Annotated in this window: 44 protein-coding genes, 1 tRNA gene and 3 pseudogenes (1 of these 48 running past the window's edge); 36 read left to right on the top strand and 12 right to left on the bottom strand. The window is 37.0% G+C overall.

All coding sequences use genetic code 11. From position 1 onward, the window contains the following. The coding region (locus ACK1JC_RS09735) for an MFS transporter (protein WP_409511756.1) at window positions 1–916 on the bottom strand (916 nt) is incomplete at its 3' end. Window positions 917–1,064: 148 nt separating this feature from the next. Between ACK1JC_RS09735 and ACK1JC_RS09740 the strand changes: the two genes are divergently transcribed. The 4 genes from ACK1JC_RS09740 (at window position 1,065) to ACK1JC_RS09755 (ending at window position 3,614) form a co-directional block, all read left to right on the top strand. Continuing rightward, the gene (locus ACK1JC_RS09740) at window positions 1,065–1,643 is read left to right on the top strand and encodes a TetR family transcriptional regulator (RefSeq protein WP_409511675.1); all 579 of its coding nucleotides are present in this window, start codon (window positions 1,065–1,067) and stop codon (window positions 1,641–1,643) included. Between the two features lie 73 nt (window positions 1,644–1,716). After that, complete coding sequence (locus tag ACK1JC_RS09745; RefSeq protein WP_409511676.1) at window positions 1,717–3,036, top strand: NAD(P)/FAD-dependent oxidoreductase; 1,320 nt, start codon at window positions 1,717–1,719, stop codon at window positions 3,034–3,036. 115 nt (window positions 3,037–3,151) lie between these two features. After that, window positions 3,152–3,295 carry a hypothetical protein gene (locus ACK1JC_RS09750; RefSeq protein WP_409511677.1) on the top strand — a complete coding sequence of 48 codons (144 nt, stop codon included), beginning with the start codon at window positions 3,152–3,154 and terminating at the stop codon, window positions 3,293–3,295. Between the two features lie 52 nt (window positions 3,296–3,347). After that, on the top strand, window positions 3,348–3,614 hold the full coding sequence (locus ACK1JC_RS09755) for a hypothetical protein (protein WP_409511678.1): 267 nt from the start codon (window positions 3,348–3,350) through the stop codon (window positions 3,612–3,614). Between the two features lie 168 nt (window positions 3,615–3,782). Here the strand turns inward: ACK1JC_RS09755 and ACK1JC_RS09760 are convergent, their stop codons facing one another. The 3 genes from ACK1JC_RS09760 to ACK1JC_RS09770 form a co-directional block, all read right to left on the bottom strand. After that, a complete protein-coding gene (locus tag ACK1JC_RS09760) occupies window positions 3,783–4,529 on the bottom strand; it encodes an ATP-binding protein (RefSeq protein ID WP_000208885.1) in 747 nt (248 codons plus the stop codon). After that, entirely contained in the window at window positions 4,526–6,070 is a 1,545-nt protein-coding gene (gene istA, locus ACK1JC_RS09765) for an IS21 family transposase (protein ID WP_409511679.1), read from the bottom strand. Before istA ends, ACK1JC_RS09760 begins: the two co-directional genes overlap by 4 nt. A 177-nt stretch (window positions 6,071–6,247) precedes the next feature. Continuing rightward, on the bottom strand, window positions 6,248–6,400 hold the full coding sequence (locus ACK1JC_RS09770) for an Arc family DNA-binding protein (protein WP_409511680.1): 153 nt from the start codon (window positions 6,398–6,400) through the stop codon (window positions 6,248–6,250). A gap of 115 nt (window positions 6,401–6,515) precedes the next feature. On the opposite strand from ACK1JC_RS09770, the gene ACK1JC_RS09775 reads away from it, so the two are divergent. From ACK1JC_RS09775 to ACK1JC_RS09830, 12 genes are all read left to right on the top strand, one after another. Continuing rightward, window positions 6,516–7,529 carry an Arc family DNA-binding protein gene (locus ACK1JC_RS09775; protein ID WP_409511681.1) on the top strand — a complete coding sequence of 338 codons (1,014 nt, stop codon included), beginning with the start codon at window positions 6,516–6,518 and terminating at the stop codon, window positions 7,527–7,529. 99 nt (window positions 7,530–7,628) lie between these two features. Next, window positions 7,629–10,316 (top strand): class I SAM-dependent DNA methyltransferase, encoded by a 2,688-nt coding sequence (locus tag ACK1JC_RS09780; RefSeq protein ID WP_409511682.1) that lies wholly within the window; start codon window positions 7,629–7,631, stop codon window positions 10,314–10,316. Continuing rightward, window positions 10,313–12,244 carry a DEAD/DEAH box helicase gene (locus ACK1JC_RS09785; RefSeq protein WP_409511683.1) on the top strand — a complete coding sequence of 644 codons (1,932 nt, stop codon included), beginning with the start codon at window positions 10,313–10,315 and terminating at the stop codon, window positions 12,242–12,244. Before ACK1JC_RS09780 ends, ACK1JC_RS09785 begins: the two co-directional genes overlap by 4 nt. Window positions 12,245–12,247: 3 nt before the next feature. Further along, window positions 12,248–12,535, top strand: coding sequence for a hypothetical protein (locus ACK1JC_RS09790; protein ID WP_409511684.1), 288 nt, complete (start codon window positions 12,248–12,250; stop codon window positions 12,533–12,535). 4 nt (window positions 12,536–12,539) lie between these two features. Continuing rightward, window positions 12,540–13,454, top strand: coding sequence for a GIY-YIG nuclease family protein (locus ACK1JC_RS09795; RefSeq protein WP_409511685.1), 915 nt, complete (start codon window positions 12,540–12,542; stop codon window positions 13,452–13,454). Between the two features lie 27 nt (window positions 13,455–13,481). Beyond that, window positions 13,482–15,899: an AAA family ATPase gene (locus ACK1JC_RS09800; protein ID WP_409511686.1), complete on the top strand. Its 2,418-nt coding sequence runs from the start codon at window positions 13,482–13,484 to the stop codon at window positions 15,897–15,899. 682 nt (window positions 15,900–16,581) lie between these two features. Continuing rightward, window positions 16,582–18,252, top strand: coding sequence for an L-lactate permease (lldP, locus tag ACK1JC_RS09805; RefSeq protein WP_409511687.1), 1,671 nt, complete (start codon window positions 16,582–16,584; stop codon window positions 18,250–18,252). Window positions 18,253–18,311: 59 nt separating this feature from the next. Further along, window positions 18,312–19,055 (top strand): transcriptional regulator LldR, encoded by a 744-nt coding sequence (gene lldR, locus ACK1JC_RS09810; RefSeq protein WP_409511688.1) that lies wholly within the window; start codon window positions 18,312–18,314, stop codon window positions 19,053–19,055. Window positions 19,056–19,058: 3 nt separating this feature from the next. Next, complete coding sequence (lldD, locus tag ACK1JC_RS09815; RefSeq protein ID WP_409511689.1) at window positions 19,059–20,213, top strand: FMN-dependent L-lactate dehydrogenase LldD; 1,155 nt, start codon at window positions 19,059–19,061, stop codon at window positions 20,211–20,213. 209 nt (window positions 20,214–20,422) lie between these two features. Continuing rightward, window positions 20,423–22,114, top strand: a complete 1,692-nt coding sequence (dld, locus tag ACK1JC_RS09820; RefSeq protein ID WP_409511690.1) for a D-lactate dehydrogenase — start codon at window positions 20,423–20,425, stop codon at window positions 22,112–22,114. A gap of 529 nt (window positions 22,115–22,643) precedes the next feature. Continuing rightward, a complete protein-coding gene (locus tag ACK1JC_RS09825) occupies window positions 22,644–24,680 on the top strand; it encodes an FAD-dependent oxidoreductase (protein WP_409511691.1) in 2,037 nt (678 codons plus the stop codon). A 96-nt stretch (window positions 24,681–24,776) separates the two neighbouring features. Then, window positions 24,777–24,866: transfer RNA gene (locus ACK1JC_RS09830), tRNA-Ser, on the top strand. Window positions 24,867–25,630: 764 nt separating this feature from the next. Here the strand turns inward: ACK1JC_RS09830 and ACK1JC_RS09835 are convergent. Next, window positions 25,631–25,874: pseudogene (locus ACK1JC_RS09835) on the bottom strand (IS1 family transposase); the annotation flags it as partial. A gap of 16 nt (window positions 25,875–25,890) precedes the next feature. Between ACK1JC_RS09835 and ACK1JC_RS09840 the strand changes: the two are divergent. Further along, window positions 25,891–26,033, top strand: a pseudogene (locus tag ACK1JC_RS09840) (IS5/IS1182 family transposase); the annotation flags it as partial. Between the two features lie 117 nt (window positions 26,034–26,150). On the opposite strand, the gene ACK1JC_RS09845 reads toward ACK1JC_RS09840, so the two are convergent. Together ACK1JC_RS09845 and ACK1JC_RS09850 are read right to left on the bottom strand one after the other, a co-directional pair. Then, a complete protein-coding gene (locus ACK1JC_RS09845) occupies window positions 26,151–27,149 on the bottom strand; it encodes an ABC transporter substrate-binding protein (RefSeq protein WP_409511692.1) in 999 nt (332 codons plus the stop codon). 3 nt (window positions 27,150–27,152) lie between these two features. Continuing rightward, on the bottom strand, window positions 27,153–27,740 hold the full coding sequence (locus ACK1JC_RS09850; protein WP_409511693.1) for an ANTAR domain-containing response regulator: 588 nt from the start codon (window positions 27,738–27,740) through the stop codon (window positions 27,153–27,155). Between the two features lie 522 nt (window positions 27,741–28,262). On the opposite strand from ACK1JC_RS09850, the gene ACK1JC_RS09855 reads away from it, so the two are divergent. The 13 genes from ACK1JC_RS09855 (at window position 28,263) to ACK1JC_RS09915 (ending at window position 44,263) form a co-directional block, all read left to right on the top strand. Further along, on the top strand, window positions 28,263–29,642 hold the full coding sequence (locus tag ACK1JC_RS09855; RefSeq protein ID WP_409511694.1) for an MFS transporter: 1,380 nt from the start codon (window positions 28,263–28,265) through the stop codon (window positions 29,640–29,642). 35 nt (window positions 29,643–29,677) lie between these two features. Continuing rightward, on the top strand, window positions 29,678–32,224 hold the full coding sequence (gene nirB, locus ACK1JC_RS09860) for a nitrite reductase large subunit NirB (protein WP_409511695.1): 2,547 nt from the start codon (window positions 29,678–29,680) through the stop codon (window positions 32,222–32,224). 50 nt (window positions 32,225–32,274) lie between these two features. After that, window positions 32,275–33,909, top strand: a complete 1,635-nt coding sequence (gene nirD, locus ACK1JC_RS09865; RefSeq protein ID WP_409511696.1) for a nitrite reductase small subunit NirD — start codon at window positions 32,275–32,277, stop codon at window positions 33,907–33,909. A 272-nt stretch (window positions 33,910–34,181) separates the two neighbouring features. After that, entirely contained in the window at window positions 34,182–36,974 is a 2,793-nt protein-coding gene (locus ACK1JC_RS09870; protein ID WP_409511697.1) for a molybdopterin-dependent oxidoreductase, read from the top strand. A gap of 47 nt (window positions 36,975–37,021) precedes the next feature. After that, entirely contained in the window at window positions 37,022–37,702 is a 681-nt protein-coding gene (locus tag ACK1JC_RS09875) for an NTP transferase domain-containing protein (protein WP_409511698.1), read from the top strand. Between the two features lie 146 nt (window positions 37,703–37,848). Beyond that, on the top strand, window positions 37,849–38,961 hold the full coding sequence (moaA, locus tag ACK1JC_RS09880; protein ID WP_409511699.1) for a GTP 3',8-cyclase MoaA: 1,113 nt from the start codon (window positions 37,849–37,851) through the stop codon (window positions 38,959–38,961). A 2-nt stretch (window positions 38,962–38,963) separates the two neighbouring features. Continuing rightward, the gene (locus ACK1JC_RS09885; protein ID WP_409511700.1) at window positions 38,964–39,215 is read left to right on the top strand and encodes a MoaD/ThiS family protein; all 252 of its coding nucleotides are present in this window, start codon (window positions 38,964–38,966) and stop codon (window positions 39,213–39,215) included. A gap of 2 nt (window positions 39,216–39,217) precedes the next feature. Continuing rightward, the gene (locus ACK1JC_RS09890) at window positions 39,218–39,757 is read left to right on the top strand and encodes a molybdenum cofactor biosynthesis protein MoaE (protein WP_409511701.1); all 540 of its coding nucleotides are present in this window, start codon (window positions 39,218–39,220) and stop codon (window positions 39,755–39,757) included. A 93-nt stretch (window positions 39,758–39,850) separates the two neighbouring features. Then, complete coding sequence (gene moaCB, locus ACK1JC_RS09895) at window positions 39,851–40,774, top strand: bifunctional molybdenum cofactor biosynthesis protein MoaC/MoaB (RefSeq protein WP_409511702.1); 924 nt, start codon at window positions 39,851–39,853, stop codon at window positions 40,772–40,774. Further along, on the top strand, window positions 40,771–42,072 hold the full coding sequence (locus tag ACK1JC_RS09900) for a molybdopterin molybdotransferase MoeA (RefSeq protein WP_409511703.1): 1,302 nt from the start codon (window positions 40,771–40,773) through the stop codon (window positions 42,070–42,072). Before moaCB ends, ACK1JC_RS09900 begins: the two co-directional genes overlap by 4 nt. Before the next feature lie 50 nt (window positions 42,073–42,122). Beyond that, on the top strand, window positions 42,123–42,881 hold the full coding sequence (modA, locus tag ACK1JC_RS09905; RefSeq protein ID WP_409511704.1) for a molybdate ABC transporter substrate-binding protein: 759 nt from the start codon (window positions 42,123–42,125) through the stop codon (window positions 42,879–42,881). 46 nt (window positions 42,882–42,927) lie between these two features. Beyond that, window positions 42,928–43,611: a molybdate ABC transporter permease subunit gene (gene modB / locus ACK1JC_RS09910; protein ID WP_409511705.1), complete on the top strand. Its 684-nt coding sequence runs from the start codon at window positions 42,928–42,930 to the stop codon at window positions 43,609–43,611. A 4-nt stretch (window positions 43,612–43,615) separates the two neighbouring features. Continuing rightward, entirely contained in the window at window positions 43,616–44,263 is a 648-nt protein-coding gene (locus tag ACK1JC_RS09915; protein ID WP_409511706.1) for an ATP-binding cassette domain-containing protein, read from the top strand. A 206-nt stretch (window positions 44,264–44,469) separates the two neighbouring features. Here ACK1JC_RS09915 and ACK1JC_RS09920 read toward each other — a convergent pair. Together ACK1JC_RS09920 and ACK1JC_RS09925 are read right to left on the bottom strand one after the other, a co-directional pair. Beyond that, window positions 44,470–45,069, bottom strand: a pseudogene (locus ACK1JC_RS09920) (IS1 family transposase). 74 nt (window positions 45,070–45,143) lie between these two features. Then, entirely contained in the window at window positions 45,144–45,950 is an 807-nt protein-coding gene (locus tag ACK1JC_RS09925; protein WP_409511757.1) for an undecaprenyl-diphosphate phosphatase, read from the bottom strand. Between the two features lie 315 nt (window positions 45,951–46,265). On the opposite strand from ACK1JC_RS09925, the gene kdpA reads away from it, so the two are divergent. The 5 genes from kdpA (at window position 46,266) to ACK1JC_RS09950 (ending at window position 54,281) form a co-directional block, all read left to right on the top strand. Next, entirely contained in the window at window positions 46,266–47,990 is a 1,725-nt protein-coding gene (gene kdpA / locus ACK1JC_RS09930; RefSeq protein WP_409511707.1) for a potassium-transporting ATPase subunit KdpA, read from the top strand. 11 nt (window positions 47,991–48,001) lie between these two features. Further along, on the top strand, window positions 48,002–50,044 hold the full coding sequence (gene kdpB, locus ACK1JC_RS09935; RefSeq protein ID WP_409511708.1) for a potassium-transporting ATPase subunit KdpB: 2,043 nt from the start codon (window positions 48,002–48,004) through the stop codon (window positions 50,042–50,044). A gap of 73 nt (window positions 50,045–50,117) precedes the next feature. After that, complete coding sequence (gene kdpC / locus ACK1JC_RS09940; RefSeq protein ID WP_409511758.1) at window positions 50,118–50,696, top strand: potassium-transporting ATPase subunit KdpC; 579 nt, start codon at window positions 50,118–50,120, stop codon at window positions 50,694–50,696. 164 nt (window positions 50,697–50,860) lie between these two features. After that, window positions 50,861–53,527, top strand: coding sequence for an ATP-binding protein (locus ACK1JC_RS09945; RefSeq protein WP_409511709.1), 2,667 nt, complete (start codon window positions 50,861–50,863; stop codon window positions 53,525–53,527). Window positions 53,528–53,558: 31 nt separating this feature from the next. Further along, window positions 53,559–54,281 carry a response regulator gene (locus tag ACK1JC_RS09950; RefSeq protein WP_409511710.1) on the top strand — a complete coding sequence of 241 codons (723 nt, stop codon included), beginning with the start codon at window positions 53,559–53,561 and terminating at the stop codon, window positions 54,279–54,281. A 148-nt stretch (window positions 54,282–54,429) separates the two neighbouring features. On the opposite strand, the gene ACK1JC_RS09955 is transcribed toward ACK1JC_RS09950, so the two are convergent. Both ACK1JC_RS09955 and ACK1JC_RS09960 read right to left on the bottom strand, forming a co-directional pair. Beyond that, entirely contained in the window at window positions 54,430–54,621 is a 192-nt protein-coding gene (locus ACK1JC_RS09955; protein ID WP_409511759.1) for a pirin, read from the bottom strand. 238 nt (window positions 54,622–54,859) lie between these two features. Further along, window positions 54,860–55,018: a pirin family protein gene (locus tag ACK1JC_RS09960; protein WP_409511711.1), complete on the bottom strand. Its 159-nt coding sequence runs from the start codon at window positions 55,016–55,018 to the stop codon at window positions 54,860–54,862. Window positions 55,019–55,078: 60 nt separating this feature from the next. On the opposite strand from ACK1JC_RS09960, the gene ACK1JC_RS09965 reads away from it, so the two are divergent. After that, window positions 55,079–56,836 (top strand): GspE/PulE family protein, encoded by a 1,758-nt coding sequence (locus ACK1JC_RS09965; protein ID WP_409511712.1) that lies wholly within the window; start codon window positions 55,079–55,081, stop codon window positions 56,834–56,836. Window positions 56,837–56,941: 105 nt separating this feature from the next. On the opposite strand, the gene ruvB is transcribed toward ACK1JC_RS09965, so the two are convergent. Then, window positions 56,942–57,671, bottom strand: the 3' portion of a protein-coding gene (gene ruvB, locus ACK1JC_RS09970; protein WP_409511713.1) for a Holliday junction branch migration DNA helicase RuvB. The gene runs 275 nt beyond the window's last position; the window shows 730 of its 1,005 coding nt (coding positions 276–1,005); the start codon falls outside the window, past its right edge; it ends in the stop codon at window positions 56,942–56,944.

Below are 57,671 nucleotides of genomic sequence, written 5' to 3' on the forward strand. Positions count from 1 at the left end.
ATGGCCGAAGACTTTTATAAGTTGGCTGCCTAGAATCTCCCAAGGGAAAGTCTCCTGATAATTCAGCGTATATCATATATTGATAAACATATTGAAGTTTTTGAGAAATTAATAATTCAAATCCTACTAATGCGATCATTGCAACAACAGAGATCATGAAGCCAAATTTCACCGAATCTGAAGCAAATAACTTAATATCAAATAAAGGATAAGAACTATTTATTTGTCTTTTGGTAAATACTATTCCAAGAACAACCCCTATAAATCCTAACAATAGATGGTATATTTCAAAATCTCTTAATCCAGATTTTAAGCTATAAATCACCAATAAAATTGACGATATTAATATCGCTGCATCCATTAAATTCAATGGATTCTTAGCTATTGGTTGTTGTTTAGGTATTAGATATAAAATACTGACTATGACAACTAAAATAATGGGTAAGTTAATTAGAAAAACTGAACCCCAGAAGAAATATTCTAATAATAATCCTCCAACTAAAGGACCAAATGCAGCACCAGCGCTGCCTGCCATTACCCACATACCTAGTGCAAAATTACGTTCTTTTTCATCAACAAAGGTATAGCGTAAACAAGCTAAAGTACCTGGTAAAATCATCGATGCACCCAGAGCCAATAAGGCTCTAGCAAGAATAAGAATTTCAGCATTTGGAGCGAATGCAGCAAATGCCGACGCTATACCGAAAATAATGCTTCCTATTAGCATTAACTTACGATAGCCAATTCTATCTCCAAGTGCACCCATTACTAAAATTAAACCCGCCATAAGTAATGGATATATATCGATAATCCATAATAATTCCGACATATTGGCTTGCAGCTCATTACTCAAGGTCGGTACAGCAATATGTAAAACTGTTGCATCAATAGCGATAGGTAAATACAACCCTACCACTACAGCCAATATTAGCCACTTAGGATGAAAAGTCATAATAAAAGTAAAAATACAATAGAATTGAACGTGTGTTCAATTCTATTGTATTTTTACTTTTATTGGCAACTCCTATATTCTTTGTCGTGTTGTAAAAGGGTATATTTAGTAAATGAGTTATTTAAGTAAGTCTGAGAGAAGAAATCTGATTTTACAGGTTGCCAAGTCAATAGCTCTTGAAGAGGGACTAAGTACACTGACTGTTCGTAATATTGCAAAAAAAGCTTGTTTATCAGTAGGTTTAATTCATCATCACTATGCATCAATTCAAGAGTTAAAGTCAGAAGTATTTATTCAGCTTGCTTACGAAAATTTAGATACTAGTACGCTTTCAGAAGATATATGTTGGGAAAGTAGATTGCTAGATATTTTGGGATTTTCAGAAAACAATAATGAACTTGCGTATATACGTCTTTGGAACGAGGCAGAGCAAATTAGTTGCTCAAACCCTGAATTTTCCAAAGTTTATTGGGCGGCAATCGAAGCTTGGAAAAACAAAATTATAGAAGTATTAAAGCTAAAAAAATTCATAAATCCTAATGAAAATATGGAAGATTTAGCATGGCAATTCATAGGGATAACTTTAGGTTTTGAACGATTAATTCAATTTAAAGGTGAGAAGCTTTCTTTGAAATATCTGAATTTTTTAGTTCTACAACTTATTGAATGTAAGATATCTCACGACAAATAGTTGTTATTTAAATGACAGCCTATTATGTTAATTTTAGGTCGTCTTAACTTTAATGAGGAATCATCGAAAATTTATGCAAAATAATAGCGATATTAATTTACCCATTCTTATTATTGGCGCAGGGATAGCAGGAATAGGATGTGCTAAAAAACTACAAGAAAAGGGTGAAAAAGTTATCGTATTAGAAGCTAAACCTCGTATTGGCGGACGTATAAATTCTAAAAAGATTGATTCGGATATCTTTGATTTGGGTGCATCATGGATTCATGGAATTGATGATAATCCTATATGGGCTATTACCCAAGAAAATGATATAGAAACTACGATATTCAATTATGATAACTCACAATATTTTCATGAAAATGGACAATTATTTTCAGAAAAAGAAGTTGAAGAATTTGATTTTTATATAGATAAAATAGAAAAATTACTTAATCAAACACAAAAAGTATCTGCTCTTGATGCGATTAAAGAAATAATATTTTCTTTACCTTATTTAGGTAATACATTTTCAGAAAACTATCTTAAAAAATTATTATTGAGCTTTTTTGAACGAATAGCCAATGATCCATTTGCTACAAGTCTAGATCAACTTTCTTCAAATTATCAAAATTATGAGGGATACTTTCAAGGGAATGAAGTTGTATTTCCAAAAGGGTATTATCAGGTTGTTGAAAGTATTGCCAAAAATATAGAAATTAAATTAAATATAGATATTAAAAAAATTACTTACCAGAATGATTATGTTCAACTTATCGATTCCAATGATAATGCTTACATAGGTTCTCGCGTAGTGGTTACCGTACCACTTGGTATTCTAAAAAAAAATCACATTGAGTTTCACCCGCCATTATCTAGTGATTATATTCATTCTATTCAAGCGCTCGGATTTGGATCTTTCAATAAAGTATTTTTTGAATTAAAGCAACCTCTTCTTTTTCGCTTGAAAAGTTCAGGAGAGAAAATTAGTAATTTTTATTGGAACGATACCGATTGTTTTAACATTTTAGATTTATCTCAAATCTATCAAAAACCAACTTATTTAATGCTCTTTGGAGGAGATAAATCAAATTTTATAGACAATTCAACGGATAGAGAAGTATCTGATTTTGTCTTTAGTAGCTTACAAAAACAATTTGCTGGAATTCCCGATAAACCAGAAAAAATAATAGTTACACGTTGGGGAGCAGACCCTTATAGTTACGGTTCTTTTAGTTTTCCGTCACTAAATCACACTGATAATCTTGTTAAGGTATTACACAAGCCAATCAGCCAACTTATTTTCTTCGCTGGTGAACATTGTAGCTTGAAATATGCTGGTACTGTTCATGGTGCATATTTAAGTGGCTGTGAAATAGCTGAAAAAATCTTAAAGGAAATCCCCACGATTTAATATTTTGAATCTTATGAAATTTTTAAATTTGTTTTAATTATCAATATGATAGCTTGATTTTTAAAATTTAGTATAACATGTATTATATTAGTTTTAGGAAATATGAAGAATAAAAATGAATGATACAGAAAAGTTTCGGTTTAAATTAGAATTAATATTAAATTTAAAATCGGCTAAAGATATTCAAGATTGGTCTACAAACAGAATAGAGCAAGACATTATAGATTCAGAGGCTTTGGAAATATGTTTTTTTTTCTAAAGAAAAACAAGTATTAGATTATTTTCATAACATTAAATTTGAATGGCTAAACTTGGTACCTGCTGTAAAGAGGAAAACTTTTAGAGAGATTTTAAAAAAATATATTGAACCTCCACCAATTATTGAATATTCAGAACAATTAATTAGAAACCTCTTTAGAATGATGCTGGGACTTTCAAAAATTGCTGAGGATGAAGATTTATATGATTTCATAGATCATTATCATGATGAGTTTTATTTAGGTTTAGATGGTTTTTATAATTTAGTGCCAGAAGATGTATGGCCCTCATTTCTTAATGATCTTAAAAGTTGGCTTTGATTAAACTTCTCTTATTTACTTACCATAATGAGCGATATAAGAAATTAAATTGTGATCCCAATTGCAAAATCAACAACTACTTGAACACCCATTCTCATCCAAGTTGGACACTTTAATAAACTTATACGTAAATTAAAGTGTCGCTTTACTTGGACAAAAATAAAAAAATTACTCGATTTTTTTACCTCGTTTTTTTCGCATAGATTCACCTGCCAAATTGAAAATATGGGACCTATGAACAATACGATCTAGCAATGCCTCACCAACCGTTTGGTCCTCAAAGTGGTTGAGCCATAGATTGGTTTCATATTGACTTGTGATTAGTAGTGAACCGTTGTCACTATGTTTATCAATAACACTAATAAAATGAGCTAACCAAGAATTATTGATCTGTGATAAACCAAAATCATCCAAAATGAGCAATTTACAGGAAAGTAATCTCTTCTTTAAGGTCGAGATAGTTCCCAAATTTACCGCAGTATTGAAATCTTCGAACAACTCAGTTGTATTATAAAAGATGACTTTAAAACCCAACTTACATGCGTTCGTTCCAAATGCAGATGCAAGCCATGTCTTACCTATACCAGTTGCACCTGTAAAAATTAGATTATGTTTGGACTTGATCCACTCACAATCAGCAAAACTTTGTAAAATATCACTTGTAAGCCCTTTTTTATTGGAACAATCTATTTCTGTCAGGCTACTTGTCGGATATCGTATATTCGATTTATTTAGCAATGATAAGATTTTTCGATTGCTGACTTCATTTTGCTCGGCGATTAGTAATTCATTGAGAATTTCTAATGAGGTCTTTTTACTGTTAACCATTTCATCATAATGATCAACAAAGCAATTCAAACAACCATTGAGTTTTAAATCTTGCATTTTTTGTGCAATAACGCTCTTTGTAGTCATCTTGCATCCCCTCCAAAATAATTAGCACCACGTAAGTTTGCGTGTGTATAGGGATTCATTGTTTTAGTGGTGTTTAGAGGTTGAATATATTTTCTATTTTTGAGTACATACAATAGGTCTGTAACTGCTAATAGATTATATTTTAACGCATACTCACAAGCCTGATTAAGCACAGAATCAAGCTTATTTTCTAAAATATAATCTCTAAGCTTATTTAAAGACTTAATATTACGAGCGAGTTGTTTGGATTTATTTAGAATTTGTTCAACAAAATCATAAACATAATTTCCAAGAGATTTAGCCCATTGCTTAATATTTGCGGGGCTTAAAGTATTATAAAGCCTATGGTTGGCTGGCATATGTTCGTCTAGAATACTTGCTTGACCATAGCCCTCTAATAAACAGTGTGAAGTAATTAATTCATTCTCATAATAGAATTGTACTTCATGACTTGTAACACCGATATCTAACTTCTTACCTATCAGAGTATAAGGAACAGAATAAATATTCCCATCAATGGTAAATTGATAAAACTCTGAAACGGTTTGTTGAAATATCCATTTTGAAAAAGGATATGGATGTTTAGGCAGGACAAGCAATTCATTTTTTTCAAATCGATGAAAACGATCTGATCGACTTTCAGGAAAACGCTTAGTGACACCATTGTTGATTCTATCAACTTCTACATCGATAGCTTTTTGTAACTCTTCAAGTGAGAAAAATTTTCTGTCTCTTAATTTGACCAAGACAGAACGTTGGATAATTTGGACACAAACCTCTGCTAGCCCTTTATCTTTAGGGGTTCGTGGGCGAGTATTCAGAATTGCAAAATCATGATAGTCAGCAAATTGTTCAAATGTTTTATTGAAAACCGTTCCATTACGCCCTGTTTTAATAACAGCCGCTTTTAGATTATCTGTGATTACTTCTCTAGGAACACCACCTATACGATCAAAAGTGGCTGTAAAGCATTTTAACCAATCATGGGTTTGTTGAGTTTCTGCGGCAATGACAGTAATTAAACTTGAAGCACCCAACACACCTACAAAGATCTGAACATTTCTCACCTTGTCTGAATTAATGTCGTGAATTGGCATTGTTTTACCACAGAAATCGACAAGTAATGTCTGCCCAGCAGTAAAATGTTGGCGCATAGATGGGTGTAATTTTTTCAACCATTGCTTGTACAATTTCGCAAAGCGAGAATACGAAACGCATTTTGGCTCTGTTTCTTTGAACTCAATCCACAATTGCTTAAGCGTCATATCTCTGATCTTCATTTGATCATTGATATATGTAAAGTCTGGTAGCAGTTTGCACTTCATGATATTTTTTGCAACACCTGTTTGCACAATATCGACAAACTCTTGATTAGATGCTTTCAACACCTCAGCAACAGGTATTTCAATTTCACCTAATTTTTTAGCAATAACACCAACTGTTGTTGGAGACACATTAACTCTTTTTGCAATTTGGCGATGTGTATTACCTTGCGCCAAAAACTCACAAATTTTTCGTTGAATTACAACAGGTATTTTCATTAGAAAACTCCCAAAATCAGATCAGTAGATTGAGGGAGAAAGAGCAAGTATTTTGCTTTATTGACTTTCAAAAAGTAATTCAACAAAATGCTAGGTGTGTCGATAGTCAAAAGACACCTTTCAATGACTCATGTTACAGCATGGGTCATTGATCTTTCTCCACGGATAAAATTAAAACTAATTTAGCTCATTTCTAGACTCCTTCTGCATTCGTTCAAGTTCAGTCAGAACATAAGAATTCATCGATTGATGTTTTTTCTTAGCCATTCTTTTTATCCAGAAAACTAATTCTTCAGGCAATCTTAAATTTAATTGTTTAGTTGTTTGCACAATTATTACTCAGTGGTAGTATTTTGATTCTATAGTAGTGAAATGATTCTATATCCGCAATAGTTTTTTTGCATCATAATGCTACTATTGATAATTTCTACTGTTCGTGGAATCCATGAAAAAAAAAGATATTCAGTTTAATCTTCGAATTCCAGAAGATTTAAAGTTAAAAATTGATGAAGCTGCAAAGATAAATCAGAGGTCTATCAACGCTGAGACCATGTCTCGCCTATATGATTCTTTTGTGATGGATAATAATATTCATCTCGAAGCAGCCAAAGTTATTGAAAATTTCTTGCAAGCACGAACACCGACTCAACGTAAAAAGGATGTAGCTGAACGACTTATTTTTTTATTGAATGAAATTAAAAAAAGTAAATATTTTGATCAACTTACGATTGCAGAATTAGCATACAAAATTGATGAAAATTCAGCAGATAGTGCTGAATCATGGTTTAGAGCAGAAATGGAACCAACTTTTAATCAACTAGAGAAAATCGCTGACTTCTTATCTGCAAATTCAAATTGGTTACTTTTTGGAAAAGAAAGACCATTCAAAGTTGAGAGCTTCCGTTTTGATGAGGATTTAGATAAAGATTTGAGATGGTTGTTGACCCCTAATCCTGAAAAAGATTTCTTAAAAAATCATTCGGTGCGAGAAGTTAAATTTCTTCGCAGTCTCAATGCAGAAGGCTCGCTAATTATAACTAAACTATACTCTAATCAATATTTTGAGTGTTTTCAGACTCCTTACCATATCAGTGATGTAACAGGTGTAGGTGGGTATAATTCACTACTTTATCTCTGCTTATTATTTAAAACTTTAAAAAAATATCATGGTTCATACCATCATCCTAACATCTACAGTTATTTGATTTCTGAAGAAGTGACTAAGAAAATATGGTCAGAAGAAGTACACCCCTTACCATTGATTGATCAACTTCATCAAACTCCATGGATGGATGATCTCGCAGATAAATTACCTAATCGGTCTTTAGATGAATTCTATTGGAAGGGATTTGATTTGCTTAGATCAAGATTGATTAAGGATTTCAATGAAAAGGAATACATTCAAAAAATTTTGAAAGATTCGGAGTTTCATATTAAGCATCCTATGACTTTCGATTAATGCCACGTCAATTTGTGTCGTATACACAAGAATTCTTATTTAATTTAACTTATTGTTTCTATAAACTAATTATTAGCTTTAATACGGTCATCTATACAAATGAATATTGTCCAAATCGAAGAAAATGTTAAACAACTCATCTATAAAATTGCTCAAGATGAGCTAAATAAAAAAGACTTTATCTATGAGTTGCTTTTAGCTTATGGACATCGTAGCCAATCTATTGGGCGAGTACGTAATGGTGAGCGTAATTTAGCTGAAGATAAGCAAAATACAGTTTTTTGGAAGCGCCAAATATACTTCAAAATTGCAAAACAGCATGATTTGCATGGTCTTATTGACCAGATGAAAAATGAAAAGCGAACTGAAAGTAATAAGATTCGCTTCTTGATCGTAACTGACTTCACAACTCTATTGGCAGTAGATACCAAAACACAGGATACAATGGATGTTCCTTTTGGAGATTTAGCTAAAAAATTTGATTTCTTCTTACCATGGGCGGGGATGGAGAAAGCCGTATATCAAGGAGAAAACCCTGCGGATGTTAAGGCTGCTGAAAAATTAGCAAAGCTTTTTGACGAAATTAAAGTAGATAATTTTGATGAAGATGACTTAAACAATAAAGCGAACTTACATCACCTTAATATTTTCTTATCTCGATTGCTGTTTTGTTATTTCGCAGAAGATACTGAGATTTTTAAGGACAAGCAGTTCACTTCAGCCATATCTAAAAGCAGAGAAGATGGATCAGATTTATCTGCTTTAATTGGTCGATTGTTTAAAGTTTTAAACCAATCATCTGAGGATCGTGAAGCAGATTTACCTGACTACTTAGCAGATTTTCCGTATGTAAATGGTGGCTTGTTTAAAGATGATATTCAAGTTCCAAAATTTACACGTAAATCACGTAGGATTTTGATTGAGTGTGGTAAAGACCTAGATTGGTCCGATATCAACCCTGATATTTTTGGTTCTATGTTCCAAGCGGTTGTCCATACTGAACAACGTAGCACGATGGGACAGCATTACACCTCTGTTCCAAACATTATGAAGGTGATTGAACCATTATTCTTAAATGACTTGTATGAAGAATTAGAAAAAAACCAAGACAGTATTAATAAACTATTAAAATTACAGCAACGTTTGGGGCAACTTAAAATTTTTGACCCTGCCTGTGGTTCAGGTAATTTTCTTATTATTGCTTATAAAGAGCTTCGTAAATTAGAAATGGAACTTTTGAAGCGAATTCAAGAGCTAGAATTGGAGAAAACAGGACAGTTTTCTAAACCATTTTCAGTGATTCAAGTTTCCCAATTTTATGGTATAGAAGTTGATGATTTTGCACATGAAATAGCCATATTATCTTTATGGCTAGCTGAGCACCAAATGAATATATCTTTTAAAGTCGAATTTGGAGAGGCTATACCAACTTTACCTTTAAAACGCTCTGGGAATATTTTTTGTGAAAACTCTAATAGAGTTGATTGGAATAATATTTGTCCAAATGATATTGATAAAGAAATTTATCTTTTAGGTAATCCTCCTTATTTAGGTCAACGAAATCATACTGACCTGCAAAGAGAAGATATGGATATAGTTTTTAAAAATCAAAATGACTATAAGAATCTAGATTATATTTCCTGTTGGTTTTATAAAGCATCTCAATATATTTGTGGAGCACAAAAAATTGCATTTGTTACTACAAACTCCATATGTCAGGGTAGCCAAGTTTCAATGCTTTGGCCAAAGTTATTTCAATTAGGAATTAATATTTCGTTCTGTTATAAACCTTTTAAATGGAAAAATAATGCTCGAGATATGGCTGGAGTTACTGTTACTATTATTGGATTATCTAAGAAAGAAGATGAAAATAAATATATATATTTTGAGTCATTAAAAACTAAAGTAGCCACAATTAATGCCTATTTAGTAGATGGACCAGGGACTATTATAGAGAGTCAAAATAAGTCAGTATTTGGATTGCCAAAAATGTTAGGAGGTAATCAACCTCGTGAGGGTGGCTATCTCTGCTTAACTAATGCTGAAAAAGAAGAATTAGAACTAAGTTATCCTCAAAGTAAAAAATTTTTCAAGCGCTTAATTGGCACAAATGAATTAATAAAAGGTACTTTGAGATGGTGCTTATGGATTGAAGATGAAGATGTCGAATTGGCAAATCAAATCCCACCAATTAAAGACCGTATTGAACAGGTACGTTTAAAACGACTAAATGGTAATACAGTCGAAAAAAACTTTGTGAATATGCCACACAGGTTTGTACAAGTAAATCGTGCCAAATTTTCACAGATAGTCATTCCTAACGTGTCTACGCCACGTAGGCGTTACATTCCAATTGGTTTTCTTGATGCTGAATCAATTATTACCAATCTTGCAATGATAATTCCTGATGGTGATTTAGTAACTTTTGGATTAATTAACTCCCATATGCATATGACATGGGTAAAAGCTGTATCTGGTCGCTTAGGAGATGCCATCAGATATACTGTGGGTCTTAGCTATAATACTTTTCCTGTTCCTAAACTAACATCTGTTGACAAAGAAAAAATATCATCGCTTGCTATAAATATTCTCCAAGAAAGAGAAAACTATCCTAATTGTTCACTTGAACAATTATATGATCCAGATGAGATGCCAGATTCATTAAAGAAAGCTCATTTAGAGTTAGATAAATATATTGAAGAAAAATACTCAAAATCTTTATTTGCAGATGATTTTGAAAGACTTTCTTTAATGCTTAAGATGTACCAAGAGAAGGTAAATCCATGAAAAATATAATAGAAGTCAATTATCAACAAACTGGCCAAAGTACATCAATAAATAATATGGGGATGCGAGCAATGCAAGCTCGTGCATATGAGTCTCGTAATTCACAATATTTGTTATTAAAAGCTCCTCCAGCATCAGGTAAATCTCGTGCCTTAATGTTTTTAGGACTAGATAAGTTACATAATCAGGGTTTAAGCAAAGTTATCGTTGCTGTACCAGAACGCTCTATTGGTGGTTCATTTGCCAGCACAAAGCTGAGCGAAAGTGGCTTTTTTGCAGATTGGGATATCAAACCTGAAAATAACTTATGTACTGCTGGTGGCGATAAAAGCAAAGTAAAAGCCTTTAAACGCTTTATGGAAGGTACAGATCAAATTTTGGTGTGTACCCATGCGACCTTAAGATTCGCTTTTGAAGAGCTTGAAGATCATGTATTTGACAATACATTAGTGGCAATTGATGAGTTTCACCATGTTTCAGCAGATGCCGATAATATTTTAGGTACTGTTCTTAAATCTTTAATGGACAATACCACGGCCCATATCGTTGCGATGACAGGTTCATACTTCCGTGGCGATAGCGTTCCTGTACTTACACCTGAAGACGAAGCGAAATTTGATAAAGTTTCCTTTAACTATTACGAACAACTCAATGGTTACACGTACTTAAAATCATTAGGCATTGGCTATCATTTCTATAAAGGGCGATATTTTGCCCCAGATGATGAAGGTAATATTGCTCTTGAACAAGTATTAGATACTGACAAAAAGACCATTATTCATATTCCAAATGTGAATTCAGGTGAATCAACCAAAGATAAATATGATGAAGTGGATGCGATCCTTGAAATCATTGGTGAATTTGTCGCTAAAGATGCTGATACTGGCATTATTACCGTCAAACGTGCAGATGGTAAGATTTTAAAAGTAGCTGATCTCGTTGAAGAAGATGGTCGTGATAAAGTGGTTGAATATCTTCGTCATATTAAAAGCGTAGATGATCTCGATCTCATTATCGCCTTAGGTATGGCTAAAGAAGGTTTTGACTGGCAATTCTGTGAACATGCTCTAACGATTGGTTATCGTGGCTCTTTAACTGAAATTGTGCAGATTGTAGGTCGTTGTACACGAGATAGCTCAAACAAATCACATGCCCAATTTACCAATCTTATTGCTCAACCTGATGCACAAGACACTGAGGTAAAATTTGCAGTAAATAACATGCTGAAAGCAATTACTGCATCGTTATTAATGGAGCAGATACTCGCACCAAACTTTAAGTTTAAAACTAAACGTGATGATGAAGATATTCTTCCAGCAGGAACTCTTTCAATCAAAGGTTTTAAAGAACCAAGTACAGCGAAAACAAAGGCTATTATTGAAAATGACCTTGTCGATTTAAAAGCAGCGATTCTTCAAGACGCCAAAGTAATTGCAGGTTCGGCAGGTAAGATTGAGCCTGAAGTGATAAATAAAGTCCTTATCCCTAAGATTATCCAAACAAAATATCCTGACCTAACGAAAGCTGAACTTGAAGAAGTAAGTCAATATTTAGTAGTAGACTCAGTGATTAGCACAGCAGAAGTCAAAGAAGTTGGCGATAAAAAATTTATTCGCATGGCAGATAAGTTTATCAATATCGAAGACCTTAATATTGATTTAATTCAATCTGTGAATCCTTTCCAAAAAGCTTTTGAAATTTTATCAAAAGAAGTCACAGTCAATGTGCTCAAATTGATTAAGGAAGCAATCGAGGCAACTAAGATTAGTATGTCTCAGGAAGAAGCTATTGAGTTGTGGCCTAAGTTAAAAGCCTTCAAAGTTCAGTTTGGTCGTGAGCCTAGTCTAGAATCAAATAACTTAGTTGAAAAACGATTAGCCGAATGCCTCATCTATATTCGTGAGCAACGTAGACGATCTGGAGTGTAATACGTGGAAGATTTTAGCTGGCTTCAAGATATGATTGCTGATGATGACTTAGGTCTTTTAAACGTAAAGAAAAAAACGTCTGCTCTAACGGCTGATGAGCAATTAGTCTCTAAATTTAATGAAATTAATAATTTTGTGACACAGTATGGGCGTGTGCCTGTTAAGGATATGAAAAACATTTCGGAGTTTATGCTTGCGAGCCGTCTAGAAGCAATTCAAGCCAATCCAGAGCAATACATGGCTTTAGCAGATTATGATGAACATAATTTGCTGCCACAACATCAGGATTAAAGATATGTCAGATATTAAATCACTTGAAGATATTTTTAACGATGATGATCTAGGTTTGCTTGATGATGGTAAAGATGGTGACATCTTTAAAATTAAGCATGTGCCTGTCCAACGTGCAGCAGCTGATGAAGTTGCTAAACGTAAACGTTGTAAGGACTTTGATCAATTTGAACATTTATTTAAAGATGTTCATAGAGAGCTTCGAGAAGGTAAACGTAACCTGTTGCCTTTCAATGATAAAGGATATCAACTAGTTGAAGGGAGTTACTATGTTTTAAGCGGATTGTTAGTTTATCTCGCAGATATTAATTTTACTTCTGAAGCTAAAACAGTTGATGGTAAACGTTTCCGTAAAGATGGTCGAACACGTACTATCTTTGAGAATGGCACTGAATCAACCATGCTGTACCGCTCATTAGCTAAAGCATTATATAAAGATGGGCGCATTGTTTCAGAAACAAATGAACAAGAAAACTCAAATTTCTATACTCATTTTGGAGGTATTACTGAAGAAGATACATCGACAGGTTATATTTATATTCTGAAATCTAAAAGTACAGATCCACGTATCCAATCATATGATCATCTTTATAAAATTGGTTTTGCAACAACAACTGTTGATAAACGTATTTCGAATGCAAAAAAAGAGCCTACTTATTTGATGGCTGATGTTGAAGTCATTGCTGAATATCAAGCTTTCAATATTAATCCTCAAAAATTTGAATATTACCTACATGCCTTTTTTGGTGAATCTTGCCTTGATCTATTGGTCACAGACAAACATGGTAAAAATCATCAACCTAAAGAGTGGTTTATTGCACCTTTAGAAGTAATTCAGCAAGCTGTTGAATTGTTGGTAAATGGGCAGATTATGAATTATCAATATAACAAGTTTACAAAAGTGATTGAATTGAGATAGTAACTATTATCTTTAAGGGGACAAACAATGAAAATTATAAAACTCAGCAAGATTGATAATTTTGGAATCTTTAAAAATTTTGATTGGGATTTAAGTTTAGCTAATCCAAGTATTCAAAATCAAATATATGATTTTAAAGACATAAATATTTTTTATGGTAGAAATTACTCTGGAAAAACTAGCCTTTCTAAAATCATACGAGCATTAGAAACAAAAACTATTTCACCTAAGTATCAAGCCCCAAACTTTAAAATTTTGTTAGCTGATAATAGTGTGGTAACACATAGTTCTTTGGCTACATTTACCCACCCTATTTATGTCTATAACTCTGATTTCGTGAAAGAGAATTTGAAATTTATCCATGATGATAATCAGAATGTGGAATCATTTTCTGTTACTTTAGGTGGTGATAATCAGCAAATATTGGATCGCATCCAACAACTAAATGAAGAATTAGGTTCTGAAACGGAAAATGCAGAAACAGGTATTTATTTATCCATTAAGAATAAGAAAAGTGAGTTAGGTATAGCTCAATTAAATTTCAACAATAAGGATAAAGAGTTACAGAATTTATTAAAAAATAAAGCTTCAGGTCAAGAAGGTTCTATTCGAACGCAACACAACAAATTTGGTGATTCCAACTACAATATTACAAAATTGGCTAGGGAAATTGAATCCGTATGTAAACCAATCTACCAGCCTTTAACTGAGGATACTAAAGCTAACCATGATAAATTAATTTTACAAATTAAAATGGATGATCCTCCAGCTATACCACAGTTTAATATAGATTTTGAGAGCTTAATAAAAGCTGTTGCAGAGATTCTAAATTCTCAAGTAGGTCAATCAAATAAAATTGATGAGTTGGTTCAAAATGGGCTTTTAAATAAATGGGTAGAAGATGGTTTGGCACATCATAAAGAAAGAACAACCTGTGCCTTCTGTTCTAATACTATTCCTTCAGAAAGACTAGAAGCTTTACGTCAACATTTTGATGAAGAATCACAAAAATTAAAAATCCGCATTAACAAAGGTATAGAGTTGTTAAATAGTAAGAAATCATTACTAAAGGTCAATATAGATATAAATTACTTTTACAATAGTTTTCATGTTGAGTTAAATAGAATCAAGGGTGAGCTTGCAAATTTATTAGAAATGCAAGAAAATTCATTTAACACACTAATTTCATGTCTTGAAGATAAAAAAGATAAATTATTTAATGTTGTTGATTTTGCATCGCCTATTAATTATTTGAATGATATTCATAAAACTTTGGATAGTATAAAAACTATTAGAGAAAAACATATTGAATTGACAAGCAAGTTAAAAGAAAATCAAGATAATGCTAAAAATGAATTGAGGTTAGATCATATCTACCATTTCTTACAAGATATTAATTATAATAATTTGACCACTGAGGCTAGCATCTTAAGTCAAGCAATTCAACCATACCAAGATGAATTAAATACACTTGAAATAAGAAAAGGAGAAATTATCACCAATATTAAAACTGAGGAAGATAAGCTAAGATCAGAAAGTGAAGCATGTACCCGCATTAATAATATTTTAAAACATGACTTCGGACATCAAGCACTACACTTAGAAGCTATCGAGGTCAATGAGTATTCAGGTAAAACTATTAAATTTGAGATTCAAAGAAATGGGGTTAAAGCACATAATTTAAGTGAGGGTGAATGTAGCCTTATATCTTTCTGTTATTTTTTGGCAAAAATACAAGATGATCTTAATCAGGGTAAGAGACCTATCATCTGGATTGATGACCCTATTAGCAGTCTAGATAGTAATCATATATTTTTTATTTACTCATTAATCAATGATAAAATCTGCGGTGATAAACTTTTTTCACAATTATTTATATCCACGCATAATTTGGAATTTTTAAAATATCTGAAGCGCTTAGATGTTAGTTTCAATAACAATGGAGCAACCCCTAATCTAAAAACAAACAAATACTTGATACAAAGAGAAAATAATAATTCTTTTATCACAATAATGCCTACTTATATGAGTGAGTATGCAACTGAGTTTAACTACTTATTCCAGCAAATACATACATGTGCTACAGCTAATATAATTACTGATCAGAATCATAGTTGCTTTTATAATTTTGGGAATAATGCTAGAAAGTTTATTGAAATTTATTCTTTTTACAAGTTCCCTAGTCACATGAAAGATGATGAACGGTTAAAATTATTTTGGAACGATGACAACCTTCATCGTTTCTTCATAGGAAGGATAAACAATGAACTTTCACATTGTTCTGGGGTATTTGAAAGAGGTATGTCTATGATAGATGAAGCTGAAATGCAAAAAGCAGCAAAAGCAATCATTGCCAAAGTACAAGATGATATTCAGCAGTATAATGCTTTATTAGAAAGTATTGATGTAGAAATTTCTACTGATCCTTTGGATCCTGACAGATAGGCTATATCAGATAGTTAACTGTCCAAGTAAAATAAGAATAGGTGTTCAACTGTGAATAAGAATACCTGTTCATTTAAATAAGAATACGCACCCAATTTCAAGTTTCTAAATTTTCACCAATAAAAATGTCTAGTTTATGATGATTTTCAGCATCATGGGCTAGATATATAGTGAGCCAATAAAATAGATCGATTTAAGATACTTTAGATAGAGTATTTAAATTTATGTAGCTTATATTTTACATCTAGCTATACCGCTAAAAATAAGAACAAAGTAAAGCATCATTGTAAGCATATATAAATTGAATAGGCTAGATTTAGTTAAAACAACAATTTTATCGTTCTGAAATGCTGTTAAGGTTGTATGAAAATTGATTTCTTTGTATTCGCCTAAGACTAAAGTCGTATAAATTTTGCAAATTTTTATAAAAATCAATAAAAACAGTTTTTTATGAATTAGAAATTATTTGAAAGTTTTAAAATAGGTGATTGATTAGACAAAATAGGGGATATTATTGGTCATACCAATTTAAAATTTAAAATCACTTATTGATCTTTAATTCAGCAGAAATTATTATTATTGGGAAATATGCGTATTTTTTTTATTTTAAATTAATATTGGTCATACCAATTATATGTAAATGCAATGTTCTGTTTATCCATTAAGCTAGCATTTCAAGGAGATGACAATGCTACAACATTGGCAACAAATTTATGATCCGATGGGAAATATTTGGATATCAAGTGCGATCGCTCTTATTCCAATCATATTTTTCTTTTTAGCATTAGCTGTATTCCGCATGAAGGGAAGTGTTGCGGGTACGATCACAGTGGTATTGGCATTACTTGTTTCATTATTTGCCTATCAAATGCCTGCGACAATGGCATTTGCATCGATGATTTATGGTTTTTTGTATGGCTTATGGCCGATTGCATGGATCATTATCGGGGCAGTGTTCCTGTATAAAATTTCTGTGAAAACAGGGCAGTTCGATATTATTCGTTCTTCAATTTTATCCATTACTGAAGATCAGCGTTTACAAATGCTTTTCGTTGGTTTTGCCTTTGGTACCTTCCTTGAGGGTGCTGCAGGTTTTGGTGCCCCCGTTGCAATTACAGCTGCATTACTTGTAGGTCTTGGCTTTAAGCCACTTTATGCTGCAGGTCTGTGTTTGATTGTAAATACTGCACCTGTTGCTTTTGGTGCGATGGGTATTCCAATCATTGTGGCGGGTCAGGTTTCGGGTGTAGAAACCATGGAAATCAGTCAGATGGTGGGTCGTCAGTTACCATTTATGGTGATCATCGTGCTGTTCTGGATCATGGCGATTATGGACGGTTGGCGTGGTGTGAAAGAAACATGGCCTGCGGTCATTGTTGGTGGTGGTTCTTTTGCGATTGCACAATATTTGACATCGAATTTCGTCGGTCCTGAATTACCTGATATTACAGCGGCGATTGCAGCGTTAGTGTCACTTACAATTTTATTGAAATACTGGCAGCCAAAACATATTTTCCGCTTTGAAAATGAAGAAGGCGTTCAAAATATTGATTTAGCAGCAGAGCGTAAGAAGAAATACACGATTGCCCAAATTGCTAAAGCATGGTCACCATTTGCAATTTTAACGGCAATGGTCACCATTTGGAGTGTCAAACCTTTCAAGGATTTATTTACGAAAGATGGCGCACTGCATGACATGGTTTTTTCAATCAAAGTACCTTATTTGCATCAAATGATTCAAAAAATGCCACCTGTCGTTCCTGAAATTAAGGACTATGATGCCATTTATAAGTTTGATTGGTTCTCTGCAACGGGTACTGCAATTATGTTCGCTGCGATCATTACCATCATTTACTTAAAAATGAAGCCGAAAGATGCAATTGTGACTTTTGCTGAAACGGTGAATGAATTGAAAATTCCAATTTATTCAATTGGTATGGTGTTGGCTTTCGCATTTATTGCGAACTATTCAGGAATGTCAGCAACTTTAGCATTGGCACTTGCGCATACAGGTCAAGCCTTCACATTCTTCTCACCATTCTTGGGTTGGTTAGGGGTATTCCTCACAGGTTCAGATACTTCTGCAAATGCCTTGTTTGCAGCACTTCAAGCGACTACTGCACAGCAAATTGGTGTGCCTGAAGTATTATTGGTTGCTGCGAATACGAGTGGTGGCGTAACAGGAAAAATGATTTCTCCGCAATCGATTGCGATTGCTTGTGCTGCGGTAGGTTTAGTGGGTAAAGAGTCTGATTTATTCCGTTTTACGGTGAAACACAGTATCTCATTTACTGTGATGATTGGTATTATCATTACACTACAAGCCTATGTGTTCCCTTGGATGATTCCATGATTATAACGATCACATATCATTTTAGGGATACTCAACCGATGCACGTCTAAGGAAAGCAGATGAAAGTCTCCGACAAAGTGGTACAAAACCTACGCATGTTAATTGAACAAAATAATATGCAAGTCGGAGCTCGTCTGCCTGCTGAACGTAAGTTGTGTGAACAACTCGGTGTATCTCGCTCCACTTTGAGAGAGGCCATTTCGCAACTGAGCAGTATGGGCATGCTGGTCAGCAAAGTTGGAGCGGGGACTTTTTTGCAACAGTTACCAGTCAATTGGTCGCACAATCAGATTGTTGAACCTTTAAGTAATTTAATCGATGAAGATCCTGCCTATCGTTTTGATGTGCAGGAAGCTCGAATGGTACTTGAGGGAGGAACAGCATGGTATGCAGCCAAGCGGGCAACTGAGCAAGATCTTGAGAAAATTCGTTATTGTTATGATCAAATCACCCATTTTCAAGAGTTGGGAGATGATCATCTTGCTGCCAGAGCAGATTCTGAATTTCACTTGGCGATTGCAGAGGCATCGCACAATTTGGTGTTGATTCAGATGATGCGTGGTTTAGTAGATTTGTTGCAATACAACGTGGTTTTGGGTAGGCGTAAAGTGTATACCGAAGCCCATCGTTATGATCAATTGCGTGATCAACACTTTCAGGTGATGGATGCAATTGAACGTCGTGATCCAGAGGCTGCCCGAGAGGCAGTCTGTGGACATATCGAATTTGTGGTACAGCAAGTGCGTATGATTGATGAGGAAGAAGCCCGTCGTCAGCGTTCAAGCCGATTAAATAGGACATAAAATATGATTATTTCTTCTGCAAATGACTATCGTGAAGCCGCGCGTCGTCGTTTACCGCCATTTTTGTTTCACTACATTGATGGTGGGGCAAATGCGGAATATACCTTAAAACGTAATGTGGAAGATTTATCAAAGATTGCGTTAAGACAGCGTGTGTTAAATGACATGTCGCAACTTAGCCTTGAAACAAAACTGTTTAATGAAACCTTGTCGATGCCAGTTGCATTATCACCTGTGGGTTTAACAGGTATGTATGCACGTCGTGGTGAAGTTCAAGCGGCTGTTGCTGCCGATAAAAAGGGTATTCCTTTTACTTTATCTACCGTGTCAGTGTGTCCGATTGAAGAAGTTGTACCTGCTATTAACCGTCCAATGTGGTTTCAGTTATATGTACTTCGTGACCGTGGCTTTATGAAAGATGCTTTGGAACGTGCCAAAGCTGCAGGCTGTTCAACCTTAGTATTTACAGTAGACATGCCTGTTCCAGGTGCACGTTACCGTGATGCCCATTCAGGTATGAGCGGGCCAAATGCAGCAATGCGTCGTTATATGCAATCATGTTTCCATCCGCATTGGGCATGGAATGTCGGCATGATGGGTCGCCCGCATGATTTGGGTAACATCTCAAAATATTTAGGTAAACCGACAGGTCTAGAAGATTATATTGGTTGGTTAGGCAATAACTTCGATCCATCTATTTCTTGGAAAGACCTTGAGTGGATTCGTGAATTTTGGGATGGTCCAATGGTCATCAAAGGTATTCTCGATCCTGAAGATGCTAAAGATGCAGTACGTTTCGGTGCAGATGGTATCGTGGTATCAAATCATGGTGGTCGTCAGTTGGATGGCGTATTGTCTTCTGCTCGTGCTTTACCACCAATTGCAGATGCTGTGAAAGGTGATATTAAAATCCTAGCCGATTCGGGTATTCGTAATGGTTTAGATGTCGTGCGTATGCTTGCGCTTGGTGCAGATACTTGTATGCTAGGACGTGCTTTTATCTATGCATTGGGTGCGGCAGGTGGAGCAGGTGTTTCTAATCTTCTTGATTTAATTGATAAAGAAATGCGTGTGGCGATGACATTGACGGGTGCAAACACGATTGCTGATATTACTTCAGATTGTTTGGTGAGATTAGAAAAAGAGCTGGCAGGGTGATTTAATTATCACTCATTATGATTATTCAAATCGTATAAATCTCCCCTAACCCCTCTTTGAAAAGAGGGGAGTTTTTCTCAAACTCAATCAAATTTAGTGGACAGAAGGCCCCTCCTTTGGAAAAGGAGCGGTGGGGGAGGATTTAAAGAATCCTTAACTGACTGGTCTTAGGGATTTAGAGGGGATTCTTATAACTGGAAATAACAAATATGCAAACTCAATCATTACAAACCATCCAAGACCTCATTCATATCGTTGGTAAACAACACGTATTAACCGATGCCAATGACACACGCCTTTATCGTCAAGGTCGTCGTTATGGTGCAGGTCAAGTCTTGGCGGTTGTTGTGCCAGGAACTTTACTTGAACAATGGCAAGTATTAAAAGTGGCTGTGAACGCCGATTGCATTGTGATTATGCAAGCTGCCAACACAGGTTTGACAGGTGGTTCAACGCCATTTGGTGATGATTATGATCGTCCTGTAATTTTAATGAGTACGCGTCGTTTAGCAGGTATTCAAATAATTAATGATGGTCAGCAAGTCATTTGTTTGCCAGGTGCAACGCTTGATCGTTTAGAAAAAGATTTAGCGCCATTTAATCGTGAACCACATTCAGTGATTGGTTCTTCATGTATTGGTGCATCAGTTTTAGGTGGTGTGTGCAATAACTCAGGTGGTGCATTAGTTCGTCGTGGGCCTGCCTATACAGAGTTAGCACTTTATGCACGAGTCAATGAGTCTGGTGAATTAGAACTGGTCAATCATTTGGGTGTGAATTTAGGGCGAACACCTGAAGAAATCCTCACGAAACTTGAAAATAAAAACTATCAAATTGATGACATCATTAACAATTCAAGTTGCTGTGCTTCTGATCAACACTATTCACATGATGTAAAACAGGTCGATGAAAATACGCCTGCACGTTTTAATGCCGATCCAAGTCGTTTATTTGAAGCTTCAGGTTCAGCAGGTAAAGTTTGTGTTTTTGCAGTACGTTTAGATACCTTTGAAAAAATTCCAAGTCAGGTGTTTTATGTAGGTACAAATTCACATGATGACTTGACTGAAATTCGCCGTTTTTTGTTGAAAGATTTGCCACGTTTGCCAATTGCAGGTGAATACATTCACCGTGTTGCCTATGATATTGGTGCGGAATACGGCAAAGACAGTTTCATGTTTATTGAAAAATTTGGTACAGCAAAAGTGCCTGCTGCATTTGCAATGAAAGATAAAGTGGATGGTTATTTAGAAAAAGTTGGCTTGCGTGGTTTGTCGGATAAAGTTCTGCAACTCGTGACCAAACTCATGCCAAACCATTTACCTAAACGAATGAATGAATTTCGTGATTTATATGAACATCACTTAATGATTCGTATTGAAAATCAGGATGTTGCTCAGGTTCATGACTTTTTAAAAGATTACTTTAGTCATCAAACATCAGGTAATTATTTTAAATGTACCGATGAAGAAGGGCGTAAAGCATTTTTACATCGTTTTGCTGTGGCAGGTGCTGCGATTCGTTACCGTGATACGCATCGTTCAGAAGTGGAAGATATTGTGGCACTGGATATTGCGCTGCGTCGTAATGACCGTGAATGGGTAGAAACTTTACCACAAGAAATGGATGAAAAAATCATTCATAAATTGTATTACGGACATTTCCTTTGCCATGTTTTTCATCAAGATTATATTGTTAAAAAAGGCGTAGATCCTTTGGCAATGGAACATGAAATGTGGCATTTACTTGATGATCGTGGGGCAGAATATCCTGCTGAACATAATGTGGGGCATTTATATGTGGCAAAGCCTGCTTTGAAAAACCATTATCAAAAGCTTGATCCAAGTAATAGCTTTAACGTCGGTATTGGGCAAACAAGTAAATTAAAATATTGGAAATAAATATTTTAAAATATTTATGAATAAATCAGTCATTCTTAAGAGTGGCTGATTTTTTTGGTCTTTTCAGTGTAAGTGTAAAAGGAGAAGTCTGTTCCGAAAATTGTTGAAATAATATCGCTTATAAATATGAGTTTATGTGCAAGTTAAATCAAAATTATCAATCTATCTTGCTTGTTAAATATTCTCCTAGTTAAACAAAAGATTTCAAAATAAAGGAAACGTATTTTCAAAAATAAAATTTTGTGCCTAATTTAAATCTTATACTTATTGTAAGGGTATTATTGGGCATATGATCATAAACATAGTTACCCAAACATATATGTATACTTATTTTTATTAAACTTTTTGGTTTATTTTATGCTGCTTATTTGACTGATATCGCAAAGCTAGGCTAAATGAAGCTAATAAACGGAATTGGCTGAATTGACATTATTAACATAGAAAAACCAAAAAGAAGTCATCCTAAAAAATTAAAAAATCGCTACAGTAGTATGCAACAAGTTGCAAAGCCAAAGATAAAAGGATCAACATGACAACGAATAGCTATGCACATATTTTACAGCCATTAAATTTAGGTTTTACGACACTAAAAAACCGTGTCGTTATGGGCTCTATGCACACAGGTTTAGAAGATCGTTTTTATAATTATCCAAAGCTTGCGGCTTATTTTGGTGAGCGAGCGAAAGGCGGTGTGGGACTACTGATTACTGGTGGAATTTCGCCGAATCGTCAGGGGTGGTTATTGCCTGCTGGCGGAACCATGAATACGCTTGGTGATATTGCACCACATCGTTTAGTAACGCATGCTGTGCATAAGCATGGTGCAAAAATTTTGATGCAGATTCTACATTCTGGACGTTATGGTTATCAGCCTTTTGTAGTATCTGCAAGCCCAATCAAATCACCTATTTCTATGTTTAAACCACGTCAAATGAGTGAAAAAAATATTCTCAGCACGATTGACGATTTTGCTCATACCGCAAGCCTTGCGAAAAAGGCAGGTTATGATGGCGTAGAAGTGATGGGCTCAGAGGGCTATTTACTCAATCAATTTTTAAGTCGCCATGTCAATCAACGTGAAGACCAATGGGGTGGAGCAATTGAAAATCGTATGCGTTTTGCGGTTGAAATTGTCAAAGCCATTCGTGCGAAGGTCGGTGATAAATTTATTATTTGTTTCCGTTTGTCGATGCTCGATCTTGTGCATGATGGCAATACTATGGATGAAGTGATTACCGTTGCCAAAGCTTTAGAAAAAGCAGGGATTACATTGTTGAATACGGGAATTGGTTGGCATGAAGCACGTGTTCCAACAATTGTCACTTCTGTACCGCGTGCAGCTTTTGTTGACTATACAGCGGAAGTAAAAAAGCATGTTGCTGTGCCTGTTATAGCATCGAATCGTATTAATATGCCTGAAACTGCAGAAAAAATTTTGGCGGCAGGTAAAGCAGATATGGTGCAAATGGCTCGTCCATTACTTGCTGATGCTTTTTGGGTAAATAAAGTTGCAACCAATCGTGTTGATGAAATTAATACTTGTATTGCATGTAATCAAGCCTGTTTGGATCATAGTTTTCAAAATAAACGTGCAAGTTGTCTAGTGAATCCTCGTGCGGCACATGAAACAGAATTGGTCTATTTAAAAACCAAAAAATCCAAAAAAATTGCGGTTGTGGGTGGTGGTGTTGCAGGAATGTCTGCGGCAACGGTTGCTGCTGAACGTGGTCACAATGTCACGTTATTTGAAGCAGCAAAAGAAGTCGGTGGTCAGTTCAACCTTGCTAAAGTAGTACCAGGAAAAGAAGAATTTCATGAAACTATTCGTTACTTTAAAGTTCAGCTTGAAAAGACTGGTGTTGAGGTACGCTTAAATACCAAAGTGAACCGTGAGCAACTTGAACGTGAAGGCTTTGATGATGTGATTATTGCCACAGGTGTTGTGCCTCGTGGTCTTAAAATTGAAGGTAGTGATGCACCAAATGTACTATCTTATGCTGAAGTGTTACGTGGTGCGCAAGTAGGCGATAAAGTTGCGGTGATTGGTGCAGGCGGTATTGGTTTTGATGTTTCAGAGTATTTGTTAAAACCTGAGCATCAGCCACAACCACAGCCTTTGGCAGAATGGCAACGTGAATGGGGTGTTGATCCAAATCCAAATTATATGACTGAAGGGGGTCATGTGCCTGCTGAAGTTGAAGCGCCCATTCGCCAGATTTATCTGATGCAACGTAAAACTACACCACTCGGAATTGGCTTGGGTAAAACTTCGGGTTGGGTACATCGTGCGCAATTGAAAAAGCATGCTGTACGTATGATGCGTGGTGTGCAATATAAATCTGTATCAAATGAAGGTTTGTGGGTTGAAGTGAATGGTCATGATCAGCTCTTACGTGTTGATACCATTGTGGTTTGTGCAGGGCAAGAATCTGTTAAAGAATTGATGCCGAAAGAAGGTGAATCGACGTTAGCAAGTTACCATATTATTGGTGGTGCAAAACTTGCAGGCGAGCTTGATGCGAAGCGTGCGATTCGTGAAGGTGCTGAAATCGCTGCAATATTGTGATTTTTTATAGTATTTGGTGAAAGTATATGCACTTGTATGCTTTGACTGTATTTTTCACTTGTCAGATGTATAAAAGCTCCGTATGATGGCGCACATGGAAGCGTGGCAGAGCGGTTGAATGCACCGGTCTTGAAAACCGACGAGGGTGTGAGTCCTCCGTGAGTTCGAATCTCACCGCTTCCGCCAAATATCTAAAAAGCCCTTGTTATTACAAGGGCTTTTTTCTTGCTCGTGTTTTATCCCACATTGCAACCCACATAAAATTTTGGCTTCAATTAATCTTAATGAGCGTTTATAGAGTGTGTTAGGAACCTCATCAGAATTTCTAAGCGAATTATTAAACAGAATTGTTGCTACTCTAGATCGCAAATGATTATGTTAAATTTATTTTTCAACTCTATAAATATAAAATAGCATGATTAAAGTCATGCTATTTATTTAAAGGTTTTAACTACCAATGATATTGATTTTGAACTCGGTCAATATTCAAAGTACATGAATCATCACCAATTCTAAACAAGCTGTTTGGAATCGAGAGTTAAGCTTTTAATATATTTAAACGGTTGTCTACATAAATCTATTTTAATTCATAACAATTTTGCTCTTGCCCTGAAATAGAGATGCAATTCTAAAATTAATTGTATCGACATTACCTAAAGTAATACGTTCGTGGTTGAGTTCAATGAAATGCGTTCGAGTATTTCGTAAATCCACCAAGTGGAGGAACTAGTTGGTTATGTTATTGACATATTATAGTGCTGAAACTTCATCAAAATATTTTGTAAAAAATAAAGGTTATTAAATATGAGAAAAGTTCATTTAAATAATACTGATTTTCTTAAAATATTATTTTAAACGTATATAAAATAAGTTTTAGAAGAATTTTTTATGAAAAAAATATAATGCATACATATTGTAACTTTGGTGGCATTTCAGAAAGCATGCTGGTATTAAATAAATCTATTATTAATATAGAAGAAAGTTAAATCAAAAGTTTTGAAATGATTTTTAAGCTTTTTTGAAAAGTTGCAACCTCTCCTTAATCCACGTCTGATCCGATGCCGAATGCTACAATTATTTCCCTTCAATTCCTTCTGTGAAAACTTACGAATTAATTTTTTACAGCACTTAAAAGCATAAATAAAACTATCTCAATAAATCACTCGAAATTCGTGCATAGTGAAAACCAATTTCCTAAAGTCTAGCCTTAAAGTGGTCTGAGTACCATCATCAAAGCTTGATAGAAACCAAAACGTATTGCATTAAATTATAAGATGATAAACTTAGTGCAAGAGCGTTCTAAGTCAAGTTAATAAGATTCATACACCTTGCGCATTGCTGCTCAAGTGTTAAATAAATTTACAGAGTAGGTCAACCTCATACTCAAGTTGCATGTTAAATTTGAGTGACTTAGAGGATTTTTATCTTTAAAAGGCTTTATGCAACAAAGTTGTATTTAATGCTCAAAGTTTATGTTTTATATAACGGAAAGTAACAACTTTCAGCAATTCGTGCTATATCAGCAGGTTTTAGTGTAATTTTATCCCATTTGATCATTTGTTCAATGAGCCAATAAAAATCATCTATTTTAGGTGTTGTAGAGTCTTTGACTAAATGACGAATGATATTTTGAATGGAATAATATTTCTCTACATGAAGACTTTCTGAGCATTGAAATTGAATAATATTAAATTTAATTAATAGTTCCCAGACTTCATCAAAATTAACCATATCTTTTAATTCTTGTTGAGCTTTAACAATTGCTTGAGTAATCGCTTTAAGCGTATTGGGATGTTGTATGGCCCAGTCTTGAGTGAAAGCTAAAACTTTATCTGCGATGTCAGGGATAATCTCCTGACTTGAAATGACGGGTTGGCTGATACCTGCTAATTCTCCTTGAGTGTTCCAAGGTTCTCCAACACAGAAACCATCAATTAAGTTTTTAGAAATGGCTTCGACCATATAGGGTGGGGGAAGTGTTAGAAGATTACATTTTTGAGCGGTTTCATGATCTGCAAGTGCGAGCCATTGTCGTAGACAATAGTGGTGTATAGATTGCTTAAATACATTTGCCAAACGTATTTTCTGCCCATTTTTTAGGGCGAGAACAATTTTTTGAGCAGATTGTTCAGCAGAATCTTGGTGATAAATATTGAGTTGATGGCAAAGCTTTTGGCTGAGTGAAATAAAAGCACGATTTTGGCTCAAGACCAAATTGGTTTGTAGCGGAATACCGATCTGATCCTCACCTAAAGCTGCTGCAGGAAGCATGGCAGATAGGCAATGAGCGACATCTAAAACACCAAAAGCCAAACGATCTCTTAGGCTCGCCCAAGAGGCTTCTTTGATTAAATTAACGTCTAGACCTTGTTCATCAAAAAAACCACGCTGTTTTGCCCAAAGTATTGCAACGCAATCGAGTAAAGGAATATAGCCAATTTGGATTTTAGTTTTTTCTAAATCTGTCATCATCTAATCCTTCAATTGATTTTGTAAAAGTTGTTGAGCGTCTAGTAACCGACGAGCCATTTCACCAATGGTCATACGGTGGCTCATGGCATTCTTACGCAATAGCTGAAAAGCATATTCTTCTTTTAAACCATGTAATTGCATCAGTAAAACTTTGGCTTTTTCTACATCTTTGCGGTCAGCTAGTTTATTTTTAGTATCTTTAAGATCAGTCATTAATTTTTTATGTTTTTTAAATTGTTCGATGGAAATTTCTAAAATACTTTCCAGTTTACTTGGATTAATACCATCCACAATATAAGCCGTGACTCCTGCATCTATAGCATTTTTAATTGTATCTTTATGGCTATTCTTAGTGAATAAGACAGTAGGTAAATCAAATTGACTGACACAGCTTTCAATGATGTCTCGATGTGGATGATCCATGTCCAGTAAAATTACATCTGCATGTAATTGTTGCAGATCGAACATAGTTAAATGATCAATCATCAGGCATGCCACGACTTCGAAGTCATGTTCGATCAGTGATTTTTTGATGTACTGCGCCCGATCCAAATCGTCATCAATTAAGGCTATTTTTAGTTTTGGCATTTGAAAATGGCTGAAACTTAAAAAGTTATAGTAATAAATAAGCAAATAAGATGCCAGTAATACTATTTTTTATAACCTTATACATTTTTTTTTGATAAAGACATTATTCGTTATATATTTCAATCATGTAAAGCCTAAATAAAAAGATTTTTATACAAAATTTATAAATAGATAAAGTTATGAAAAATAATGGCTTATGGGGTATGCATCATCATGATGCACTTGATTAGCGCAAGATGAACATTAACAAAGCATTTTAAAAGTCTTCATTATTTTAATTTAAGTATATTGAATAACTGTAGAATAGCGTTTAAGAAAATAAAAAATTAATAAATATATAAAAATCAAATGATTAAAATATATTTTAAAGCATTGGCACACTAAGTGCATTATCCATTTCGAGTCAAAGACGACTCTCATAAAAAATTTGTAAGACGGCCAACGATGTCCGCTCTGATCGCTCTGAGATGCAATGCCTGCATCACAGAAAACCCACACGTTCAGTTCAGGTAGGAAAAGGTTATGTCTTCAAATTTAGATGCTAAGAAAGCTACAAAAATAAGTCTTTTAAACTTTAACAGCGCAGCGATGCGAGCCTTCCACATGAGTTGGCTCGCTTTTTTTGTCTGTTTCTTTGCGTGGTTTGCCTGTGCACCACTCATGCCTGTGATTGCAGGTGAATTTCATCTGACTAAAGATCAAATTGCCAATATTAATATTGCAGCAGTTGCTATTACCATTTTAGTTCGTCTGATTGTTGGCCCACTTTGTGACAAATACGGGCCACGTAAAACTTATACCGCACTATTAATCATCGGCAGTATTCCTGTGTTTGGTGTGGCATCTGCCAACAGTTATGAATCCTTCTTATTTTTTCGCTTACTCATTGGTGCAATTGGTGCCAGTTTTGTGATCACGCAATATCACACCAGTATTATGTTTGCACCGAATGTCGTAGGAACAGCAAATGCAACCACAGCAGGTTGGGGAAATGCAGGTGGTGGTGCGACACAGGCTTTAATGCCCTTAATGTTAGCGGCTTTAGTGATGTTTGGTGTTGAACAGGCAGTGGGTTGGAGAATTGCGCTGATTGTGCCGGGCGTATTGATGCTAATTGTTGGTGTGATGTATTGGAAATTTACGCAAGATTGCCCACAAGGCGATTTTAAAGAATTAAGTGCACAAGGTATTCAAGTCGGCAGTGATAAAAAAGGTGGCATTGCGATTTTAATGCACGCTGCACGTAACTACCGCGTTTGGATTCTCTTTGGGGCGTATGCGGCATGTTTTGGTATTGAAATTTTTATTCATAACATTATTGCGCTGTACTACGTCGATAATTTTCAGTTTGGTTTAAAAGAAGCAGGATTGGCAGCAGGAATTTTCGGTTTACTTGCTTTATTTGCTCGTGCTTTAGGTGGCATTGTTTCAGATAAAGTCGCAACAAAAAAAGGTTTGGATGGTCGTACCAAAGTACTTTTCCTGATGATCTTGATGGAAGGTGTATTTTTGGTGGTCTTCTCTCAAATGAATACTGCTGTTTTTGCCGTCCTCGCAATGACAATATTTGCTTTATTCACTCACATGGCATGTGGTGCAACTTATGCACTGGTACCTTTCATAGATCGTGATGCTCTAGGTGGTGTGGCAGGCATTATTGGTGCAGGTGGGAACGTCGGAGCAGTGGCAGCAGGTTTCTTATTGAAAGGTATGCTTGATATTCAAACTACACTGATGGTGTTAGGCGGTTTGGTGGTGATCGCTGCAAGTTGTGTCTTAATGATTCGTTTTTCGGTTGAACATAAAGAAAAAGAACAAAAATTGTTTGAAGCCGCTGTTCTTGAGCGCCACGATCTTGAACAAAGCCATGCACAAAGCACTAAACAAAATCACGCAGCTTAATCGCAAAAAAATAAGAAAATTTGAGGAGAATTGAAATGAAATTAGTCATGATTGGTCACGGTATGGTGGGTCACAAATTTATCGAATCGGCGCTTGAGCATGCAGGCGATGAAGTGGAAATTACCATCCTTGCTGAAGAATCTCGTTTAGCCTATGACCGTGTGCATTTAACTGAATATTTCTCAGGAAAATCTGTCAAAGATTTAACCTTATGCCGTAGTGATTTTGCAGATGCTTATGGAATAGATTTGCGTTTAAGCACCAAAGCGATTGCCATTGATCGTATTAATAAAAGCATTACGACCAATCTTGGTGATGTGATTGCCTATGATAAATTGATTCTAGCAACAGGTTCTTATGCTTTTGTTCCACCGATTCCGGGCAATGAACGTAAAAATTGCTTTGTTTATCGTACAATTGATGACCTTGATGCCATTCGTGCTGCAAGTTTAAATGCTAAAACAGGTGTGGTCATCGGTGGTGGTCTGCTTGGATTAGAAGCAGCCAAAGCATTAAGAGATTTAGATTTAGACACCCATGTGGTGGAATTTGCGCCCCGTTTAATGGCGGTACAAATTGATGATTTGGGCGGTAAAGTTTTACGTTCAAAAATCGAAAATTTAGGCGTGAAAGTCCATACCCAAAAAGCGACATTATCCATTGAAGAGGGTACATCAACCACACATGTGATGAGGTTTGGTGATGGTTCAGAGCTTGAAACAGACATCATTCTCTTCTCCGCAGGCATTCGCCCACGTGATGAATTGGCGCGTCAAAGTGGTTTGAACATGGGTGAGCGTGGCGGGATTAGTATTAATAATTATTGCCAAACCTCAGATGAAGACATTTACGCCATTGGTGAATGTGCATTATGGCAAAATAAAATTTATGGTTTAGTTGCACCTGGCTATGACATGGCACGTATTGCAGCCAAGCACGTGATGTCACAAACAAGCCCTGCATTTTTAGGTGCAGACATGAGCACCAAGCTGAAACTAATGGGTGTTGATGTGGCATCAGTCGGTGATGCACACGCCATGACACCGAATGCACTCAGTTATTTTTATGCAGATGAAGATGCCATGATTTATAAAAAAATCGTGGTGAATGCAGAAAAAACTAAACTTTTGGGTGCTGTATTGGTTGGTTGTGCCAAAGAATACAACGATCTTTTGCAAATGATGTTGAATGGTTTAGCAGTTCCTGAAAGTCCTGAAAGTTTGATTATGCCGGGTTATGCCAATGCACCATCTAAAAGTGGGGGCAGTGGTGTTGATTTACTGCCCGACAGTGCAACGATTTGTTCATGTAATAATGTGTCTAAAGCAGATATTTGTTCGGCAATTGCAGAGGGTTCCACCTCATTGGGTGCACTAAAAAAATGCACTAAAGCCGCAACGGCATGTGGCGGTTGTTCAGCCTTGGTAACACAGGTTTTAAAATCTGAATTACAGCGTCAGGGGGTGACGGTTAATAATCATCTATGTGAGCATTTTGCCTATTCACGTCAAGAGTTGTATCACTTGGTGCGAGTCAATGAAATTAAAACCTTTGATGATTTAATCCATCAACATGGGCATGGTTTAGGTTGTGATATTTGTAAACCAACGGTCGCGAATATTTTAGCATCTTGTTGGAACGATTTTGTTTTAAAACCCACTCATGCAGGTCTACAGGACAGTAATGATTATTACTTGGGCAATATTCAAAAAGATGGTTCTTATTCGGTTGTGCCACGAATTGCTGGAGGTGAAATTACCCCTGAAGGTTTAATTACCATTGGGCAAGTGGCTAAAGATTATGGTTTGTATACCAAAATCACAGGTGGGCAACGCATTGATTTATTTGGGGCGCAAGTGCATCAATTGCCTGATATTTGGGAAAAACTCATCAATGCAGGCTTTGAATCAGGTCATGCCTACGGTAAATCACTACGTACTGTTAAATCTTGCGTGGGTCGTACATGGTGTCGTTATGGTGTAGATGATTCTATGGGCTTAGCGATCTTTTTAGAGAATCGTTATAAGGGCTTACGTTCACCGCATAAACTTAAAATGGCGGTTTCAGGCTGTACCCGTGAGTGTGCTGAAGCACAAAGTAAAGATGTCGGTGTGATTGCTACAGAACGAGGTTGGAATTTATACGTCTGTGGTAATGGTGGAATGAAACCTCGTCATGCAGAATTACTGGCTTCAGACTTGGATACAGAAACTTTAATTCGCTATATCGACCGTTTCTTTATGTTCTATGTGCAAACAGCAGACCGTTTACAACGAACTTCAGTATGGCGTGACAACATGGAAGGGGGCTTGGATTATCTAAAAGCCGTCGTGATTGATGATTCTTTAGACATAGCGGATGAATTGGAACGCCGTATGTCGCACGTGGTTGGCACTTATCAGGATGAATGGCGTACTGCGATTGAAGACCCTGAAGTACGTAAACGCTTTATTACCTTTATTAATGCAAAAGCTGAACAACAAAATGATCCACATATTCAGTTTGCCTCTGAACGTGGGCAAATCCGTCCAATAACCACAGCAGAACGTGATGTGAGTCGTATTGTGATGGTTGAAGCTTAAGCGGTTGAAAGTTTAAGTATTTGCACTGAATAAGATCAAGGAGAATTTGCATGACTATTTTAAAAAGCGTTAATACAACTGATGAGATGGAATGGGTTGAAGTGTGTAAACTTGCCGATATCATGCCAAATACAGGTGTGGGTGCAATCATCCATCTACAACAAATTGCATTGTTCCGTGTCGGGAATGAAAAACGGGTCTATGCCTTAAGCAATCAAGATCCATTTAGTCAGGCTTTTGTGATGTCACGGGGGATTGTTGGGGATCTACAGGGCGAACGTGTGGTCGCATCCCCTATTTATAAACAACATTTCAGCCTTGCGACCGGGCGTTGCTTAGAAGATAAAGAACAAAAACTCTTGGTTTTTCCAAGCAAGATTGAAAATGGTTGTGTTTTTGTCTGCCCGATAGCACAAAAAACCTATATTACCAACAATTCATCTTCACAGGAAAAAACCAAACTTGTTTTGGTTGGTAATGGTTTGGCAGGTATGCGTTGCTTGGAAGATTTATTGGATATGGCACCTGACCGCTATGATATTACCGTGATTGGTGAAGAGCCATGGGGTAACTATAACCGCATTATGTTGTCGCCTGTTTTGTCAGGTGAAAAAACCATTGAAGATATTATGTTGCATCCACATTCATGGTATCAGTCGAAAAATATCAATTTTATTGCTGATGATCCTGCTGTGAAAATTGATCGTCCACGGAAGCAAGTCTATACCCAAAAAGGTCAGGTAGTGGATTATGACCGTTTGATTTTAGCTACAGGTTCAAAACCCTTTATTCCGCCTATTTCAGGAGCAGATTTAACAGGTGTGATTAGCTTTCGTGATATTTACGATGTGAATATCATGCTTGATTATTGCAAAAACAAAAAAAATGCGGTGGTGATTGGTGGTGGATTGTTAGGGCTTGAAGCAGCCTATGGCTTAAAGCAACGAGGAATGAATGTCACCGTATTGCATTTGATGGATCGAATTATGGAGCGTCAGCTTGACAGTAGAGCAAGTGTAATGTTGCGTCACAGTATTGAAGCGAAAGGTATTTCCATCATCACCGAAGCCAATACCCAAGAATTGATTGGTCAGGAAGGGCATGTTAGTCAGATTAAACTGAAAGATGGCACAATCCTCGATGCAGATTTAGTCGTATTTGCTGTTGGTATCCGCCCTAACATTACTTTGGCACAAAGTGCAGGCTTGCGTTGCAATCGTGGTGTGATGGTAAATGACACCATGCAGACTTTTGATCCAAGTATTTATGCGGTCGGTGAATGTATTGAACATCGTAATCAAACTTTTGGATTGGTTGAACCATTGTGGGGGCAAGCTTTTATTTGTGCGACTCATTTGGCAGAGCATGGCAGTTTAACTTTTAAAGCGCCAACCGTACCCACGCAGTTAAAAGTCAGTGGCTGTGATGTGTTTTCAGCAGGTCGAATTGATTTGGAAAATAGTGAATTAGCCGAAGATTATGAAGACATCATCCTGAATGATGAAAAACGTCAGATTTACAAACGCATCATTATTCAAAAAGACAAAATGATTGGTGCTGTGTTGTTTGGTGACACTGAAGACGGTGCTTGGTATGCAGAATTGATTGCAGATCAAAGCTCAATTTCAAGTATTCGCAATAAATTACTGTTTGGTCGAGATTTTGCATTAAAACAAGCAGGGTGATTCATTGCTTATCAGGAAAATAGAAGCCACGACCTCATATTTTCATTTTAAGTTAAATTTTATTTGCGTAGGTGTAGCCTCACTTTTGAGAGATCAAAAGTGACAAAAATCCTTTGTTGTGCGAGGAGTACGCCCTGTACCTCGTCCAACGATAGCATCCATGCCACTATACGATAGTTTATATCATCGTGAATTTAGATATTTGGGTTGATTCTAGAAAATGAAAGCAACGCCCAAATAAGTTTGATTGGGAATAAGGAGCACAGCAGGAAATGAAGAGTATCCCTATGATGGAACTGCATGGCTCCACAGAAAGTCATACAGACAATAATATTAAAACTACAGATTCTACGTGCCCATACTGTGGTGTGGGTTGTGGCGTGACGGCTAAGGTACAAACGGGAACTTTGGGGCAAAAAGTAACGATCACAGGAAATATTCATCATCCTGCCAATTTTGGAAAATTGTGTATTAAAGGCAGTAATTTAGCCGATACGCTTGGTTTGGAAAGTCGTGTTTTACAGCCGATGCTTGGACGTAAGGCACAACGTAAAATAAGTGATTGGGGTACGGTCACAACAAAAATTGCAGAGCAATTTCAACATTGTATTGATCAGTATGGGCGTGAAAGTGTTGCTTTTTATGTGTCGGGGCAATTGCTGACTGAAGATTATTATGTCGTCAATAAATTTGTGAAAGGTTATTTGGGTACAGCTAATATCGATACCAATTCACGACTGTGCATGTCTTCCGCCGTAGCAGCGCATAAACGGGCTTTTGGTGAAGATATTGTTCCTGCAAGTTATGAAGATTTTGAACATACCAATATGGTGGTTTTGGTTGGCTCAAATACCGCATGGTGTCATCCTGTTTTATATCAACGGATTATGAAAGCCAAAGAAGAGCGAGATTTATTCGTGGTGGTCATAGACCCACGTTTTACGGCAACCTGTGAAGCCGCAGACTTACATCTACCAATTTTACCCGGACAGGATGTCGCACTGTTTAATGGTCTATTGCAATATTTGCATCAAAATGGCGCAGTCGATACTGATTTCGTTACAGCACATACTGAATGCTTAACAGTGGCTTTGGACAGTAGCCACAGTGAATCCTCCATTTACGATGTGGCACAAAAAACAGGAATCTCTCTCGAGAAATTAGAATTGTTTTATCAAAAGTTTACTCATACTGAAAAAGTTATGAGTTTATTTTCGATGGGGGTTAATCAATCTTCACAAGGGGTGAATAAAGCCAACAGTATTATCAACTGTCATCTATTAACTGGCAAAATTGGCAAACTTGGTGCTGCGCCATTTTCTATGACAGGACAGCCGAATGCGATGGGTGGGCGTGAAGTCGGTGGACTAGCCAATATGTTGGCAGCACATATGGAAATTGAAAATCCTCAACATCAAAAATTGGTACAGGAATTTTGGAAAAGCCCACACATTGCGCAAAAATCAGGTTTAAAAGCTGTTGATCTATTTGAAGCTGTAGAAAGTGGGCAAATCAAAGCCATTTGGATTATGGCGACCAATCCCGTGGTGAGTTTACCCAATGCTGATCAGGTTAAACGTGCTTTGGAAAAATGTGAATTCGTAGTGGTGTCTGATATTTGTCTTGATACAGATACTACACAGTACGCTGATGTACTTTTACCTGCGCTTGCATGGGGTGAAAAAGAAGGAACCGTCACTAATTCGGAGCGACGGATTTCCCGTCAGAATGCTTTTTTAGCCGTACCTGAACAATGTAAAGCCGATTGGTGGTCAATTTCACAAGTCGCAAAAAAGATGGGTTTTGATGGGTTTGAATTTGCTAATAGTCATGAGATTTTTACAGAACATGCGCAATTATCTGCCTATCAAAATGTACAAACTATAGATCGAACAGATGATTCTATTTTCCGTTATTTTAATTTAAGTGGTTTAACCGATTTAAGCATTACCGATTATCAAAATTTAGCTCCCATTCAATGGCCTGTATGGTCAAGCGAACAAAAAGAAGATGCTGTGGCGCGTTTGTATGCCGATGGTCATTTTAGCCATACCGATGGGAAAGCCAAATTTATTGCCACATCCGTCGTTAATCCTGTACATCAAACCGACAGTGAATACCCCTTGATTTTAAATACAGGTCGAATTCGGGACCAATGGCATACCATGACTCGTACAGGTCTTTCTGCCAATTTGAGTACCCATAAAGCTGAACCCTATTGCGAAGTTCATCCTCAAGATGCTTTGAAATTTGGTCTAAAAGATACTGAATTGGTTGATGTGAAGTCAGCATGGGGAAGTTGTGTCTTACGTGTCGTGCTAAGCGATAAAATCCGCCGTGGTCAGGTTTTTGCCCCTATCCATTGGACAGAAAAAACAGCATCCGATGCGAGAATTGGTAAAGTGGTCAATCCTGTGGTGGATGCAATTTCGGGCGAGCCTGAATTTAAACATACACCTGTCATGATTCAGCCTTTTTATACGCAGTGGCAAGGCGTGTTATATGTTCGTCAAGGTTTTGAACATTATACAAAAAATGCAGTGGATAAAATGGTGTGGTGGACCAAAATTACCACAGCAAAAGCCACCCGTTATGAGTTGGCAGATCGTCGAAAAATGTCTGCGACCACTGAAAAACTCAAAGAACTTTTAGCTTTTGAGGATGAAAGTTTTGAGTGGCTGAATGTAGAAGATCCATCGGCATATATCAGTCATAACATTGTGCTTAGAAATGGCATTTTAATTGCAAGTTTATATATTGCATCTAAAGCTTTATTGCCGGATCGGGATTGGGTTGCAAGTTTGTTTAAGCGGGAACGCTTGAGTGCGATGCATCGTAAAGCCTTACTTGCAGGGCAACCGATGTCGATGGGGAACAGTGAGGGGGCTTTAGTTTGTAGTTGTTTTAAAGTCGGGAAAAACCGCATGATTGAAACCATCAAAGCCAAAAATATCACCGATGAAAAACAAGTCACAGCGTGTTTAAAAGCGGGTGGAAATTGTGGTTCATGTCTACCTGAAATTCGTGGTTTGATTAAAATTTGTCAGATGGAGGCACAGTTATGAACATGAAAATAAAGGCGTTTAATCTAAAATCAATGAATATAAAAGCTATGAAAGAAGACACATTTAAAAAAATAGACTTGCGTAACACAGTAAAAAGAATCTATCGGAAAGTGAGTTTGAAGGTGGATTATCCTGCCACTGATTTGGTCATTCTTGCAGGTGGTCAGGCTCGGCGTATGAATGGAATGAATAAACTTTTGCAGAAATTTGATGATCAAATTCAACTCATTAAAATCCATCAACAACTTAAATCTACTGTAACGACTGTGTGGATTAACAGCCATCGGGATGATTCAATTTATCAGAAAATTATTCCGAGTTTGCATTGTTATCAGGATGATGAACGTGGCTTTTTAGGCCCCTTGATGGGAATGAAAAGTGCATGGTCGCATGTGCAATCTGATTATGTGCTGTTTGTACCTTGTGATGTAACTTATATTCCGTCCAATATCGTGGCAATGTTGCATCAGACTTTGGTTAAAAATCCGAAGGCAGAAGTGGCTTATGTGGAAATTAATCAAACTGCTTTATATCCATTTTGTTTGTTAAAGCGCAGCAGTTTTCCCACATTAGTGGCACAGCTTGAGCAAAAACAGCGCAGTTTAAAGCAATGTTTTGAATCTTTGCACGCTCAGGTGGCATGTTTTAAAAATCATGCACTCTTTTTCCACAGTATTAATTCATTGGATGAGTTGCAACAATATCAACAACTGAAATTCCTCCATTAATTCAGGCAAATTGCTACTTTGGCACAAAGTTGGAACACTTATTGCTACCTCTCATAACAATAAGTCATCAGGATGGATTGGGCCTTTTTAAGTTGAAGCATAAATAGAGTGCAAAATTTAAATACCCAAAGAGGTGAGTGCTCAGAATGAATGCGATGATGCCATTGGAAACACAAGCTGTATTTGCTGATCAATTTGGTCGTCAAAAGCGCAAACTCAGAATTTCAGTGACTGATCGCTGTAATTTTAAATGTGCCTATTGTATGCCTGAACATCCTGAGTGGGTAAAAAAACACGATTTACTCAGTTTTGAAGAACTTTATCAATTTTGCCATTTTATGGTGCAACAAGGTATCGAACATATTCGCATTACAGGTGGTGAACCTTTAATGCGCCAAGGAGTGGTACATTTTATTGAACAATTACAACAACTCAAAAAAATCGGTCTAAAACGTATTTCGATGACCACCAATGCGCATTATTTAAAAAAATATGCTGAAGCACTGAAGAATGCAGGTTTGGATGATCTGAATATAAGTTTGGATAGTTTGGATGCAGAACAATTTAAGCAACTGACCCAAAAAGAGTTGGCACCTGTATTGGCAGGGATTTCTGCGGCACAAGAAGTTGGATTGCCGATTAAAATTAATGCGGTTTTAATGAAAGGTCTGAATGACGATCAGATTTTACCTTTGGCAAAATGGTCGATTCAGCAGGATATTGTGCTACGTTTTATTGAGTTTATGCCACTTGATGGTGATCAAAAATGGTCGGTTGCGGATGTGGTGAGTGAGCAACAGATTCTAGCGACATTGGCGACTGAATTTGATGTACAAATTCAGGTACAACCATCGGCTAATTATCGAGCCAATCCTGCACGGCAATATTTAATCAACAGTCATTTAGGTGTCAGTCATCTCATCAAAAAACATACGATTGGTATTATTTCCACTATCAGTCATTCATTTTGCGGTGATTGTGATCGTATTCGTTTAACGGCACAAGGCGAATTGTATAACTGTTTGTTTGCGCCAAAAGGCTTAGCACTAAAAACAGAAATTAGAGCGCTATTGTTAGCTTCACGACAAGTTGCATTATCAACCGTTGAAAAAATGCCTGAAAAGACCCCTGAGAAGTTAGCATTATTGCAAAAAGTTGGTGCTTATATTTGGAAAAAAGAACAAGGGTATGATGTTATTCAAGCCCGAACAGTACAGCAGACATCCCGAAAAATTAGTATGCATATGCTTGGAGGTTAAAGATGTCAAATATTCTAGTTAAAATTGAAGCCTTTGGTGCAATTGAACGGCAATTACCGAGTGATTTAATCCTACAGTGTGATGCTTCAAGCTGCATTGCAGATGTTTTAGCACAAGTGGAACTGTTATATCCGCATACGCAAAAAATGCTGGAACGCTGTGCCTGCGCTATTGGTGAAGATATTGTGTCACGGCAAATGCTACTCAATCATGATAGTACCCTTGTCATGTTGTCACCTGTTGCAGGAGGTTGATTATGCAAGCTCTAAAACATTTTGCAAGGATTCAAACCCATGCATTTTCACAGGATATTTGTGATGGCATTCAACATTTTCCTGAATGTGGGGGCATTGGCATATTTATTGGCACGGTGCGCAATCATCATGAAGGTAAAGCCGTTCAAGCATTAAAATATACTGCTTATGCACCTGTTGCGGAAAAAATGATTCGTCAAATTGAACAGGACATTCAACAAAAATACGGCGTGTCTTATGTACGAGTTGTTCATAGAGTTGGAGCTTTGGGTATTGGTGAAACGGCGATTATTGCCATTGCCTATGCAGCGCATCGCCGTGAAGCATTTCAGGCGTGTGAAGAAGCAGTGGAACGGGTCAAACATGAAGTGCCCGTGTGGAAAGAAGAGTTTTACTGTGATGGGACAAGTCAATATGTGGAAGGTTGTTGTATTCGTCAGGATTTAGATCAAAGTTTAGATCAGCATCACTCACATAGCCATTGTCACATGCATGAACATTGTCACATGCATGAACATTGTCATGATACAGCACATCAATAAAGTGATGAATCACATCAACAGCATTCACTTCAACCCTGATTTAAATGAATGCTCTAAACCTATAAAGTTGTATCAGCACTGAAGGATATTGTCATGAAAAATGTAGGTATGAAGGCGGAAAGCTATCGGACTGCAATTGCATCGGGTATTTTGTACGCACCGCCACATTGCATTGAATTGCTTCGCAATGGCAATACCGAAAAAGGCGATGCGCTTAAAACAGCACGTATAGCAGGCATTTTAGCGGCAAAACGAACCGATGAGCTGATTCCATTGTGTCATCCATTACCCATTTATCGTGCAGATGTGGATTTCGAACTATTTGAAAATCATGTAAAAATTATTGCAACTGTTGAAACGATTGGCCCAACGGGCGTAGAAATGGAGGCATTGACAGCAGTCAGCCTTGCAGGTCTAACTCTCTATGACATGCTGAAACCACATTGTGAGCCTGAAGATCTAAGTTTGGATCAGTGCAAATTAGACAAGAAAAAAGGCGGTAAGTCGCATTTTACCCGTGCGCTGAAAGAGGCGTTATTTGCATCGGTGATTGTACTGTCAGATACAGTCGCTGCAGGTAAAAAACCCGATACCGCAGGACAAAATGTTTTGGAAATTTTACAGGAAGCGAATTTTAGCAATATCAGCTATCAAGTGATTGCAGATAGCCATGAACAATTATTGGCTTTAATTGAACAGCAAAAAAATCAATATCCGCTAATTTTAACCGTGGGTGGTACTGGTTTAGGGCCAAAAGATTTAACCGTGGAAACTATTCAACCCTTATTGAAGCGTGAAATTCCCGGTTTAATGGAAGCTTCTCGTAGTTTTGGACAGAAACGCACGCCTTATGCTGCACTCAGTCGCGGAGTTGCAGGTTATATTGATAACAGTTTAGTGATTACTTTGCCGGGAAGTCGTCAGGGTGCCAAAGAGTCCTTAATCGCAATTTTACCTGCGTTGGTTCATTTATTTGATGTCCAAAAAAATATTCCACATCAAGGTGGTTATGAATGAGTGAAAGCATCAATGAAATAATTTCGTTTCAAGCAGAGTCTGCCACACATTCTAGCTGTGGAACGGAATCAGGACTGATTTCGATTGATCAGGCTTTAGCTTTGATTTTGGAAAAAATACAACCTTTAGGTACTGAAACACTTGCATTGAATGCTGCCTTAAACCGTTATTTAGCCGAAGATATTTTTTCAACTATACAGTTACCTTTATTTTCACAAAGTGCTGTCGATGGCTATGCGCTTAATTCAGCTGATCCTTTAGAAACTCATTTAGAAGATGTTATACAAGCGAATAGCCAATTTACATTAATCGGTGAAATTCGTGCAGGGCAAAGCGCAGAATTAACTTTACAGGCAGGGCAGGCGCTACGGATTTTCACAGGTGCTGAAATTCCACAGGGCACAACGACTGTGGCAAGGCAGGAAATTATTCAAATTATTAATCCTGAATCTATCGAAATAATAGAACATTTAAAAATTCATGCCGATATTCGGGATGCAGGTGAAGAAATTACTGTTGGGCAACTTTTGGCACAAGCAGGACAACAATTATCAGTCGGTGCCGTTGCTTCACTGAGTATGGCAGGCGTGCAACAGGTTCAAGTCTATCAATATCCTAAAATCGCAGTGGTGATTACAGGGGATGAAGTCGCAAAAAGCAGTTCAGATTTTGAAGCAGGGAAAATTTTTGATGCCAATGCACCGCTTATTCAAGCATGGTTTCAACAACAGAATCAAAAAGTTGATATTTTTCATGTCGTAGATACGGCTGAGGTCGTAAACAGTTTATTAGGTGATTTAAATCAAAAATACGATCTGATCCTAACCACAGGTGGTGTATCTGTCGGTGACTATGATTTTATTCGACCTGTCGCTTTGGATTTAGGTTTTCAGCAAGTATTTTGGAAAGTGAAACAAAAACCTGGCAAGCCGATGTTGTTTGCAGAATTTATCAGAACAGATGGATCTGTTTGTTCTTTATTAGGGTTACCAGGAAACCCTGCTGCGGTCTATGTTGGAATGCACATTTATACTCAAACGATTTTAAATGCATTGCAGGGGCATCGACACATTCCCAATGGTTTTAAAGCAACATTGACCCACGACTTAAAAGCCGATGCACGAGAACGCATTTTACGCATGAGCGTCAGTTTTGCTCAGGCAACATTAAAAGTCAGTAGTTTGTCCAATCAACAATCACATATGTTGAGCAATTTGATGCACGCCAATGCTTTGGTTCGCATTCCTGCTAGGGAGAAAATACATGCAGGGCAAATTGTGGATGGATTTTTCATCTAATTTAAATCATTTATTACGCTAAATATCAATAATTTGTAATTGGAGAACGCATGAAAAATTTAATGATTGGAGTAGCATTATTCAGTCTATGCAATTTAACTCAAGCTGAAACTGTCAAGGTATATGCCGCTGCGAGTTTGACCAATGTAATTTCAGATATTGCTGTAGTTTATAAAAAGCAACATCCTCAGACCGATATTGTACCTGTTTTCGGTGCATCATCCGCATTGGCTAAACAGATTGAAGCGGGGGCAAAAAGTGATCTTTTCTTTTCTGCGGATGTCGATTGGATGAATTATTTAATTAAAAAACAAATGATTACTGAAAATAAAAGCAAAGCTTTATTGTCAAATCAATTGGTTCTGATTAGCCCAAAAAAATTAAATATTGCATTTAAAGCACAACCCAATTTTAATTTTGCACAATCCTTTAAAGGACATGTGTGTACAGGTCAAATGGAATCTGTTCCTGCGGGTAAATATGCCAAACAAAGTTTAATCAAACTCAATTGGCTCGACAGTTTGAAAGGGAGAATTGTCGGTACAGATGATGTTCGTTCTGCTTTAGCATTTGTAGAACGTGGTGAATGTGATGTTGGTATTGTTTATAAAACCGATGCACTCATCAGCAAAAAGGTAAAAGTGATTGGGACATTCCCTGAAAACTCACATCATCCGATTCTTTATCCTTTGGCTTTAACCCAACAGGGTGAAAAGAATGGGGATGCTGTACAGTTTGAAAAATTTGTAAAAAGCAGCCCACAAGCTAAAATTATCTTTAAAAAATATGGTTTTAGCATTAACCAGTAAGATCAAAAAAATTAATAAAATAGGCAAAGAGTGAGAGGGATGTAAGATGCTAAGCCCTGAAGAACTAAGTGCACTCTATCTTTCGGCAAAAGTTGCCAGCTTTGCAACACTGTTTTGCATTCCCTTTGCGATTGCATTGGCGTGGTGTTTAGCACGTTATGAATTCAGACTTAAATTTTTAGTTGAGGCGATTTTACAATTACCCATGGTATTGCCACCTGTGGTTTTAGGTTATTTACTTTTGATTTTATTTGGCAATAAAGGTTGGATTGGACAATATTTACATCAAATGGGTATTGAATTGGCATTTAATTGGAAAGGTGCAGTATTGGCCTCCATGATTGTGGCTTTTCCTTTAATGGTGCAGCCCATCAGACTGTCTTTTCAAATGATGAATCAACAGCTTGAACACATCGCAGGCTCTTTAGGAGCAAGTCCAATCAAAGTTTTTTTCAGTATTAATTTGCCTTTGGCACTGCCAGGGATTTTGATTGGTAGTATTTTATGTTTTAGCCGTAGTCTAGGCGAGTTTGGTGCAACCATGACATTTGTTGGCAATATCCCTGATGAAACTAGGACGATACCCATCGCTATTTATTCCTTTTTACAACAACCTGATGGTGAACAGATGGCGATGCGTTTGGTCACTCTTTCTTTAATTCTTGCCTTTTCTGCACTGATAGTCAATTACTTTATCTTACAGAAATATCAAAGTAAATTAATGGGATAAGCGTATGCTACGTTGCGATTTTCAATATCAGAGGGCAGATTTTAAGTTAAATATTCAGCTTGAAATGCAAGATCAACTATTGGGCATCGTCGGTGCATCGGGTAGTGGAAAAAGTACATTTTTAAAAAATCTTGTCGGTTTATTACATCCAACACAGGGCTCTATTCAGTTTAATCAACAGGTTTTATTTGACCAGCAGAAAAACATTCATGTGCCCATGCATCAACGAAAAATTGCGATGATTTTTCAAAATGCACTATTGTTCCCACACATGAATGTACAGCAAAATTTAATGTATGCAGTAAAACAGGTTAATCAAGAAAATCCTAAATTTCATTTTAATGAGATTGTTGATTTGCTTGAATTAATGCCTTTAATTCATCGTAAAGCACATCAGCTTTCTGGTGGAGAAGCACAACGGGTATCAATTGGCCGTGCCTTGTTGTCTTCACCCCATTTATTACTGCTAGATGAACCACTGACAGGGTTTGATCATCAACTAAAACAGCAAATTTTACCATTCTTCAAAAGGTTAAAAGAGGAGATTGATTTGCCGATGATTTATGTGACGCACCATGTAGATGAGTTAGTATTTTTACACGCTGAAATATTGATGTTAGAACAAGGAAAATTAATGTCTGCAACTTATTAATTTTCATCATAGACAAGGGGGTCTTTGATATGTGTGATGAATTAACAGCAGAGTTACACATTGGAAACTCTAGATGGTGGATATTTAAAAGCTCTACGGTTTTCGTTTAATTTTAATTAAAACTATTCTATTTATAATTTTTTTTTATTGCCCGTGTTTCTACTCCATATACAATTTTAGATGGTGTTTCAAAAAGTATGCTGGCATTAAATAAATCCATTATTGATATAAAAGAAGGTTAAATCGAAGGTTCTAAAATGATTTTCAAGCTTTTTTGAAAAACAATAGGTTTTAGGTTTTTCTAACAACTTATTTTATTCAATGCCTTACACGACAAATAGGTTGGGAAGTAAACATATTTAAATTGTATGAAACTTCCCTAGCAAAGTGAACTTAAAGGCTTTAATAATACGTTTCCAACGGTCACTAGCAATAAAGATAAGTAATATTTAAGTTTTCAATTCGATCCTTTAACTTTTGTGCTGTAATGGTGTTTCTATCGCCACATACAAAAGCTACCATTTCTACGCTGCTTCTTTCAAAGGCATACGGCAACCAACGCTTACTTTTCTTATTACTAAAAAATGCCAAAATTCATCTACTTCTAAATCTTTATAGTGTGATTGCTTTGGAGTAAGTTCATCATTTTACTCTGTTAACGTTTTCAGGATATTCCCAATACTAACCTTTATGATCTTTGAAATATCCCGAATTCCGCAACATTAGGCAAGCATAAGTAAAGTCAATTTACATCCTTTACAATGGTAATTCTGCTTATCATCGTGTTTGATACCATTCTTCTTTATATAGGTCTTTCAGTGCTTCTCATTATTCGCAACATACAATTTAGAGTAACACCAATTTTTTCTTCCTTAGATTATTAGAGGGAGTGTAATAGGATTAGTATGAGTAAACCCAATATAATCCGATACCAAGCAAATACTCTTAATGTATGTTTTTCTACAAATTTAACCAAAGCTTTGACCACAAATAATGCCGCTATAAATGCAGCGATAAAACCGACTGCAATATTCATCATATTGTCTGTAGTTAATACATTTGCGTTGCGTATAAGATCATAAGTTGCCGCCCCAAGCATGGTTGGCATGGCAAGAAAAAACGAAAACTCTGTAGCCGCTTTACGTGATAAACCAGATAACATACCACCAATAATGGTTGCACCTGAACGAGATGTACCTGGAATCATCGCAAGGCATTGTGCAAAGCCAATCAAAATAGCTTGTTTCAAGTTAATGTCCGTTGCTTCTATTGTCTTGGGTTCAAACTTTCTACCTTCAACCGCAAAAATAATAAAACCACCAATAATTAAAGCAAAGGCGACCACTAGTGGGCTAAACAAGATTTGCTTAATAAAGTCGACTGCTAAAACGCCAATAACCACAGCGGGAAGAAAAGCGATAAATACATTGATGGCAAAGCGTCGGGCATGTACATCACCCGAGAAAAAGCCTTTGACTAAATTGATAATTTTTTGACGGTAGAGCCAGCACACAGCAAGAATAGCACCAAGCTGAATGACAACTTCAAAAACACGTCCTGTATCTGAATGAAAATCAATTAGATGCCCAAATAAAATTAAATGTCCTGTACTTGAAATCGGTAAAAACTCGGTTAACCCTTCAATAAGCCCTAAAAACAAGGCTTTAAGCAGTTCAAAATTTTCCATAAGTAAACGAACAACGTCATAAAAATAGGCATCTGTTGTAAGGTATTTCACATGATTTATAAATGGTAAAAGACAAATTTTTACGTAATTTTTACGTCTTATACTGTTTCGTGAATAGAGAGTTTACGCATACTTTTCTCATACTAAATCGTGGAATATCCCAAAGTTTAGGATGAAAAAGATGAGTGCTACATTCATAGCGCATCAAAAAGTACAGCATTCCCAAATGTGCCTCGTACAAACACTTAAAAATCAAAAATGTATCAATATCAAAAATAGATTTATTGCTCACTGTTTAACGGGGAGTGAGATGCCATGTTAATGCTTATTTTACTCTTGGTCATGGTGACCATTTTGGCATATCCCTTAGGGAAATATCTCGCTGCGATTATGCAAAATCGTGAGATGAAAATTGACCCAGTATTTAATTGGATCGAAAAACCAATTTACACCATTTTAGGGACAAACCCAAAAATTGGCATGAACGTGAAGACCTATACACTGAGTTTTGTGCTGAGCTGTTTACTACTTGGTTTAGTGACTTGGCTTTTATTTATGACACAAGCCAGTTTGCCACTGAATCCAAACAATGCACCGAATATGTCATGGGATTTGGCATTGCATACCATGATTTCGTTCTTGACCAATACCAATCAGCAACATTATTCAGGGCAAGCTCAACTGTCTTATTTGTCGCAAATGGTCGGGATTGTGGGTCTGCAAATTATTACCCCAATGATGGGTTTGGCGATGGTTGTCGCAACGATTCGTGCACTATTTTATCAGCAATCGAATGTTGTGTCAGAAGCAGATCAATATGCAAGTTTTAGCACCAAAGTTAAAAAGATTAATATCGGAAACTATTGGGCAGATGTTATTCGTCCAACTTTTCGCTTTCTAATACCGTTGTGTATGGTGTGGTCGCTCTTACTCACTAGCCAAGGTGTGCCATCTACTTTTCAAGGTGGTCCTGAAGTTCAAGTCCGCGACCAAACTGCCGAATTACACACGCAAAAAATTCCTTTAGGTCCTGTTGCACCGATGGTGGCAATCAAGCAATTAGGTAGTAATGGTGGTGGTTGGTATGGACCAAACAGTAGTGTGCCATTGGAAAATCCAACGCCTTTATCTAATTTTTTAGAAATGTTGGCAATCTTACTGATCCCTGTTTCTGTCATTTTTATGTTGGGCTTTTTCACTAAACGTGCCAAATTTGCAGGCTTTGTTTTTGGTTCAATGTTGCTGATGTCAGTGGTTTCCGCAAGCAGTGCGATTTGGTCTGAAAGCCTTTCTTCTACAGCATCACAGATTTATGCAATGGAAGGAAAAGAAGTTCGTTTTGGTGAGTCTTCTTCGGCACTTTGGTCTGCACTGACGACACAAGTCAACAACGGCTCTGTCAATATGATGCATGATTCATCCGCACCACTGACAGGCTTGGTTCAGTTTTCTAATATGCTGATCAATGCCATTTGGGGAGGAATTGGTTGTGGCTTACAGCAATTCATTATCTACCTATTTTTGGCTGTATTTATTGCAGGTTTAATGACAGGACGTACACCTGAGTTGTTTGGTCGAAAAATTGAAGCAGGAGAAATTAAATTACTTGCCGTGGTCATTCTTATACAGCCAATTGTGATTTTAACTTTAACCGCTATAACTTTATTTTTCCCAGAATTGACTGGCAATAGTAATCCGCAATATCACGGCGTTTCCCAAGTGCTATATGAATACATTTCTGCATTTGCCAACAATGGTTCAGGCTTTGAGGGATTGGCAGATAACACCGTATGGTGGAATGTGACCTGTGGTTTAGCTTTGTTATTGGGACGCTTCCCAACCTTAATTATTCCATTATGGATTGCAACACGTTTAACAGCTAAACGTCAGGCACCTGAAAGTAGCGGAAGCCTAAAAGTTGAAACACCAACCTTTGCATTAACTTTAATTGCCATCGTGATGATGTTGACCTTATTACAATTTATGCCAGTCCTCGTCTTGGGGCCAATCGCTGACCATTTGTTATTGGTTCAAGGTTAAGGGTGAGTACAATGAAGCATTCAAAACAATCTATTGAAGCACAAAAAAACACATTATCTTCGACTTTATTTCAAGCTGAAGCGTGGAAAAATGCCTGTGTTAAATTATTACCGCAGCATATGATTAAGAATCCTGTGATGGCGATTGTTTGGCTTGGAACAATCATTACATTTATTAGTACTTTAATAGGTGAAGCTAGTTTGGTATTTGGTTTATCGGTGACGTTTATTTTATTGATCACTGTTTTATTTGCCAATTATGCAGAAGCGGTTGCAGAAGCCAAAGGTCGTGGTCAAGCGTCTTCTTTAAGACAAGCACGGCAGAATTTAACTGCCCGTCGACTCAGTTCTAAGGATAATTTAGAGGGCGTGCAAGTCGCTGCAACAGAGTTACAAATGAATGATTTGATTGAAGTCCGTGCAGGCGAGCTGATTCCTGCTGACGGTGAAATTATTCAAGGTTTTGCCACCATTAATGAAGCGGCTGTTACGGGTGAATCTGCACCTGTATTACGTGAAGCAGGTACAGACAAATCAGGTGTGATTGGCGGTACTAAAGTGCTTACCGATCGTATAGTCGTACAAGTGACTGCTGAAGCTGGAAATAGCTTCCTTGATCGAATGATTGCTTTGGTCGAAGGTTCGAACCGCCAAAAAACGCCGAATGAAATTGCATTGGGTATTTTACTGACTGTCATGACCGTGACGTTTATTGTCGTGGTGGTGAGTTTGCCTTTTATTGGACATTTCCTGAATATTGAAATTAATCCAATTGTATTGGTAGCGCTGTTGGTGTGTTTAATTCCAACCACGATTGGTGGCTTATTACCTGCAATTGGGATTGCGGGAATGAATAGAGCTTTAAAAGCCAATATTATTGCCAAATCAGGTAAAGCGGTTGAGGTCGCAGGGGATGTCGATGTATTGCTCCTCGATAAAACAGGAACTATTACCTATGGTGATCGTCAGGCAACGGCATTTTATCCGCTTTCAGGCGTCACCGAGTCTGAACTTCGTCAAGCAGCAGTGTTGACCTCACTTGCAGATCCGACCCCTGAAGGTAAGTCTGTGGTGGCTTTGGCAAAAGATCAAGGTGAGCGAGTCGTAGAACCAGAACATGCTGAATTTATTTCTTTTAATGCTTCAACTCGTATTTCAGGGATTAATTTGTCCGATGGTCATCAAATCCGAAAAGGTGCTTTGGATGCGATTTTGAAATTCGCAACACAAAGTATTGAAAATCATAGTGAGCTTAAAACTCGTGTTAAACAGGTTGCATCGAAAGGGGCTACACCTTTAGTGGTTGCAAAAGACCAAAACATTCTTGGTGTAATTGAGCTTTCTGATGTGATTAAACAGGGTATTAAAGAAAAGTTTGCTCGTTTACGTGAAATGGGCATTAAAACGGTCATGGTGACGGGAGATAATCCTTTAACGGCAGCGGCAATTGCAGCAGAAGCAGGTGTCGATGACTATATTGCTGAAGCAAGACCCGAAGATAAACTGAATTGTATTCGTGATGAACAGAATAAAGGGCATTTGGTGGCAATGGTCGGTGATGGCACCAATGATGCACCTGCTTTAGCACAAGCCGATATTGGTTTAGCCATGAATTCAGGTACGCAAGCGGCTAAAGAAGCAGGCAATATGGTGGATTTAGATTCTGATCCAACTAAATTATTGGCTGTGGTTGAAATTGGTAAACAACAGTTGATTACCCGTGGCGCATTGACCACGTTTTCATTGGCAAATGATGTGTCGAAATACTTTGCAATTTTACCTGCACTATTCGTGGCTAGCATTCCACAAATGAGTGTTTTAAATGTGATGCAATTGGGTAGTTGTGAAAGTGCAATTCTTTCAGCCTTGATTTTTAACGCCATTATTATTCCCTTACTGATTCCAATTGCCTTACGTGGTGTGAAATTTAAACCCTCTACCTCTACTCAATTGTTGCGCCGTAATATGTTGATTTATGGTGTGGGTGGGGTGTTATTGCCTTTCGTTGCAATCAAAGTGATTGATCTGATGATTAGTCCATTACTGTCACTTTAATTTTTTGAGGATGATAAAAATGAACATTGAACATTATGCAGATAAGAACGATTCATTGGAAAATCAGCTACTCATGGATTCATCATGGGCAGATTTAACACGTGCATCTGTAGGCTTAAGTATTGTTGCTTTAACACTTTGCGGTTTTGTATACAGTTCAGTTGCCACAGGGCTTGGTCAGGTCATCTTTCCAGATCAAGCCAATGGCAGTTTAATTTTGGAAAATGATCGGGTTGTGGGGTCACGTCTAGTTGCACAACCTTTTATTCAGACCCAATATTTTCAGCCACGTCCATCGGCTGCACATTATGACCCAATGGCAATGGCAGGGAGTAATATGGCAGTCACCAATCCTGCTTTACATCAAGCCATAGATACGCGGTTGAATAAAATTGCTGTACAGGAACAGATTGAAAAATCAAAAATTCCAGCGGATTTGGTGACCGCTTCTGGCAGTGGAATTGACCCTGAAATCTCTGTGCAGTCTGCATTTATTCAGGTGAAACGTGTTGCGCAACTAAGGCAGATCTCTGAGCAAGAAGTAACTAAATTGGTACAACAATATACAGTGCAGCCGACTTTTGGGATATTGGGAGAGGCGCGTGTGAATGTACTTGAATTAAATTTAGCTTTGGATCACATTGGAAAGTGATTTTGAGATTTGAATAAGTTAATTATTCCTTCTCCCTTTGAGGGGCAAGGCTAGAAGAGGTAATTTTAAATAAAAAATCTTTCCCTAGCCCGCTCTTAAAGGGAGGATTAGCTCGAATTTAAGATTCCGATTGTTTAAAATTCAACATACATAAGCAGACATCGATGACCGATCAACGAACGAATAAAGCAGATGTTTTGTTGCAACATACGCAGCGCTATCAATCTGGACGTTTAACGATATTTTTAGGGGCTGCGCCAGGTGTCGGGAAGACTTTTGCGATGCTCGTTCGCGCACATGAATTGGCTTTGCAAGGCAACAACATTGTCATTGGTTATGTCGAAACACATGCGCGCGCAGAAACCGAAAATTTGGTTTCAGGTCTTGCTATTATTCCCCGTAAAACTATTGTATACCAAGGGCATCAACTGGAAGAAATGGATTTGGATGCGGTGCTGGATAAAAAGCCAAGCATTGTTCTTGTTGATGAGTTTGCCCATACCAACATGCCAAGCAGTCGTCATGAAAAGCGTTGGCAAGACATCAATGAATTATTAGATGCGGGTATAGATGTTTTTACTACCATGAACATTCAGCACTTGGAAAGTTTGAATGATGTGGTGTATCAAATTACAGGCATTCGTGTGACAGAAACTGTGCCAGATTGTGTGTTTGAAAGGATTCGTGATATTCGCTTAATTGACTTGCCTGTCAATGAGTTGTTGGAGCGTTTAAATCAAGGCAAAGTTTATGTGCTTGAGCAAGCAGAACAGGCTTTGCAACGTTTTTTTAATCATTCTAACTTGACTGCTTTACGTGAGTTAGCAATGCAAACCGTTGCAAGTTATGTCGATAGTGACGTGCGTGAAAATTTTGCGATTCAAGGGATTGCGCAAATTCCATTGAAAAATCATATTTTAATTATGGTGGATGGCTATGGACATTCTGAGGCTTTGGTGCGTGCAGGCTGTCGAATTGCAGAACATCGTTTGGCGAATTGGACAGTAGTTGCATTTTCACATGATTCTCAAAGCGTTAAAAATAAAGACTATTCGCAAAATCAGTCACAAAGTCGAGAAATCGAACGTGCATTAAATTTAACAAGACAATTGGGTGGAATGACAGAAATCTTACATGGTAAACAGCATGCAAAGACCTTGTTTGATTATGTGATCGATCGAGGTATTTCCACTTTGGTTTTGGCGCAAACTGTTCAGAAAAAATATGCGACTGCTTTTTATTTCAAGCCGAATTTGATTGAACAACTGTTGAGATATCAACCGAGTTTTGAACTCAGTATTGTGCCTATTTTTTCTGAAAATAAACCATTATTTATTCTCAACCAAAGTGCTTTTCTGTCACTGCGAGAAATATGGTATGTACTTGCAACAGTCGTTGTGAGTATTGTGATTGCCAGTTTCGGGGAAAAATATCTGGGTATTGAAGAACTATCTGTTATTTTTATTACCGCCGTGGTTTTTGTGGCATCAAAAACAAGAATGCTCGCTGCAGTGCTTTCGGCACTTTTATTCTTCTTGGCGTATAACTTCTTTTTTATTTCCCCAAAATTTACGTTGCAAATTTCGGCACATCAAGGGGTGATCACTGTAGTTGCTTTCTTAGGTGCAGCCTTAATTTCTAGTCGTTTGGCTTCTCGACTCAAAGAGCAAGTCACGGCACTAAAAACGGCAAATAGCTATAATAGTATCATGCAAGATTTAGGGCAGAAGTTGTCTACAGCAGTCGATTTAAAACAGGTGCAAGAAATTGCAGAAAATAGCCTAAGCAAAAATTTAAATGCATACGTTTGGATTTATTTTCCTGAAACTTTATCTAGGGAAAACTCACAAAATGCAATTAATCAGAAAGATAAAATTTCAGCAGATTGGACATTTAAAAATCACCTACCTTCAGGGCGATTTACTCAAACTTTAACTAAAAATGAATGGTGGTTTTTACCGTTATTAGCCTCAAAGCAATGTTTAGGTGTGATTGGTTTGAAATTTCCACCTACACAATCTATTTTGAATACTGAACAAAAACAATTAGCCGAAACAATGGTGGAATATATTGCCCAAGCGATTTCTCGTACTCAACTCACCAAAGCCTTAGAAATAGCCAATGTGAATTCTGAAACTGAAAAATTACGTTCAGCATTACTCTCATCTGTTTCGCATGACTTACGTTCGCCTTTGGCTTCAATTATTGGTGCTGCAGACACTTTAAGCAATTATCGTCATTCGATGGATGAAAAAGACCAAGATGATTTATTGGAAGCGATTCATCTGGAGGGTGAGCGTTTAGATCGATATATTCAGAACTTGTTAGATATGACACGTTTAGGGCATGAGGGTTTAAGCCTAAAACGGGATTGGATTGGTGTAGATGAGTTGGTTGGTTCAGCGGTACGTCGTTTAAAACGTTATATGCCACAAGCCATTGTCAATGTAAAAATGCCTGCAGAAAGTTTGAGCTTATTTGTGCATGCTGCTTTGATTGAACAGGCGATTTTTAATGTATTGGAAAATGCAGCCAAGTTTTCACCTGAACATCAGGCAGTCATTATTGATGTTGCAAAATTCAGTGAAAATGAAATCGAAATTGCCATTACTGATCAAGGTCAGGGTATCCCTGAAGATGAAAGAGACCGTATTTTTGATATGTTTTATACCATGCAACGTGGTGATCGTGGACAGTATGGGACTGGTTTGGGTTTAACTATTGTCAAAGCCATTATTGGTGCGCATATGGGGGAAATCGTGGCATCATCAGCTAAGAAGAATCAAGGGACGTGTATTCGAATGCGGTTGCCGATTCAGCAAATTGTTTAACTTGTTCTATTATCAATGTTTTGAGGGAAAAATGTCAGAGCAAAATGTATCGACCAGTTCTATGACCAATATACTGATCATTGATGATGAAAATCAGATTCGTAAGTTTTTGGACATTGCACTTCGTGCACAAGGTTATAAAACACTTTTGGCTGAAAATGGTCAAAAAGGCTTGGAACTGTTGGCATTACAAGGCGCAGATTTAGTTATTCTAGATTTAGGTTTACCAGATTTAGATGGATTTGAGGTTTTATCTGAGCTTCGTGCGTGGTCAAATGTTCCTGTCATTGTATTATCTGTGCGTTCCGATGAGCTTGAAAAAGTGAAACTTTTAGATGCAGGTGCAAATGATTATGTGACCAAGCCGTTTAGCATACAAGAGCTTATGGCTCGAATACGTGTATTGTTACGGCAGTTTCAAAATACGGTCATTGAATCTACAATTTTTGATGATGGCTTATTGAAAATAGATTTTTCACACAGGCAAGTATTTTTAAATCAGAAACTTATTTCACTTACACGTAAAGAATATCAGTTGTTGAGTTTGTTGGCACAACACAAAGGGCAATTGATTACACAGCCACAAATTTTGAAAGATTTATGGGGACCTACGCATCAGGAGGATACGCATTATTTAAGGATTCTTGTCGCAAAATTACGAGCGAAATTGAATGATAATGCGATACAACCCAAATATATTATTACGGAACCAGGGGTTGGATTACGGTTTCTTAATATAAACGAGATCTATTAATGAGGTTATACTGTACCGAATTAGAACTGATATTTGCTGATAGACACAGAAATTTTAATTTGGTCAGCGATATATCCTCATGAGGCATTTTTATTGTCTAAAGTTTTAAAGTATCTTTTTAAATAAGCGCTAAAATATTTTTGGAATTTTAATGAATTTGCATTTCAAAAATTAAAACTTCGGCATAATCGACAGAGCAAAAATGTATATTGCCACAGTCAAGGATACGAGCAGCATCACCTATATTCAAAAATTGCTCATTGACCTGAATATGACCTTTGGCAATATGTAAATAAACATAATACTTTTCAGGAATGGTGGAATTTGCAGTTTCTTCAATATGGAATTAACCAGTATACATATTGATATCTTACTGAATAAATAATCTTTTTTAATAGTATGTTTGGAAATAATCAATTAATTTTCAAAAATTTATCTTCAGTTGAAATATGGATTTGTTGGTGTGTAGACGTCGCATCAGCAATATTCAATACCATCCAAATTTGTAAAAGATAAACGTCTTCAGTAGCTGAAGGGTTAAATTCGCAATCTATTACTCCACTGACTGTATTCATTAGCTAAACGTCACCCGAAATAATGACAGAGCCATTGTTCATGGAGTCTTTATCTTCAAGTGACCCTTCGAGTAAATAGGTCATGATTTCCATATTACGATGTGAATGTGTACGCACACCTTTAGAGGGTTTAGTCACATCTTCATTATTAAGATGGCTCAAACAGCATCATTTTATGTCTCTAAATTTGCTATAGTGTTGATAGAGTTGGGGACATAACAAATGCATTTTAATTTCGAAATTGATACCACATGGTGTTTAGAACAATTATTTAAAGATGGAAGAATCTCTGAACGAGACAAATTATTGGTTCAAACCACGCATAGACAGCGTGAACAATTGCGATGGCATCCATTACAATGGATTGCAAACTTTAATCTCAGTGATTTAGAAAAACCGCAAAATCGAATGACACTCACGGCATTGAGTCAATGGTTATCTGCCAAAGCTGAGTTGCCTTTCTATGTGATTGATCCACTCAAAGCCGATGTATCGGCATTGACTGGCGTGATGTCACAAGAGTTTGCACTTCGCAATAAAATTCTTGCTGTGGAATGTGGCGCAGATAAAATTCTCATCGGTTCAGATCAGCCTTTTGTCACCGATTGGGTGCATAACTTAGAACGTAGTTTAAGCCCGAAAAAAATTGAACGGGTTTTTTTAAGTCCTGAGCAACTACAGCGCTATTTAACTGAATATTATCAAGTGAGTCGTGCAGTTAGCTCTTCACAGAAATCAGGCTTGCATGGTAATGAAAATAAAGGTGTAGAAGCACTTTTACAATTAGGTGATACGCAAAGCCCCGATGCTAATGATCAACATATTGTCAAATTAGTCGATTGGGTTTTACAGTTTGCCTTTGAACAGGGTGCAAGTGATATTCATCTTGAGCCACGTAAGGAAAATGGTAAGGTTCGGTTTCGTATCGATGGTGTATTGCACACTATTTATAACATGCCTGCAAATACGCTGACGGCAGTAATTTCACGTATTAAAATTTTAGGTCGCATGAATGTTGCTGAAAAACGTAAACCGCAAGATGGGCGTTTAAAAACTCGCACACCGAAAGGGCTTGAAACAGAATTACGTTTATCGACTTTGCCAACGGCTTTTGGTGAAAAGTTAGTGATGCGTATTTTTGATCCTGAAGTTTTGGTCAGAAGTTTTCAGCAGTTGGGTTTTGATGAGCGTTTACTTAATTCTTGGCATGCACTCACGGCGCACAGTCACGGTATTATTTTGGTCACAGGGCCAACAGGTTCGGGGAAAACCACGACGCTATATTCATCTTTAAAAGCATTGGCAACGGAACAGGTAAATGTCTGTACCATTGAAGACCCGATTGAAATGTTAGAGCCAAGTTTTAACCAAATGCAGGTCAATCAAGGTATTGACCTTGGTTTCGCTGACGGTGTACGTGCCTTAATGCGCCAAGACCCTGACATTATTATGGTTGGGGAAATTCGTGACCATGACACAGCAAACATGGCAATTCAGGCGGCACTTACAGGGCATTTGGTGCTTTCAACGCTACATACCAATGATGCACCATCAAGCTTAACACGTTTACATGATTTAGGAATTCAACCTTTCCTAACTTCAGCAACGATTTTGGGTGTATTGGCACAGCGTTTGGTGCGTAAGTTGTGTCCACAGTGTAAAAAACAAAGTTTGATTAATTCACAAGAATGGGAACATTTAACTTTTGATTATATTATGGAAATGCCTGAGCAAGTCTATATGCCAGTAGGCTGTGAAGCATGTCGGCAAACTGGTTATAAAGGACGTGTTGGGATTTATGAGTTTATGCCAATCAGCCTAGAAGCCAAACAAAAAATTAGTGCGGAATGTACTTTAGATGAACTTCGAGCGCAGACGAAGAAAGAGGGTATTGAACCGTTGAGAATTGCAGGTGCTCGTAAAGTCATGGAAGGTGTGACCACTTTAGAAGAAGTATTACGTGTTGTGCCACTGACTTAATATTTTTTAATGAATTTTTGCTTGAAGATAAAAAACGGTGATGGATAACATCACCGTTTTTTTAATACATGCAACTAAAAATACAATGCATTTGATTTGAATGAATTAATTCTTAGGTTCAGGCGGTGTCATACCAAACTGTAAATATGCTTGATTGGTGGCAATACGTCCACGGGCGGTGCGCATTGCATAACCTTGTTGAATTAAGTAAGGCTCAATCACATCTTCTAATGTTCCTGAATCTTCTGCCATAGCAGCAGCTAAAGCCTCAACACCTGCAGGACCACCATCAAAGCGTTCGAGTAACATCGTTAAATAACGACGATCGAGTGTGTCCAAACCATCTTTATCGACATTGAGCATATCCAAAGCACGCTGTGCCATTTCTTTGGTTACTTCACCTGTACCTTTGACTTGTGCATAGTCACGTACACGACGTAGCAAGCGGTTGACAATACGAGGCGTACCACGAGCACGATGGGCAATTTCAATTGCACCTTCATCGGTCATAAGAACATCCATTAACGATGCTGAACGAGCGACAATATGCGTTAAATCTTCAACTGAATAAAATTCAAGGCGTTGCACAATCCCAAAACGATCACGCAGTGGAGACGTCAGTAAACCTGCACGAGTTGTAGCGGCAACTAAGGTAAATGGGGGTAAATCGAGTTTAATTGAGCGAGCCGCAGGACCTTCGCCAATCATAATATCGAGTTGGTAGTCCTCCATCGCAGGGTAAAGAATTTCTTCAATTACTGGGGAAAGTCGATGGATTTCATCAATAAAGAGCACATCGCCCTCTTCGAGATTGGTTAGCATGGCCGCCAAATCG

The sequence above is a fragment of the Acinetobacter sp. TY2 genome (assembly GCF_046269225.1).
Lineage (GTDB): Bacteria > Pseudomonadota > Gammaproteobacteria > Pseudomonadales > Moraxellaceae > Acinetobacter.

Coding starts and splice junctions, on each gene's coding strand:
- ACK1JC_RS09750 (WP_409511677.1), top strand. CDS start 3,152: ATGAATGATACAGAAAAGTTTCGGTTTAAATTAGAATTAATATTAAAT.
- nirB (WP_409511695.1), top strand. CDS start 29,678: ATGAAATTAGTCATGATTGGTCACGGTATGGTGGGTCACAAATTTATC.
- lldD (WP_409511689.1), top strand. CDS start 19,059: ATGATTATTTCTTCTGCAAATGACTATCGTGAAGCCGCGCGTCGTCGT.
- kdpC (WP_409511758.1), top strand. CDS start 50,118: ATGGATTCATCATGGGCAGATTTAACACGTGCATCTGTAGGCTTAAGT.
- dld (WP_409511690.1), top strand. CDS start 20,423: ATGCAAACTCAATCATTACAAACCATCCAAGACCTCATTCATATCGTT.
- lldP (WP_409511687.1), top strand. CDS start 16,582: ATGACAATGCTACAACATTGGCAACAAATTTATGATCCGATGGGAAAT.
- ACK1JC_RS09925 (WP_409511757.1), bottom strand. CDS start 45,950: ATGGAAAATTTTGAACTGCTTAAAGCCTTGTTTTTAGGGCTTATTGAA.
- istA (WP_409511679.1), bottom strand. CDS start 6,070: ATGAAAATACCTGTTGTAATTCAACGAAAAATTTGTGAGTTTTTGGCG.
- modA (WP_409511704.1), top strand. CDS start 42,123: ATGAAAAATTTAATGATTGGAGTAGCATTATTCAGTCTATGCAATTTA.
- ACK1JC_RS09945 (WP_409511709.1), top strand. CDS start 50,861: ATGACCGATCAACGAACGAATAAAGCAGATGTTTTGTTGCAACATACG.
- ACK1JC_RS09965 (WP_409511712.1), top strand. CDS start 55,079: ATGCATTTTAATTTCGAAATTGATACCACATGGTGTTTAGAACAATTA.
- ACK1JC_RS09870 (WP_409511697.1), top strand. CDS start 34,182: ATGAAGAGTATCCCTATGATGGAACTGCATGGCTCCACAGAAAGTCAT.
- ACK1JC_RS09775 (WP_409511681.1), top strand. CDS start 6,516: ATGAAAAAAAAAGATATTCAGTTTAATCTTCGAATTCCAGAAGATTTA.
- ACK1JC_RS09850 (WP_409511693.1), bottom strand. CDS start 27,740: ATGCCAAAACTAAAAATAGCCTTAATTGATGACGATTTGGATCGGGCG.
- moaA (WP_409511699.1), top strand. CDS start 37,849: ATGAATGCGATGATGCCATTGGAAACACAAGCTGTATTTGCTGATCAA.
- ACK1JC_RS09845 (WP_409511692.1), bottom strand. CDS start 27,149: ATGACAGATTTAGAAAAAACTAAAATCCAAATTGGCTATATTCCTTTA.
- ACK1JC_RS09785 (WP_409511683.1), top strand. CDS start 10,313: ATGAAAAATATAATAGAAGTCAATTATCAACAAACTGGCCAAAGTACA.
- kdpA (WP_409511707.1), top strand. CDS start 46,266: ATGTTAATGCTTATTTTACTCTTGGTCATGGTGACCATTTTGGCATAT.
- ACK1JC_RS09915 (WP_409511706.1), top strand. CDS start 43,616: ATGCTACGTTGCGATTTTCAATATCAGAGGGCAGATTTTAAGTTAAAT.
- ACK1JC_RS09760 (WP_000208885.1), bottom strand. CDS start 4,529: ATGACTACAAAGAGCGTTATTGCACAAAAAATGCAAGATTTAAAACTC.
- ACK1JC_RS09890 (WP_409511701.1), top strand. CDS start 39,218: ATGCAAGCTCTAAAACATTTTGCAAGGATTCAAACCCATGCATTTTCA.
- ACK1JC_RS09780 (WP_409511682.1), top strand. CDS start 7,629: ATGAATATTGTCCAAATCGAAGAAAATGTTAAACAACTCATCTATAAA.
- ACK1JC_RS09900 (WP_409511703.1), top strand. CDS start 40,771: ATGAGTGAAAGCATCAATGAAATAATTTCGTTTCAAGCAGAGTCTGCC.
- ACK1JC_RS09745 (WP_409511676.1), top strand. CDS start 1,717: ATGCAAAATAATAGCGATATTAATTTACCCATTCTTATTATTGGCGCA.
- ACK1JC_RS09855 (WP_409511694.1), top strand. CDS start 28,263: ATGTCTTCAAATTTAGATGCTAAGAAAGCTACAAAAATAAGTCTTTTA.
- modB (WP_409511705.1), top strand. CDS start 42,928: ATGCTAAGCCCTGAAGAACTAAGTGCACTCTATCTTTCGGCAAAAGTT.
- nirD (WP_409511696.1), top strand. CDS start 32,275: ATGACTATTTTAAAAAGCGTTAATACAACTGATGAGATGGAATGGGTT.
- kdpB (WP_409511708.1), top strand. CDS start 48,002: ATGAAGCATTCAAAACAATCTATTGAAGCACAAAAAAACACATTATCT.
- moaCB (WP_409511702.1), top strand. CDS start 39,851: ATGAAAAATGTAGGTATGAAGGCGGAAAGCTATCGGACTGCAATTGCA.
- ACK1JC_RS09795 (WP_409511685.1), top strand. CDS start 12,540: ATGTCAGATATTAAATCACTTGAAGATATTTTTAACGATGATGATCTA.
- ACK1JC_RS09740 (WP_409511675.1), top strand. CDS start 1,065: ATGAGTTATTTAAGTAAGTCTGAGAGAAGAAATCTGATTTTACAGGTT.
- ACK1JC_RS09800 (WP_409511686.1), top strand. CDS start 13,482: ATGAAAATTATAAAACTCAGCAAGATTGATAATTTTGGAATCTTTAAA.
- lldR (WP_409511688.1), top strand. CDS start 18,312: ATGAAAGTCTCCGACAAAGTGGTACAAAACCTACGCATGTTAATTGAA.
- ACK1JC_RS09825 (WP_409511691.1), top strand. CDS start 22,644: ATGACAACGAATAGCTATGCACATATTTTACAGCCATTAAATTTAGGT.
- ACK1JC_RS09885 (WP_409511700.1), top strand. CDS start 38,964: ATGTCAAATATTCTAGTTAAAATTGAAGCCTTTGGTGCAATTGAACGG.
- ACK1JC_RS09950 (WP_409511710.1), top strand. CDS start 53,559: ATGTCAGAGCAAAATGTATCGACCAGTTCTATGACCAATATACTGATC.
- ACK1JC_RS09875 (WP_409511698.1), top strand. CDS start 37,022: ATGAAAGAAGACACATTTAAAAAAATAGACTTGCGTAACACAGTAAAA.